46 protein-coding genes and 1 pseudogene are annotated in these 53,565 nt (G+C 44.4%); 37 read left to right on the forward strand and 10 right to left on the reverse strand.

Going from position 1 to position 53,565, the window contains the following annotated elements; translation table 11 throughout:
• Positions 1-244 precede the first annotated feature (244 nt).
• The 6 genes from FU659_RS22880 to FU659_RS35735 all read left to right on the forward strand — a co-directional run bounded on the left by FU659_RS22880 (position 245) and on the right by FU659_RS35735 (position 7,175).
• Positions 245-991, forward strand: a complete 747-nt coding sequence (locus FU659_RS22880; protein ID WP_261807979.1) for a carbohydrate ABC transporter permease — start codon at positions 245-247, stop codon at positions 989-991.
• Complete coding sequence (locus tag FU659_RS22885) at positions 988-1,869, forward strand: carbohydrate ABC transporter permease (RefSeq protein WP_147949673.1); 882 nt, start codon at positions 988-990, stop codon at positions 1,867-1,869. The genes FU659_RS22880 and FU659_RS22885 overlap by 4 nt, the downstream gene beginning before the upstream one ends.
• Positions 1,841-2,587, forward strand: a complete 747-nt coding sequence (locus FU659_RS22890; RefSeq protein WP_147949674.1) for a Cof-type HAD-IIB family hydrolase — start codon at positions 1,841-1,843, stop codon at positions 2,585-2,587. Before FU659_RS22885 ends, FU659_RS22890 begins: the two co-directional genes overlap by 29 nt.
• A 28-nt stretch (positions 2,588-2,615) precedes the next feature.
• Complete coding sequence (locus tag FU659_RS22895; RefSeq protein ID WP_147949675.1) at positions 2,616-3,431, forward strand: MBL fold metallo-hydrolase; 816 nt, start codon at positions 2,616-2,618, stop codon at positions 3,429-3,431.
• Between the two features lie 424 nt (positions 3,432-3,855).
• Positions 3,856-7,032 (forward strand): discoidin domain-containing protein, encoded by a 3,177-nt coding sequence (locus tag FU659_RS22900; RefSeq protein ID WP_261807980.1) that lies wholly within the window; start codon positions 3,856-3,858, stop codon positions 7,030-7,032.
• A gap of 11 nt (positions 7,033-7,043) precedes the next feature.
• The gene (locus FU659_RS35735; protein WP_483874511.1) at positions 7,044-7,175 is read left to right on the forward strand and encodes a dockerin type I domain-containing protein; all 132 of its coding nucleotides are present in this window, start codon (positions 7,044-7,046) and stop codon (positions 7,173-7,175) included.
• Between the two features lie 81 nt (positions 7,176-7,256).
• On the opposite strand, the gene FU659_RS38955 is transcribed toward FU659_RS35735, so the two are convergent.
• Positions 7,257-7,436 (reverse strand): hypothetical protein, encoded by a 180-nt coding sequence (locus tag FU659_RS38955; protein WP_397356329.1) that lies wholly within the window; start codon positions 7,434-7,436, stop codon positions 7,257-7,259.
• A 47-nt stretch (positions 7,437-7,483) separates the two neighbouring features.
• Here FU659_RS38955 and FU659_RS37470 point away from each other — a divergent pair, with 47 nt between their 5' ends.
• From FU659_RS37470 to FU659_RS22955, 12 genes and pseudogenes are all read left to right on the forward strand, one after another.
• On the forward strand, positions 7,484-7,615 hold the full coding sequence (locus FU659_RS37470; RefSeq protein WP_261807981.1) for a hypothetical protein: 132 nt from the start codon (positions 7,484-7,486) through the stop codon (positions 7,613-7,615).
• Positions 7,616-8,230: 615 nt separating this feature from the next.
• Positions 8,231-9,126, forward strand: a pseudogene (locus FU659_RS22905) (ABC transporter permease).
• Positions 9,127-9,142: 16 nt separating this feature from the next.
• On the forward strand, positions 9,143-10,030 hold the full coding sequence (locus FU659_RS22910) for a carbohydrate ABC transporter permease (RefSeq protein ID WP_147949676.1): 888 nt from the start codon (positions 9,143-9,145) through the stop codon (positions 10,028-10,030).
• Positions 10,031-10,131: 101 nt separating this feature from the next.
• Positions 10,132-11,835 (forward strand): type 2 periplasmic-binding domain-containing protein, encoded by a 1,704-nt coding sequence (locus FU659_RS22915; protein ID WP_147949677.1) that lies wholly within the window; start codon positions 10,132-10,134, stop codon positions 11,833-11,835.
• Between the two features lie 145 nt (positions 11,836-11,980).
• Positions 11,981-13,894, forward strand: a complete 1,914-nt coding sequence (locus FU659_RS22920) for a cache domain-containing sensor histidine kinase (protein WP_147949707.1) — start codon at positions 11,981-11,983, stop codon at positions 13,892-13,894.
• Positions 13,872-15,431: a response regulator gene (locus FU659_RS22925; protein WP_147949678.1), complete on the forward strand. Its 1,560-nt coding sequence runs from the start codon at positions 13,872-13,874 to the stop codon at positions 15,429-15,431. The genes FU659_RS22920 and FU659_RS22925 overlap by 23 nt, the downstream gene beginning before the upstream one ends.
• Before the next feature lie 243 nt (positions 15,432-15,674).
• On the forward strand, positions 15,675-16,382 hold the full coding sequence (locus FU659_RS22930) for a FadR/GntR family transcriptional regulator (RefSeq protein WP_261807982.1): 708 nt from the start codon (positions 15,675-15,677) through the stop codon (positions 16,380-16,382).
• Between the two features lie 193 nt (positions 16,383-16,575).
• Complete coding sequence (locus FU659_RS22935; protein ID WP_187274327.1) at positions 16,576-17,304, forward strand: ABC transporter substrate-binding protein; 729 nt, start codon at positions 16,576-16,578, stop codon at positions 17,302-17,304.
• Positions 17,292-17,909 (forward strand): extracellular solute-binding protein, encoded by a 618-nt coding sequence (locus tag FU659_RS22940; RefSeq protein WP_147949681.1) that lies wholly within the window; start codon positions 17,292-17,294, stop codon positions 17,907-17,909. The genes FU659_RS22935 and FU659_RS22940 overlap by 13 nt, the downstream gene beginning before the upstream one ends.
• Positions 17,910-17,966: 57 nt before the next feature.
• The gene (locus FU659_RS22945; protein WP_147949682.1) at positions 17,967-18,845 is read left to right on the forward strand and encodes a carbohydrate ABC transporter permease; all 879 of its coding nucleotides are present in this window, start codon (positions 17,967-17,969) and stop codon (positions 18,843-18,845) included.
• On the forward strand, positions 18,832-19,674 hold the full coding sequence (locus FU659_RS22950) for a carbohydrate ABC transporter permease (protein WP_222708605.1): 843 nt from the start codon (positions 18,832-18,834) through the stop codon (positions 19,672-19,674). The genes FU659_RS22945 and FU659_RS22950 overlap by 14 nt, the downstream gene beginning before the upstream one ends.
• Positions 19,675-19,707: 33 nt before the next feature.
• On the forward strand, positions 19,708-20,904 hold the full coding sequence (locus FU659_RS22955; RefSeq protein ID WP_147949683.1) for an enolase C-terminal domain-like protein: 1,197 nt from the start codon (positions 19,708-19,710) through the stop codon (positions 20,902-20,904).
• Positions 20,905-21,132: 228 nt separating this feature from the next.
• Here FU659_RS22955 and FU659_RS22960 read toward each other — a convergent pair whose 3' ends face one another.
• From FU659_RS22960 to FU659_RS22970, 3 genes are all read right to left on the reverse strand, one after another.
• On the reverse strand, positions 21,133-22,707 hold the full coding sequence (locus tag FU659_RS22960) for an ABC transporter substrate-binding protein (protein ID WP_147949684.1): 1,575 nt from the start codon (positions 22,705-22,707) through the stop codon (positions 21,133-21,135).
• Between the two features lie 84 nt (positions 22,708-22,791).
• The gene (locus tag FU659_RS22965) at positions 22,792-23,709 is read right to left on the reverse strand and encodes a carbohydrate ABC transporter permease (protein WP_261807983.1); all 918 of its coding nucleotides are present in this window, start codon (positions 23,707-23,709) and stop codon (positions 22,792-22,794) included.
• Between the two features lie 13 nt (positions 23,710-23,722).
• Positions 23,723-24,352, reverse strand: coding sequence for an ABC transporter permease subunit (locus FU659_RS22970; RefSeq protein ID WP_315971348.1), 630 nt, complete (start codon positions 24,350-24,352; stop codon positions 23,723-23,725).
• Here FU659_RS22970 and FU659_RS38395 point away from each other — a divergent pair.
• A complete protein-coding gene (locus tag FU659_RS38395) occupies positions 24,311-24,508 on the forward strand; it encodes a hypothetical protein (protein ID WP_315971350.1) in 198 nt (65 codons plus the stop codon). The genes FU659_RS22970 and FU659_RS38395 overlap by 42 nt on opposite strands.
• A gap of 282 nt (positions 24,509-24,790) precedes the next feature.
• On the opposite strand, the gene FU659_RS22975 is transcribed toward FU659_RS38395, so the two are convergent.
• From FU659_RS22975 to FU659_RS22985, 3 genes are read right to left on the reverse strand one after another with little or no spacing between them, the layout of a single operon-like run.
• Positions 24,791-26,404: a helix-turn-helix domain-containing protein gene (locus FU659_RS22975; RefSeq protein ID WP_187274329.1), complete on the reverse strand. Its 1,614-nt coding sequence runs from the start codon at positions 26,402-26,404 to the stop codon at positions 24,791-24,793.
• A complete protein-coding gene (locus FU659_RS22980; RefSeq protein ID WP_187274330.1) occupies positions 26,397-27,833 on the reverse strand; it encodes a sensor histidine kinase in 1,437 nt (478 codons plus the stop codon). The genes FU659_RS22975 and FU659_RS22980 overlap by 8 nt, the downstream gene beginning before the upstream one ends.
• Before the next feature lie 20 nt (positions 27,834-27,853).
• Complete coding sequence (locus FU659_RS22985) at positions 27,854-28,156, reverse strand: hypothetical protein (RefSeq protein WP_147949688.1); 303 nt, start codon at positions 28,154-28,156, stop codon at positions 27,854-27,856.
• 311 nt (positions 28,157-28,467) lie between these two features.
• Here FU659_RS22985 and FU659_RS22990 point away from each other — a divergent pair, with 311 nt between their 5' ends.
• The 18 genes from FU659_RS22990 (at position 28,468) to FU659_RS23070 (ending at position 47,155) form a co-directional block, all read left to right on the forward strand.
• Complete coding sequence (locus FU659_RS22990) at positions 28,468-29,916, forward strand: cellulase family glycosylhydrolase (RefSeq protein ID WP_147949689.1); 1,449 nt, start codon at positions 28,468-28,470, stop codon at positions 29,914-29,916.
• Positions 29,917-30,208: 292 nt separating this feature from the next.
• A complete protein-coding gene (locus tag FU659_RS22995; RefSeq protein WP_147949690.1) occupies positions 30,209-32,494 on the forward strand; it encodes a glycoside hydrolase family 9 protein in 2,286 nt (761 codons plus the stop codon).
• A gap of 114 nt (positions 32,495-32,608) precedes the next feature.
• Entirely contained in the window at positions 32,609-32,866 is a 258-nt protein-coding gene (locus tag FU659_RS23000) for an acyl carrier protein (RefSeq protein WP_222708606.1), read from the forward strand.
• A 17-nt stretch (positions 32,867-32,883) separates the two neighbouring features.
• A complete protein-coding gene (locus tag FU659_RS23005; protein WP_147949692.1) occupies positions 32,884-33,894 on the forward strand; it encodes an ABC transporter ATP-binding protein in 1,011 nt (336 codons plus the stop codon).
• Entirely contained in the window at positions 33,869-34,657 is a 789-nt protein-coding gene (locus tag FU659_RS23010; protein WP_147949693.1) for an ABC transporter permease, read from the forward strand. Before FU659_RS23005 ends, FU659_RS23010 begins: the two co-directional genes overlap by 26 nt.
• A 3-nt stretch (positions 34,658-34,660) precedes the next feature.
• Entirely contained in the window at positions 34,661-35,488 is an 828-nt protein-coding gene (locus FU659_RS23015) for an ABC transporter permease (protein ID WP_147949694.1), read from the forward strand.
• A gap of 32 nt (positions 35,489-35,520) precedes the next feature.
• Positions 35,521-36,234, forward strand: a complete 714-nt coding sequence (locus tag FU659_RS36460) for a metallophosphoesterase (RefSeq protein ID WP_222708607.1) — start codon at positions 35,521-35,523, stop codon at positions 36,232-36,234.
• A complete protein-coding gene (locus FU659_RS36465) occupies positions 36,207-37,094 on the forward strand; it encodes a bifunctional metallophosphatase/5'-nucleotidase (protein ID WP_222708608.1) in 888 nt (295 codons plus the stop codon). The genes FU659_RS36460 and FU659_RS36465 overlap by 28 nt, the downstream gene beginning before the upstream one ends.
• A 20-nt stretch (positions 37,095-37,114) precedes the next feature.
• Positions 37,115-38,299 carry a BtrH N-terminal domain-containing protein gene (locus FU659_RS23025; protein ID WP_147949695.1) on the forward strand — a complete coding sequence of 395 codons (1,185 nt, stop codon included), beginning with the start codon at positions 37,115-37,117 and terminating at the stop codon, positions 38,297-38,299.
• A complete protein-coding gene (locus FU659_RS23030) occupies positions 38,265-38,516 on the forward strand; it encodes an acyl carrier protein (RefSeq protein WP_187274331.1) in 252 nt (83 codons plus the stop codon). Before FU659_RS23025 ends, FU659_RS23030 begins: the two co-directional genes overlap by 35 nt.
• Before the next feature lies 1 nt (position 38,517).
• Entirely contained in the window at positions 38,518-38,916 is a 399-nt protein-coding gene (locus FU659_RS23035; RefSeq protein WP_147949697.1) for a long-chain fatty acid--CoA ligase, read from the forward strand.
• A 23-nt stretch (positions 38,917-38,939) separates the two neighbouring features.
• Positions 38,940-39,998, forward strand: a complete 1,059-nt coding sequence (locus tag FU659_RS23040) for a class I adenylate-forming enzyme family protein (protein WP_147949698.1) — start codon at positions 38,940-38,942, stop codon at positions 39,996-39,998.
• A 33-nt stretch (positions 39,999-40,031) separates the two neighbouring features.
• Positions 40,032-41,159, forward strand: coding sequence for a nucleotidyltransferase family protein (locus FU659_RS23045; protein WP_147949699.1), 1,128 nt, complete (start codon positions 40,032-40,034; stop codon positions 41,157-41,159).
• Positions 41,156-41,866, forward strand: a complete 711-nt coding sequence (locus FU659_RS23050) for a dTMP kinase (protein ID WP_147949700.1) — start codon at positions 41,156-41,158, stop codon at positions 41,864-41,866. The genes FU659_RS23045 and FU659_RS23050 overlap by 4 nt, the downstream gene beginning before the upstream one ends.
• A 5-nt stretch (positions 41,867-41,871) precedes the next feature.
• A complete protein-coding gene (locus FU659_RS23055) occupies positions 41,872-44,568 on the forward strand; it encodes a hypothetical protein (RefSeq protein WP_147949701.1) in 2,697 nt (898 codons plus the stop codon).
• Positions 44,537-45,775 (forward strand): type III PLP-dependent enzyme, encoded by a 1,239-nt coding sequence (locus tag FU659_RS23060; protein ID WP_147949702.1) that lies wholly within the window; start codon positions 44,537-44,539, stop codon positions 45,773-45,775. Before FU659_RS23055 ends, FU659_RS23060 begins: the two co-directional genes overlap by 32 nt.
• Positions 45,776-45,794: 19 nt before the next feature.
• Entirely contained in the window at positions 45,795-46,565 is a 771-nt protein-coding gene (locus FU659_RS23065; protein WP_147949703.1) for a preATP grasp domain-containing protein, read from the forward strand.
• On the forward strand, positions 46,526-47,155 hold the full coding sequence (locus FU659_RS23070) for a peptide ligase PGM1-related protein (RefSeq protein WP_147949704.1): 630 nt from the start codon (positions 46,526-46,528) through the stop codon (positions 47,153-47,155). The genes FU659_RS23065 and FU659_RS23070 overlap by 40 nt, the downstream gene beginning before the upstream one ends.
• Before the next feature lie 296 nt (positions 47,156-47,451).
• On the opposite strand, the gene FU659_RS23075 is transcribed toward FU659_RS23070, so the two are convergent.
• The 3 genes from FU659_RS23075 to FU659_RS23085 form a co-directional block, all read right to left on the reverse strand.
• Positions 47,452-49,557, reverse strand: coding sequence for a glycoside hydrolase family 6 protein (locus FU659_RS23075; RefSeq protein ID WP_261807985.1), 2,106 nt, complete (start codon positions 49,555-49,557; stop codon positions 47,452-47,454).
• Positions 49,558-49,676: 119 nt separating this feature from the next.
• Entirely contained in the window at positions 49,677-51,548 is a 1,872-nt protein-coding gene (locus FU659_RS23080; RefSeq protein ID WP_147949705.1) for a cellulase family glycosylhydrolase, read from the reverse strand.
• 1,071 nt (positions 51,549-52,619) lie between these two features.
• Positions 52,620-53,282, reverse strand: coding sequence for a nitroreductase family protein (locus FU659_RS23085; protein ID WP_147949706.1), 663 nt, complete (start codon positions 53,280-53,282; stop codon positions 52,620-52,622).
• Positions 53,283-53,565 lie beyond the last annotated feature (283 nt).

Consider the following 53,565-nt stretch of genomic DNA (forward strand, 5'->3'; position numbering starts at 1 on the left):
GTAGAGGTCAAAGCTTCATGAAAGGCTCGATCTTTTGCAATAATATTGCTATTGAAGGAGAATGATCCCGCGTGAATATAAGTTCAACTCAACAAGTGAAAAGCAAGGGATTAAAATATCATTTCGCGAAGAAAAGATGGAGAGAAGCCGTCAAGCCATATTTGTTTAGCTGCCGTGTTTAATTTTTGTTTTCTTATTCACCTATTACCCATTTGCGAAAACATTTTATTTAGGATTTACATTAGTGGATTTGAATGGTAATCCGATTGAATTTGTGTGGTTTGAAAACTTTAAAAATATATTCAGTGATCAAAGAATGCTGCAAACTGTTTTTCATACGTTGAAATATACCGTCATCACGATTCCGGGAACCATAATTATCAGCCTTTGTATGGCATTATTGGCGGAAAAGAAACGGAAAGGGACAAGTGTTTACCAGATTTTGTTCGCTTTGCCCATGGCTGTATCGATGTCCTCGGCGGCGATGATTTTTCAACTTATCTTAAATCCATCGATCGGCGTATTCAACGCTCTAACCGGACTCAGCATCAATTGGTTCGGTGATGAAAAGTATGCAATGGTTGGCATTGCTATTGTTTGCATCTGGATGGGCATTGGATTCAGCTTCTTGTTTCTTTTGGCAGCCGTCCGCAATGTCCCCGAAGAATTGCTGGAGGCGGCGGATATGGAGGGAAGCAGTTATTTTCAATCTCTGATTCATATTAAGCTTCCATTGATGTCCCCAACTCTCTTTTTTCTGATCGTCACGGATATTATTCATTCACTGATGGTTTTCGGTCCTATCATGGTTTTGACAAAAGGAGGACCTATGGGGTCTACCGAAACGATGATATACCGAATGTACATTGAAGCATTCGAGAATGGCAAATACGGATATGGCAGTGCTGTTGGTATTATGATCTTCATTATTGTTATGTTATTTACTTTAGTTACCTTTGTGTATGAAAAGAAAGGAGTGCATTATTCATGAAGACTGCCATGCAAATGCGCGACTTTCTATTCAGTACGATGTGTATCATCATTGGTTTGATCGTCATATCCCCAGTTATTTATTGTGTAAGTGCCAGCTTTATGAGTTCCGGCGATTTAAGCTCATATCCGCCTAAATTTATTCCAAGCCAATTATTTCTAAAAAATTATGAGATCGTATTTACTTCAACGCCGCTTCTCCGATTTATATGGAACTCTTTTTTGATTGCGATTATTGGAACCGTTGGCAGATTAATAACGAGTAGCCTGGCTGCCTATGCATTTTCGTTTCTGGAATTTAAAGGAAAGAATATATGGTTCTTAGTTATTCTCGGCACGATGATGATTCCTGGAGACATGCTTTTTATAACCAATTATATTACAGTGGCAAACATGAAATTAATAAACACTTATTCCGGAGTCATCATTGTCATGATGGCATCCGCGACTTATATGTTCATACTGCGGCAGCATTTCTTGAGCATATCAAAAGAATATAGAGATGCAGCTTTTATCGATGGTTGTGGCGATTTCCGGTTCTTTACAAGCATGTTGGTACCCATGTCGAAATCCATATTGTCATCCATTTTTATTGCATCTTTTATCGGTTTGTGGAACGCCTATTTGTGGCCGCTGATAGTTACCAATTCAGAGAATATGAGAACGGTGCAGGTCGGAATTACGATGCTTCAATCTTCCGAAAGTATTATCTACGGTCCTATTATGGCGGGAGTAACCGTCATCCTTATTCCTTCAGTTTTGGTCTTTATCATATTCCAAAAGCAACTGGTACAAGGGATCACATTAGGCGGATTAAAGGATAGTTTAATCAAATACTGGAGGCAACTACATGAGCAGGATAAAATTGATTGCACTTGACTTGGACGGGACGCTGCTGAACGAGGATTCCCAAGTATCTGAAGAAAACCGGAAAGCGATCGCTGAAGCACGCTCTCAAGGAGTTACCGTCATTGTGGCAACGGGGCGGGAGGTACAGACTGCCAAGCCTTATTGGCAAGAGCTGAGTCTGGAATCTCCGATGGTGACCGTTAATGGAAGCGAAGTGTGGAAGTCTTCCGGAGAGCTGCATATGCGACAAATGTTAAATATCGGGACTGTTATGGCGCTTCATAAAATTGCCATTGATGAAGATTGTTGGTTTTATGGCTATACGACAGAAGGAATGATTGATGGTGACAATTGGAGCCGAACTACCCCTGAGTCCCAATGGCTGAAGTTCTGTTACTCCTCGGAAAACCGGAACCAACTGGAACGGGTTCGGGCAAAGGCAGAAGAGGTAGGGCTATTCGAGATCACCAATTCCCATTCGAGCAACATCGAGCTCAATCCATGGGGTATTTCCAAAGCGAGCGGAATACGCGAAGTATGCGATCTGTTGGCATTATCTATGGAGGAGGTGATGGCTGTAGGCGACAGCTTGAATGATAAAGCAATGCTTCTTGAAGCCGGTATAGGTGTAGCTATGGGCAACGCCCAGGACGAGGTGAAGCAATTGGCAAATGCTGTCACGGGCAGCAACAGGGAGGACGGAGTGGCGCAGGCGATTCGCCGGTATGTTTTGGAGGCAGATAAATAACGTTCCTGTCGGAAGGAAGATGCTTCTTATGAAAATTCATTTTCTAGGTACAGCCGCTGCTGAAGGATTTCCTAATACTTTCTGTCAGTGTGAGGCCTGTAGTAAGGCATGGGCGCTTGGCGGGAAAAATTTAAGAACGAGGAGTTCTATCATCATTGATGATGTGATTAAGTTTGATTATTCGCCAGATTCCTATATGCAAGCGGTTCGCGATAAGCTCAATTATGGTTTAATAGAACATCTTCTTGTCACACATACTCACTATGATCATTACAATCCCGCTGATCTTGTGAGCCGGATGGAGGGTTTTGCCAATGGTCTTCATCACCCACTGCATATTTATGGAAACGATTCGGTTATGAACAAGGGCCGAGATGCTTTGGGCTTCGAAAGTCAGCGGTTTGCTTTTCATCTGCTTCGTCCATTCAAACCATTTTCGATGGGGGAATCGGTTGTAACGCCTTTACTTGCCGATCATGACCGAATGGAGACATGTCTGCTGTATTTTGTTGAGAGAGACGGCAAAAATCTGTTCTACGGACACGATACGGGCTGGCTGCCCGAGGAAACATGGGCATGGCTGAAAGGTAAAAAAATCGATATTGCGATACTGGACTGTACGCATGGATACACATCGAACAACAGAAACCCGAATCATATGAGCGTGGAGACAATCCTTGAAGTTCAGCGGGTATTTCTGGAGGAACGCATAATGGAATGTGAAGGACAAATCGTTGTTACTCATTTTACTCATAATTCCGGATTGCTTCACGACGATCTTGTTCAATTATTTAATCCCGCTGGTATACAAGTGGCATATGACGGAATGGTTATTAACATCTAGCAGAATATTCCAGTGACATATAATCTTATAATTTAATCGTTTAATTAATTTTCATTTCAAAAAACCTTCTTTCAAGCTCATTTCGCACTCTATTAATGTTATATCACATAACATACTATGTTGCGCTTTATATATTTTATTATAAAAAACTCCTACAAAAACATAGATAATCCTACAACATACCTTTACATTAAAATTTGATTTATGCATGCCTATCTGCATTCCCAACACCTTAAATTTATCTCCTTTTCTCCTTAAGTTTACCTCTTCAATGAACGCGGTATTATTCTATGTTGAAGATCCAACTAAGAGACAGCATCCTACTTTTGAAAGAAGAGAGGGGGTGATCGGCGCTAGAAATGTAATCGCTTACTAATGAGCATCATGCATGACGTTTCTTTTCCAATCTGAGGGAGGTATATGAATGCGCAGTTTTAAGAAAATGATTTCATCCGTATCCACTATGGCGATTGTCCTCAGTTTATGGAGTCCTGCAGGTATTTCACATGCAGCAACTCCAATCACTGATGCGAATTCAACGATTTTTGGACCCAATGTCTATGTATTTAGCCCGGATATGCCAGCTGCAGATATTCAAAACACGGCTAGTTCCATATTTGGCAGACAGGAAAGCAATGAGTTCGGTACAGAAAGAGATGCCCTCTTGTTTAAACCAGGAAGTTATAATGTTAATTTCTATGTAGGCTTCAATACGCAAGTATCTGGTTTGGGACAAAATCCGGATGATGTGTTGATTAACGGCGGGCTGAATGTGAATGCAGATTGGGATAACGGGAAAGCATTACGCAACTTTTGGCGCGGTATTGAAAACCTGAGTATTAATCCGACGCTCACAATTCCTGCTCCATCGCATATCTCTTCGGGGACAACGCAAATCGCCGTTTCACAAGCAGCACCTCTTCGACGGTTACATATTAAAGGTAAACTGAATTTGTTTGACTTTGATTCGAATTGGAATGCCGGATATGCAAGCGGAGGCTTTCTAGCGGATTCCATTGTCGATGGTCAGATAACGCCAGCTTCCCAGCAGCAATGGTTTTCTCGAAACAGCCAGTATTCGAGTTGGTCCAACGGGGTTTGGAACATGGTATTCGTAGGTGACAAGAATGCACCGGCGGGGACATTCCCCGATCAGCCGTATACGGTCGTTCCGAACACGCCTGTCATCCGGGAAAAGCCTTATTTATATATTGGCAAAACGGATCAATATCAAGTGTTTGTTCCATCGCTTTCACAGAATACGCAAGGAGCAAGCTGGGCTGCGGGAGCAACGCCAGGTCAGTCCATAGGGATCGACCAGTTCTATATTGTTCGTTCGGATCAACCTAGCACATCGAGTGCTGCAAACATCAATGCTGCATTAGCAGCCGGGAAGAATTTGCTGTTTACGCCGGGAATCTATCGCTTAAATGATACAATTCGTATCAATAACGCAAACACGGTTGTACTTGGAATCGGGATGCCAACATTAATTCCAACGACAGATAAACCTGCAATGACGGTTGCCGATGTTGACGGCGTGAAATTAGCAGGACTGCTTTATGAGGCTGGTCCAAATGCAACCTCTACTCTATTGGAAATCGGACCTACAGGCAGTGCAAACAATCACGCAACGAATCCAACCTCGTTACACGATTTATTCTTCCGTACAGGCGGAGCCGTAGCTGGGACGAATGCATCCCAAATGAAAATTAACAGCAACGAACGTCATCGGGGATCATTTCTGGATGTGGCGCGCGACCATGGCGCTGGCGCCGGTTGGACCAGCAACGTATCGACAAACGGTCTAATTGTGAACGGAACCGATGTTACGATTTACGGATTATTCAACGAGCATCACAATGAATATCAGACGATATGGAATGGGAACGGTGGCCGATTGTATTTCTATCAATCCGAGATTCCGTACGATGTTCCGAATCAAGCGGCTTGGATGAACGGAAGCAAAAAAGGCTATGCGTCCTATAAAGTGGCGGATTCCGTAACTACACATGAAGCTTGGGGCCTCGGCGTTTACTCCTACTTCAGAGATGCAGCTGTGAAACTCGATTCCGCAATTGAAGTACCTAACGCCGCAGGGGTCAAAATTCATCACGCTACGACCATTTGGTTAAATGGGACGTCAGGCAGTGAAATCACGCACATTATTAACAATCTGGGAGGGCGTGTCTACGGCAAGTCAGGCAGTGCGATGAGACAAACGCTCAATGAATTCGTCGGTACGGATGTTGGGGATACGATACCACCGAGCACTCCTACGAAATTAACAGCGACAGCAACGGCGTATAACCAAGTTAATTTAACTTGGACAGCATCGACTGATAACGTAGCGGTAGCGAGCTATGACATTTATCGTAACGGCAGTCTGATTGGTAACACAACATCGAATTCATATAACGATACCAGTGCGAAACCTGGAACGACTTACAGCTATACAGTTACAGCGAAAGATGGCGCCAACAACGTTTCGGCCGCTAGCAATACGGCAACTGCGACTACACCAAAGAAACCGTTAGATAGAACGGGCTGGACAGCAACTTCGACTTCAACAAGCACAGACGGTCCAATGAATCTTTTGGATGGCAACATGAACACTCGATTTAGCATGGGTAAACCGATGGCGCCGACTCCGGAGCAATCCTTCACGATCGATATGAAAGTTCCAACGGCCATTACCAGTATCGAGATGGATTCAACAGGCAGCAATACGGACTATGCGCGAGGTTATGAGCTCTATGTTTCAAATGATGGCGTTAACTGGGGTCGTCCAATCGCAACGGGTGCTCCTGATTCGGGTCCGATCGTTACTATCAACTTTGAACCCCAAACCATCCGGTATTTCAAAGTGATCCAAACGGGCACAGCCTCGAACTCGTGGTCAATTCGCGAGCTTAGAGTATATGGCTTGACAGCAGCTTCGGCGTCCTTAACGGTTCCGGCGAATGTGACCAGCGGGCAAAACTTTGATGCAACTGTTGAATTGAACAGTGTGATATCAAGTGTATATGCCCAAGATATCAATTTCACTTACGATCCCAACGTTGTGGAGTTTCTTTCAGCGGAATCCTTACAGTCTAAAATCGTTATTGCGGCACAATCCAATGTTGGAGGTCATTTGCGCTTCTTGACTGCGAATATCGGCGGCGGCAGTGTAAATGGTGCATTATTGAAGCTGCATTGGAAAGCGAAAGAAACAGCCAATAATGTCAGCACCACAATAGCTCTTTCAAGTATTGCGCTGGCTGACTTACAAAAGGAAACCAATCTCGATGGAAGTTCGAAGGTCATTCTCGTTAAAGCCATTGTAGATCTGACTGAACTGAGAGCGCTGATTACTAATGCACAAACACAGCACGATGCAGCCACAGAAGGTTACGCCTCCGGTCAATACCCTATCGGCTCGAAAGCAAAGCTGCAAGCTGCGATTACTTCAGCCTTTAATGTAGCAAATAATCCGGATGCAACGAAGTCAGAAGTCGCCGGAGCAATAACGGCACTGACAGCAGCCCTGCAATCATTCTCTTCTTCCGTCTACATATCTGACCCGGCAGACATGAATAATGACGGAAATTCACGGTAGTCGATTTAGCTATTGTGGCAGCGGCATATGGCAAAACTTCCTCAGATCCTGATTGGGAAATGTATAAACGAGCTGATTATAACAGAGATGGCAAGGTAGATCTCACAGACTTGGCTGCTGTTGCACAACGTATTTTGCAATAAGAACCTCCGTAAATCGTTTAAGTTGGTAGGCTAAGCTGAATGACGCCCGCATAGGAGAGGCCCGATTAGCTTGCTAGAAGGCTAATACGGGCCATTTTTGACACCTTCGATATGCAATAAAATATCTGAACCTTCTTTCTTCAGTATCTTTAGGAAAACATTGGTAATTTTGGGATCAAATTGTGTACCCCTATTTTTTTGGATCTGGTTGGCGGCATACTCCAAATCCATCTTGTTTCTATATACCCGTGTTGAAGTCATCGCATCAAATGAATCAGCAACAGCGGGTATTTCTGGAGGAACGTATAATGGAATGTGAAGGACAAATCGTTGTTACTCATTTTACTCATAATTCCGGATTGCTTCACGACGATCTTGTTCAATTATTTAATCCCGCTGGTATACAAGTGGCATATGACGGAATGGTTATTAACATCTAGCAGAATATTCCATAAAAAAAGTTAGTGATCAACCGAGGAGGATCGGCATGTTGAATGGTCTATTAAAAAACTTTTTCGGTTTTTCTGGCGTTCATGAGGCGCTCCGGTGCTCTCGTTGAGAAGCGCCTATCCGTATTTCGCTTTCTTCTGCAGCGAAGGCCTAACTTAGAAGACTAGAACTTGCTTACCCCTTTTTACACAAGCATAGCATTGGAATCGCAATTACATCTGCCAATAAGATCTACTTTCTTCTAAAAGTGTAAATCACAGAATCACTGAGCGATCCGCATGGAACGAACATGGTTCTATCCTATAAACTTCCACACCTATCATCTCCGTCTACTAATCGTTTACTTACGTCTACTCTGAGCGTATACAAATCCTGTACCACGAGAGTTTGTCAGGTTCATCGTCTGTGATCTCACCTGAAAAATGGCAACCATAGCTGAACTTTGAAGCCTTACATTACTAGGATGAAGGACGTACAATAAGTGAAAGGAAATTGCTTGCAAAAATGTGGAAGGCACTGGAGGCACAGCTAGAATGAATACAGAAGCGGAAATTCCTATTCTGAATCACAAATCAACAGCAGCTAGAAGATCAGCATCGAGGCTGATGCGCAAGCTATATGGACAACGATATTTGCAAGTGATGGCGCTGCTTGGCGTCGCCTGGATGATTATTTTCAACTATGTGCCGATGTACGGAATTATCATTGCTTTCAAGGATTTTAATATCATCAAAACGATTTCTGAAGCCCCTTGGGTTGGACTCGAGCACTTCAAAGCCTTCATGGAAGATGACAATCTAGGCTATGTCATTAAGAATACGCTTGGCATGAGTGTGCTCAAGCTGGTCATCGGCTTTCCCCTGCCGATTGCCTTCGCGCTCTTTTGAACGAAATCCGCTCCGCCCGTTACAAAAAGCTGGTGCAGACGATTTCGTATCTCCCTCACTTTCTGTCATGGGTCATTCTGGGAGGAATCCTCGCTACATGGCTGGCAGATGTAGGGATTATTAATAACTTATTAATGGCGCTGAAAATTATCAAAGAGCCGATTAGTTATTTGGCCGAGCCTCAATATTTCTGGAGTATTATTATCACTTCGGACATTTGGAAGGAGCTAGGATGGTCTGCCATCATCTATTTGGCAGCAATCACTGGCGTCTCGCCTGAAATGTATGAAGCAGCAACCATCGACGGTGCAGGACGGTTTCAGAAAATGTTCTATGTCACGCTGCCATCCATCAAAGGCACAATCACGATTTTGTTTATTCTCGCCGTCAGCGGCATTCTCAACTCGAACTTTGATCAAATTCTAGTACTCAAGAATCAACTGAACGAAACCTCCAGTAATGTCATCGACGTGTACGTATACCAAGTCGGTCTTCGACAGAGCCGTTTCTCGTATGCAACGGCGGTCGGATTAATCAAATCCCTCATTTCGCTCGTTCTGCTGCTCTCGGCGAACTTCATCACGAAGCGTATGAACAATACATCATTATTTTGAAAGAGGTGGCACATCGATGCTTTCACTGAAACGCAGAACGTTCAAAGAGGCTGCATTCGACCAGTTTAACAATTTGCTGATGCTCGCCATCTGCTTCGCGACGCTTTACCCGATCTGGTATGTGTTTGTCAACTCTTTCAATGAAGGCCAAGACGCCATGCGAGGCGGTATCTACTGGTGGCCTCGGATGTTTAGCGTCGACAGCTATTTAGCCGTATTTGCCAACGACGGTATTATGCTCGCCATGGGTGTCACCGTAGCCAAAACGCTGATTGGCACTGTCATCCATGTACTTTTCACGGCAATGGTCGCATACGCTTTCTCGCGCAGAGAGCTTATTGGCCGCTCTGTTTATATGATCATCGGTACCGTTACAATGTTTTTCAGCGGCGGATTGATTCCTTACTACTTGCTAATCCGCGATATAGGAATGCTCGATAGCTTCTGGGTCTACATTATCCCAGCGATGTTCAGCTTCTTCGATCTCATTATCTTCCTTTCTTTCTTCCGGGAAATTCCTGATGCTTTGGAAGAAGCAGCCAAGATCGACGGCGCTAACGATTTCAAAATTTTTTACCAAATCATTCTTCCCGTTTCCATGCCTGTCATTGCTACCATTGCGCTTTTCCACGGCGTTTATCAATGGAATGACTATTTCACCGGGATGATCTTTATCAACAAGAGTGATCTTCAGCCGATTCAAACGTATTTATACCGCGTCGTGGCGCAGTCTAGTTCCAACCAAATGGTCGCCGCAACATCAGGCAACGTTTTTAAGACGGTATCCTCCCAGTCCGTTAAGCTGGCGACGATGGTTGTGACCACCATGCCGATTGTTATCGCGTATCCGTTCTTACAGAAATACTTTGTAAAGGGTTTCATGATTGGCTCGATCAAAGGTTAAGTGTTTGAACCTGTTTTCTTTCCACCAGATTCCGGTGATAATCTTTGTCTATTGGCAGAGATTGAACATATCATTATGATGCAGAAAAGGGGAAAACGTACATGAGGAAGAATAAAACGCGCAAGACATTAACTACACTGCTTGCTCTGTTCACAGCCGTATCTTTAAGCGCTTGTTCAACGGATAAAGGCGCAAGCGGTTCTACAAGTCCGCAGCAAACCAAAGCGGCAGAAAAAGGGACAAGTTCCGCAGCGCCTGCAGCAAATTCCGATGAGCCAGGCTGGAAATCCGACACGAAGCCCATTACGTTCGATTGGTATTTAAACTTCTCATGGTTTCCGAACAAGTGGGGCGTAGACGCAACTACCCAATACATCACGAAGAAAACCGGCGTAAACGTGAACTTCATCGTGCCTGCTGGCAATGAAAACGAGAAGCTGAACACGATGATTGCTTCCGGGAAGCTGCCTGACTTCATTACGCTCGGTTGGTACGAGGATGCGGTGAAGAAAATGATCGAAGGCAATATGGTGCTTCCGCTGAGTGATCTCGCAAAGCAGTATGATCCGTATTTCTTCAAGGTGGCGGACCCTGCCAAGACATCCTGGTACACACAGAAGGACGGCAAATTTTATGGCTATCCGAATGCTTCTTCCTCTCAGCAGGACTACAAGAAGTTTGGTGAAAACTTCACTTCGACCCAAACGTTCTTGGTTCGCAAAGATATGTACGAGGCAATTGGCAAGCCGGATATGAGAACGCCTGAAGGCTTCCTGAACGCCCTGAAAGCGGCTAAAGAGAAGTTCCCGGAAGTGAACGGCCAACCGCTCATTCCGCTTGGTTTGCATGATTTTCAAGACAAAGGGAACTTATCATTTCTGGATGCAGCACAAAATAATTCCATGCTAGCAAACTTTCTTGCAATTCCTTATGAAAAGGATGGCAAGCTCTACGATCGTTTCACTGATCCGGAATATGTGAGCTGGCTGAAGACATTCCGTAAAGCCAATGAAATGGGCTTGCTGGCCAAAGATATTTTCATCGACAAACGTCCGCAAATGGAAGAAAAAACCGCGCAGGGCCGTTACTTCGCCATGTTGTATCAGCGCTCGGATATGTCTAACCAAAATATTTCCCTATATCAAAAAGATCCTAATAAGGTGTATATTGCTGTGGACGGCCCCGCCAACGCCAAAAAAGATGCACCTACCTTGCCAGGTCCTGGCATCTCTGGTTGGACAGTAACGTTGATCTCTAAGGATGTCAAGGATAAAGCGAGAGCGATTAAGTTCCTGAGCTATCTGATGAGTGAGGAAGGCAATAAAGATGTGTACCTAGGAGAAAAAGGCGTTAGCTACGACACGATTGACGGCAAGGATCAATTTAAGCCGGAAGTGTTTGATTTGATGAACAAAGATCGTGCAGCATTTGATAAAAAATATGGTTCGTCCTTCACGTTCTGGATGCTGATGGACACAAACATGATGTTGAAATGGGCGCCGCCAACTGTGGAACCGATAAAACAGCCTGAAGAGTGGACGAAGGGCAAGACGAAGAGCTTCTCGCAATATGATAACATTACTCCGTCAGGGACATCGGAAGAAGGGATCGCTAACAGCAAAATCGCGCAGATTTGGGGTAAAGCGCTGCCGAAGCTGCTGCTAGCCAAATCAGACGAAGAGTTCGATCAGATCTTTGACAAATTCCTGAAGGATCGAAAAGCGGCGGGTCTCGATAAAGTACAGGCCTACCAGCAGAAGGAGTTTGAAGCGAATAAGCAGAAGATTGCACAATTTTCAAAGTAACACTGCAGTTCTTGAAGCAGCCCTATGCGTTAGCCCGAAAGCCCGGTTATCCGGATTTTCGGGTTTTTCGCTTCATGTTTTTCCTTCATCCGTAACATATTTTGTTAAAATAGGATGACTAGAGTGAGAGAGGCTGGATGTGGGGATGGACGTTCTAAGTGAATGGAAGATGCGGATCACGCAGTTGACGAATCGTATTTCTATACAGGTGAAACTGATCGGAGCGTATATATTCATTATTTTAATCCCTATTATTTTGTTCTCGTGGTACCTGTTTAATGAATTTTATCAGAACACAATTCAAGACACGCTCAAGAAGAATCAATATGCATTAGAAAGCGAGAAGGCTACCATTCTCAGCAATATTGAAATTATGGAGCGGACCGCTCAACTGTCCATCGCCGATCGAGAAGTTATTAATTATTTGCTCAGTACCCGGGAATTAGACGTTTTGGAACTGATCGATTTCAATACGAATACGTCTTCAAACTTGCAGCGGCTTATGTTTAGTAATCCGAACATCTTAAATGTCCGCTTATTTACTAATAATCCGAGTATCAATGAAATTTGGCCCGTCATCTTTAATGAAAAACGTATTGAGGGAAGAGCCTGGTACAAGGATGTGTTAGCTAAAAAGGGAACGGTTTGGTGGGAAATTTTGAAGGATGAGAAGGACATTATAAAGCGTGAAAACACGGACATGGAGTCAACCACAACTTATGTATCGCTGCTTTGGGAGATCTATTACCGGAGTGATACGCATGTCGGCATTAGGGAAGTGGATATGCTGATTAATAAATTTTTTCAGAAAGCGTACAGTCCGAACCAAGACGGTCAGTCCCATATGTTAATTGTAGACCGTTCAGGGCGAATTTTTACCGATACAGGCAGCCCCTTTTTTAAAGGGATGAATTTGGAGCAGCTTCGTCGTGATTGGGAAGCCCCCCCCCATCAGAGGGGATCCAGCTTTACGTTTACAATTGGGAATACGCCATATCTGTGCCTGTCTACACCTATAGATCAACTGGGGGCGCATCTGCTGAATGTGGTGTCACTAGAAAATCCGGTTACGCAAATTAAGCAGACCCGCAATCTTTTCATCGCTGCAGCGGTGGTCTTGATCGCGCTTTTGTCGGTGATCACCTACTTCCTCCAGTCCCTTATTTTGAAAAAGCTGCACATTTTACGGGATTCAATGAAAAAAGTACGTCGTGGCGACCTGAACGTGCAGATCGATATGGATGCAGGTGGAGAAGTGGGTGAGCTCGCTCATCATTTCCGACAGATGCTGAAAACGTTGAATGAGCTTATCGTTGAAGCTGTAAACAAGAAGGCCGCAACAAAAGAAGCCGAACTGAACGCGCTCAAAAATCAGATCGACGCCCATTTCCTCTACAATACGTTGGAGAATTTAAAAATGCTGGCCGAAGTCGAGGCGCAGTATACGATCTCCGATGCATTGACTTCCCTCGGCGCACTCATGCGCTATAGCCTGAAGTGGTCGAGTGATCATGTCCGCTTGCGTGATGAAATCGGGCATATTCTGAACTATATCGCGATTATGAATATCCGCTATGACGACAAGCTGGAGCTCAAGCTTGATATCCCAGAAGGGTATCAGGAGCAGGAAGTGCTGAAAATGTCGCTTCAACCTCTAGTTGAAAATGCCGTAAAATATGGCATGAACACAGATCGAGCCAGACGTGACGGTATCGTCATCTTGATTCGAGCTTGGCAGAAGGAAGATGGGATGCTCATCGAGGTGACGGATAATGGGGCGGGTATGTCTCCGGAGAAGCTCATAGAGCTTCATGAGAAGATCGAAATGGACGATGCCCATTTTTATACGAAATACGGCGGTTATAAACCGACCGGTGACAATGAAGGTAACGGTATCGGTCTACGCAACGTGATTGGGCGAATTAAGATGTACTATGGCCATGACTATGGCATTAAGGTTGAAAGTAAGGAGGGTGCTTACACCCGTGTGATGATGAAGCTGCCTTACTTAATATTATCCGGAGGATTATCTGCTAATGAGAAAAATACTTATCGTTGACGATGAGAAGAATATCCGACTTGGCTTACGGGCCATGATCGCTCGTGAGTTTCCAAATGTGTACAACTTTGAATTCGCTTGCGATGGAGAAGAGGCGTTAGCGCTGTTGACAGATTCATCTATGGACATAATGATCACAGATATCCGTATGCCAGTCATGGATGGCATCACGCTCATCAATCGGATTCAGGAGCTGGAATGGAAGCCGGCGGTTATCATCTTGAGCGGTCATGATGACTTTCAATATGCGAAGGAAGCGATTCACTGCAAGGTAAAGGAATATTTGCTTAAGCCTATCGTCCGTGATGAGCTGTCACGCACCTTTCTTCGATTGGAGAAGGAGCTTAAGCAGAAAGAACAGATCAATGAACAGCTATCCATTTCCCTCCAGCAGCGCGAAACATTCAAAGAAAGCCAGCTTAACTATTTGCTCAGGCAACCTCATCTTGGGGAGACGGACCTCTGTGCCAAATTGCTTGACATCGATATGGAGTGGCTGAATGACGGCTTCCAACTTGGCGTGCTTCAATACAAAGGGACCATGGTCCATAATGAATTTTTGACGCTGATCCAAGCCGAACTTGGAAATGTGCCTGAAAAATTTAGACAGCGTCGAGCGCAAGTGCTCGATAAGGAGAACCAGTTCGTGCTGATTGCCGAGCATGGGGAGCTCTTTCAGCATTTGACGGATAGGATTGTCGAAGCTGGATATTTCACGTACTGCATGGGATTAAGCGTGTTTACGCATGGTATGACGCGCTTGCAGTCCGCTTATCGAGAGGCGCAGCAGGCGCTGAAATACACATTCCTGCAATCTGCACCTGGAGTCATCCGCTACGAGTGTATCAGTGAGAAGAGCAAACAATTCGTCCTCCCTACAGAAACGATCAAGAAAATCGCCAACATGCTTGGAACCGATCATGACAAGGAAATGACAGTGCTGCTGATGGAGGTACTCGATATAAAGACAGTGACACGATACGATTTCGCTTATCTGGAAGCTGTTAGTCAAGCGTTCAACGATCTCATATTTGATAAGGTTTTTCATGTGTATGGGGGAGAGTCCATAGAAATACTGCGGCTATTCAAGAAAGTCGGAGACATCTCGAATTTTAACTATTTTCACGATTACTACCGTAGTGTGGAAGGATTGCTGCATCGGCTGAATGACTATGTGAGGAGCATGAAGGCGTTTCACATCGATCATAAAGAGATGAAGAAAGCCGTTCAGTATATGCAGGACAACTACCAAAAGGATTTGAATATGGCCATCGTCTCCAATCATGTTTCTTTGAACTATTCGTATTTCAGTCAGGCATTCAAGGAGTATACCGGAGAAAGCTTCGTCAATTACTTGAAAAAACTGCGCATCACTAGGGCGCGGGAATTACTTGTCACAACGTTTTTCAAAGTCTACGAGATTAGCGAAATGGCCGGCTTCGAGAATACGAAGCATTTCAGCCGTGTGTTCAAAGAAATGGAAGGCGTTAGTCCACAGGAGTATCGGGAACAAAGTGAAGTGCTGAGGCCCATGTAGAGTCAGTATCTGCGCCCCATATTTGAGAGAGAGCCGGATCATAAGAGTTGAACTGTCACCCTGTTCGTAGCCAGTCAACAAAATCCCTAGTGCTAATATTGCCAACAGATGGCTCCTGAATTCAATAGGAGTCGTCTGTTTTAAACACGCCAGAAATTTATCTGTTTTTCCTCTGGATTAGTTAACCAATAGCTGATATAATAAAAAAACGAAACAACTTGTATGACATGTCATAACTAAACGGTGTTTGAATTGAGTATCAAAACAATCGAAAAGCAAAATATCGTAGACGAAGTCTATGATCAGATGAAAACAAATATTGTATCCGGTTCATGGAAGCCAGGGGACAAGATTCCTTCAGAGAATCAGCTGTGTCAAATGTTTAATGTGAGTCGAGTGAGCGTAAGAAGTGCGATTCAAAAGCTAAGAGCTATTGGCATTATTCAAACACGCCAAGGCCAAGGGTCTTTTGTGTCCCAATCGATCAACGATAATATGGTCGACAATTTCATTCCCAAAATGAACTTGAGCGAGAAAGAGATTCTCGACATGTCGGAATTTCGTGAGACGATTGAATTCAAATGCATTGAGCTCGCTGTTCTAAGAGCCGATGATGAAGACATGCTTCAGATTGAGAACGCTCTCAATAAAATGATTGCAAACAAAGATGATTACAAGAAGTACTCGGAGGCCGACTTTGAGTTTCATCTTGCGATTGCGAAGGCTTCCAAGAATGATATTCTTTTTATGGTGATGAAAAATACCAAGGATGTATTTTATCATTACTTGGAGGAATTGAACCGAGTCTTGGGGATTCATGAAGATAGTCTGCAAGGGCATATTGAGCAATTTCAGGCTTTAAGGAATAAAGATAGTGCAAAGGTCAAGGCCAACATTAAACAAGGTATGGACGAGAATATGCTTAAAATTCGGGAGAGAATGGGCCTATAAAAAGCACTTCTTTTCCTCGATATAACATGTATGACATGTTACAAGTAATTCGCGTCTGTTAATCCTGTATGCTCGACCATGAAGAGAAATCCGCATTTCCCTTGTGTTTGTTGGATGTATGACTAAAACCTATTTTGGTATTGTCTTACATTTGCAATATATTTATTTTTTATACCAAAACGGAGGGTTGAAAATGAAAAGTAAACGTATGATTTGGACTAGCTCTATCTTAGCGCTAACGTTGGGTATTACCGCATGTAGTGGACAAAAATCAGAAGCACCATCAGCTGGAGCCAGCAGTACAGACAAAGGAAAAGGTGTAATTACGCTAAAAATCATGTCAGCTACACAAACAGAAACACCCGGGGGACCAGCTGAAAAATCGATTGCAGATAAATATATGGAACAGCATCCCAATGTCAAAATTGAGTTTGTTGGTGTTCCAATGAATGAAATGTACAAAAAAATATCGGTGCTTGCTGCGGCTTCAGATCTTCCCGATGCTTTTACGAGCACGCCTGAGTTTATGCGAACTGCTTTTGGAATGAACATTACGGAAGACCTTACGAAGCTGTTTGGCGCGGATTATTTAAAAGAGTTCTATCCCAACATGATTCAAGAATCTAGCATTGATGGCAAACTGCAATTACTCCCTTGGACAGCGACTCCGCAAGCTTTAATTTACCGAGGGGATTGGTTTGAGAAAGAAGGACTTAAGGCGCCGGAAACGTGGGATGATTTCCTTGAGGCCGCTAAAAAGCTCACGAAGGATACGAAGGGGAACGGGAAAACGGATCAATGGGGATTCGCTCTTATTGGTACACGGAACACCTCAGGAGGGACTCGCTTCTTGCCTGTACTGCGTTCCTTTGGAGCGGAAGAAATCCGTAAAGATGCAACGGCAAATGGATTACCGATTTAGATACGCCTAAAGCCAAAGCAGCATTACAATTCTACGTAGACCTAAATAATAAATACCATGTTGTTCCACCAGGGGTAACGGAAACAGGCTTTCCCGAGGCAGCCAGTTTGATGGCGACAGGTAAAGCAGCGATGATCATTAGCGGCCCGAACGCTATCGGTACTATTTTGTCGCAAAACCCAGATCTAAAAGGCAAGCTCTACAGTGCTCCTATACCGAAGAAGGAAGAGCACAAGGCAACCTTTGGTTTACTTGGCTATTCGGTATCCGCTCAAAGCAAAAATAAGGAAGCGGTTGCAGATTATTTGAAATTTCTAGTCAGTCAAGAAAATGCCTTGAAAATGAATGATGTAACCGGAACCTTGCCGACAAAAATCGAAACGGGTAAGAGCCAGCAAATGTCTACACCGGAAAAGGCAGGATTTGTAAAGGCATTAGAGTTTGCTTATTCAACTCCTACATTCTCTGCTTATTCACAGTTTTATGATATTGTAGCCGAGGAATATCAAACCTTGTTGGCTACCGATGCTAAAATGACTGTGGATTCGGTAGCTAAAAAGGCGGCAGACCGCGCAAATGAGCTGATCGGCAAGGAAGGCAAATAGGTAGTATCAGAATAAGGTAGAGGGGGACTCCCCCCTTCTATTTTTGGGGAGGACAACGTGAAGCATACCGTATCGAAAGAGCAGTGGGCTGCTTATGGATTTGTATCTCCAGCGGCAATAATTTTGCTGTTGCTGGTAACATATCCATTGATCTATGGCGCATATATCAGTTTTTTTAATACCAATCTCGTTAACAAATGGAATTTTGTCGGCATTCATCAATATATTGATATTTTCTCTAATTGGGAATTTGTCGGAAAAATCTTTTTAACACTCAAGTATACGTTTTTTACCGTTGTTGGACATTTTGTCCTCGGTATCATACTTGCTTTGGTCTTAAATATGGACCTGCCAGGACGTACTTTTTTCAGAGCAATTCTGATTCTTCCTTGGCTGCTTCCAGAAGTCGTTGTAGGTTTGCTTTGGAAATGGCTGTTCAACCCAATGTACGGTTTGTTCAACTATATTTTGATGGATCTTCATCTCATTTCTGATCCGGTTTCTTGGTTGGGCGACACTTATTTTGCTTTTATCGCGGTCACGATTGTTTGCATCTGGAAAGGCTATCCAATGGTCATGCTTCTGGTGCTGGCAGGTCTTCAATCCATTTCGCAGGATACGTATGAAGCGGCCAAAATCGATGGATGTAATCGCATGCAATCTTTCCGCTACGTTACGGTTCCAGGGTTAATGCCAGTGCTGTTAGTAACGTTGATTCTGGATACTGTGTGGTGGTTCAAACATTTCACAATGATATGGATTTTGACAGAGGGCGGTCCAGGAGATGCAACGAATGTAGTCAGCATCGATATCTTTAAGCAAGCGTTCCAATACTTTGATTTCGGTAAAGCAGCAGCGATGGCTGTAGTGGTCTTCTTCGTATGCTTCTTGATCGGATATGTTTATAGGAGGGTGTTCAGCAGTGCCAACGAGTAGAGGAAAAAAATTGTTGTTCAACTCTTCCATGTACGCCATTTTGATCATTGCCTCACTGCTTGTTTTGATTCCTGTTTTGTGGATGCTGTCTACCGCATTAAAACCAACACAGGAAGTTATGGTAACCCCACCTCAGTGGATCCCAGAGCATATTTCATTCGAAGCGTTCTCAAGAATTTGGAAGGACTATCCTTTCGGCACGTACTTTATGAACAGCACGTATATCGTGCTTGTTTCAACCGGTGTTTCTTTAGTATTCTCCGCATTGGCGGGATATGGGGCATCACGGTTCAATTTTCGGGGGAAAGGGTCATTTCTTACCTTTTTGCTCATTACTCAGATGTTTCCATCCATTATGCTGTTGATTCCTTTCTATAAAGTACTGCAGAAACTGGGCTTGATTGACTCGCACTTGGGTTTGATTGTGGTGTACATTTCTTTCTCTATCCCATTTTGTACGTGGATGATGTTAGGGTTTTTCCAAGGGATACCCAAAGAACTGGATGAAGCAGCAAAAATTGACGGCTGCGGCAAGATTCGTACGTTTGTGCAAATTATTTTGCCATTGTCTTTACCAGGCTTGGCTGCAACGGCTATTTATTCGCTTATCGTCGGATGGAACGAGTATATGTTTGCCTTCATTCTCACGACCTCTGATAACATGAAGACCTTGCCGGTCGGAATCGGGCAGTTGAACGGATTTTATAAAATCGTGTGGAATGATTTAATGGCAGCATCGATTGTTTCCAGTTTGCCTTTGATTATTTTGTTCCTTTTCTTGCAAAAGTACTTTATTAGCAGTTTGACAGCAGGAGCTGTAAAACAATAGATATAGATATACGGATAAGGGAGAGAGAACTATATGATTATGATCCGCGATGTTAAAGCAATACTGACCGCGCCAGAGGGGATAAATCTGGTTGTGGTGAAAATTGAAACCTCCGAGCCCGGCTTGTACGGCTTGGGTTGCGCTACATTTACACAGCGTTATTTGACCGTAGCTTCGGCTATTGAAGACCACTTGAAGCCGTTCTTGATCGGTAAGGATGTGCAGCGCATTGAAGATATTTGGCAAACGGCAATGGTCAGCGGCTATTGGAGAAATGGACCGGAATTTAATAACGCTTTGTCCGGGGTAGATATGGCTCTGTGGGATATAAAAGGGAAAATCGCTGGCCTGCCTGTGTATCAACTGCTTGGTGGGAAGTGCCGCGAAGGAGCAGCCATTTATAAGCATGCTGATGGCAGCAGTAAAGAGGAAGTGGAAAAAAACGTACGCGCCTGCCTGGAAGAAGGCTACCGTTATGTTCGCTGCCAAATGGGTTTGTACGGTGGGCGCGATCACAAAATCGTAAAGCCGGATAACGCGTTGGAAGGTGTCTACTATGATCCTAAGGTATATATGAGAGGCATTATTGAAATGTTCGAACATATACGCAGCACAATAGGCTGGGAAGTAGAGCTGATTCATGATGTTCATGAACGCTTGACACCAATCGATGCAGTAGGCTTTGCTAAACAACTAGAGAAATTCCAGTTGTTCTATCTGGAGGATGCACTGCCTCCGGAGCAAATCGAATGGTTTAAACTGGTTCGCCAACACACGACGACACCTATTGCGATGGGCGAATTGTTTAATAATCCGAACGAATGGATGCCATTGATCTCAGGACGATTGATTGATTATATTCGTATCCACGTAAGTCAAATCGGCGGAATCACACCAGCTAAAAAGATGATTTCACTTTGCGAGGCTTATGGCATTCGTACTGCATGGCACGGTCCTGGCGATGTATCTCCGGTAGGACATGCAGCTAATGTACATTTGGATGTCAGCAGCATCAATTTCGGCATTCAGGAATGGAATGGTTTTAAAGACGAAATTCACGAGGTATTCTCAGGTGTACCTGAAGCCAGAGACGGATATGTGTACCCGAATGAGAAACCAGGTCTAGGCATTGACATCGATGAGAAAATGGCTGCCAAGTTCCCATGTGAGAACGTTGTTCCGGCTTGGACGCTGGCTCGTCTGCCAGATGGAACTTCCGCACGACCTTAATAACTGCTGGTATAAAATTAAAAGAATAGTTGGTATACTGGTGTGTCGATCTGCTAAACGTTACATACGGCTATAAATTAGCGGAAACCGCGGTAAATGGGCTTAATTCTTTCCATGCAAGATTGGGGGTATCCCTAGACATCACAGATTATTTATCCATTGTACACTATTCGAAATAAAAACGGCAAAGCTGCAGAAATGCTGGCTTTGCCGTTTTTTCAATTACCTCTATTTCTTGCTTGCGAGAAATGCGTCAAGCTGCTTTTGTTTCTCTGCCAGTATTTTATCCAGACCAGCCGCTTTCAGCTTCTCTCTATATTTAGGAAGAATTTTTTCTGAATCCACGGATCCCGTATCAAGCGGGGGATCGTATTCTTTTCCAACATTGACGAGTGCTGCGACTTCCGTTTTAACAGGTTCGGCATTAAAAGTAAAACCAAGACCGGGGGATTTTTTGGCATCTTTGTTGAACTCTTTGAATTTATCCCACTTTTGCGGATCTTCAGTTTCCCAGATATAGTTCAGGAACTGGTTACCAAACATCCAGGAAGCTCCGGGATTGTAATTTTTTGTAGCGTCTGTTGCTTTAATAATATTATCGGAAACCTTCTCATAATGTACGCCTTCAATCCCAAAGTTGAGCAGGTTGTTCAATACTTTGTCAGTGTGCAGTAAATTGATGAGGATCATAGCCCGCTCTGGATCTTCCGATGTGGTGGAAATCCCCAGCATGGATCCTGAAGTTTCTCCAGTTGAAACGATTTTGGGTGTCATTTCAATTTGCTTCAATTTTCCCTGCAGACTGATACCATTCGCCATCTCAGCGTCTTTGCCCGGTTTCAAAGGGACGACAACCATGAATACGTTACCTGATTTTAAAGCTTCGCCTGTCCCAAGCGACGTAGTAGCTGCATCTTTATTGATATAACCTTTTTTCATAAAATCGCGGGTGATTTTCAGTGTTTCATTATACCTGTCTAGATCACTTGTTAGAACAACCTTTGTTTTATCTTGATCCTTTAGGATGACGCCGGGAATCGAAGCATCACCAAGGGCGTCGGTTTGCACAATATAATGGGCGTTGAAATTGTCTCCATTTCTTAAGAATAACGGAGTCATATCCGGCCGCTTCTCTTTGACAGACGTCAAAATCGGTTCAAGATCCTTGATTGTCTTCACTTTGGTCATATCGAGATTGAGCTCTTTGGCAATATCTGAACGATAGATTACGCCACCTTGAGCAGCTAATTCTTTATTGGTCGGCACAGCATAGTTTTTGCCGTTAATTTTAGCTCCTTCCAGGAAGATTGGATTCAACGAATCTATAATGCCTTGACCATGTTTTTTTAACAAGTTTCCGTATTTATCCAGGCTGTCATCATTCATCGGAAGAAAAGCGCCTTTCGATACATTGACAGCGTGTCCGTTCCATTGGGCTGTGAACATGATGTCGAACTTTTCGCGGGACGCGATCATCAGGTTTGCTTTATTATCCCATTGTCCCCAGTCGATTGGCATTAATTCGATTGTGGCATTGATTTTTGGCTGCAAAATTTTGTTCATAGCTTCTTGGACTTTTACTTGATCCGGTTGAATGCTTCCGGGATAAACCAATTTCAATTTATACGGCTTCAGCTGAGTAGCCGGGATGCTTTCATTACCTGAATTGTTAGTAGCTGTGGGTTGTTTATCGCCCCCGAGAACGCTGTCTTTACTATTTCCTTCTGAACATCCTACTAGTACAAAAGATATGGATAACAACAGAATGGACAGCGTAAGAACGCTTTTTTTGACTACTTTCATACGTAGAAACCTCCTTTTTCTAATTCGATTTATGCTGAACCGAGCTTTACGGTTATAGCCAATGTTTTTACAATACGGTATCATTCAACCTTTTACAGCGCCTACCGTCAAACCCTTGACAAAATATTTTTGGAAAAAAGGATAAGCGAACACAATGGGGCCGATTCCCAATACGGACATGGCCATGCGCACCGTTTCCGTCGGAAGATTAAATAACCCTCCTGCTTGACTAATTCCCTGCTGGGCCTGTGTATTGGTGGCTAGGAATTGGATATCAAGCATCGTTTTATACATTAAATACTGCAGATTCACATTTTTACTGCCGGTTATAAAGACTAGGCTTAAGAACCAATCATTCCAGTAATTTAAAGTTTGAAACAGGGCAACGGTTGCTAGTACTGGCAAAGAAAGCGGCAGAATAATTTGCGCAAATATTCTCATTTCGCTGGCTCCGTCGATCTTGGCCGATTCGATCAATGCAGGCGGTATCGTGCTCGCAAAAAACGTTCTCAGAATCATTACAAAAAAAGCGGATACCAACAGAGGGAGGATCAGAGCAGCCGCTGTATTTTTCAGATCCAGCATTTGTGTATAGACCAAGTACCACGGAACAAGTCCGCCGTTAAACAGCATAGTGAAAAACATAAAGAAGGAGAAAACGTTTTTGTGCGGAAAATCGTTGCGTGAAATTGGGTATGCATACATCGACATGATGATTACGCTGAATGTCGTACCGACAACTGTTATGAAGATAGATACCCCGAAGGACCTCAGTATTTGCTGCCAATCCTGGAACAAAAATTGATAAGCGGAAAGACTGAATGTTTCTGGTATGAAGTTATAGCCGTGAATCAAAACAGACTTTTCATCAGAAAAAGATACGGTTATCACGAGCAGGAGCGGAAGAATACATGCTGCCGTATGGAGCAAGAAAATCAGATTGATAATAAGATTAGATGTGTCCGAAATATCGTTTGCCCTGCGCCTACTCACTTTAATCACTTTACTCGTCTCCTCAAAATAACGCATTATCTTTGCTGACGCGTCGTACAATCAAGTTTGAACCAAGAACGAGAATAAATCCTACGACCGATTGAAACAAACCAGCTGCAGATGACATCCCGACATCTCCCATAGATAAAAATGTTTGATACACATAGGTATCAATGACCTGAGTGGCAGGATAAAGCGCCCCCGCGTTCCGTGTAACTTGAAAGAACAATCCGAAATCGGCATAAAATATTCTTCCGATTTGTAATAAGGTCATGACGATCATGACAGGTACGATGAGAGGAATCGTAATCTTTTTGACTTGCTGCCATTTAGAGGCACCGTCAATTAATGCAGCTTCATAATATTCGTTATCAATTCCAATGATTGCTGCCATATAGATAACGGTGAAGTAGCCGATGTTCTTCCAAATGTTTACGATTGGCAGAATAAATGGCCAGTATTTTGGATCGGAGTACCATTCTATCGGCTCAATGCCTAATTTCGGAAAAACAACGGTATTTAAAAAACCGTGGTCTTGTCCCAAAAATGCAAATACCAGATAACTTACAACGATCATAGATAAGAAGAAAGGAAGAAACATTGTACTCTGGTGGAATTTGGAAAGGAGCCTGCTGCGCATTTCATTGAACATAATGGCAAAAGAAATAGCTATCACAAGATTCAGTATAATAAACACAACATTATAACCAATGGTATTCCTGGTGATGATCCAGCGGATTCCGTTGAAAACAAAAACTTAAAGTTTTGTAAGCCTATCCAAGGACTTGCAAGGATACCCTTGGAATAATTGATGTTCTTAAATGCAATGATCACTCCGAACATCGGAAAGTAGTTGTTAATGATCAGGACAATGCCGGCTGGCAGCATCATGATATAGAAAAACCAATATTTGCGTACCGTCTTGAAAAATGCAGGCGTCGATCCTGACTTTTTCAGGTTGTGACGCCGTCTTGTTGAAAAACTTGTAGAATTACCCATAGTGCTCTATCTTCTCCCCCTTTTGGTTCCAATAACTTTATATTACCTATTAGGGGTGGGGCGTTCTATCTGAGACGTGACTACTCGAACACTATTGTGACTTGTTGATCTGGAATTTTTTTCGGTATTCTTGGGGAGAAATGCCGGTCACTCTTTTGAACATTTTGGCAAAATGCGAGAAATGACCGTAGCCGGTTACTTCGGCTACATGGCTGATTTTATTGCCCGATTCCATGAGCAGTTTTTTGGCTTTGTCCATTCTGATCCTGAGCATGTATTCGGATATGGATAGACCTGTTTCTTTTTTAAAAAGGCGGGACAAATATGCGGGATTCAGGTAGACGAAAGCAGCAATATCTTCTCTGTTCACATCTTCATGCAGATGATCGTCCATATATTTCCGGACTTTCGCGATGACAGCCGAGACATCCTGATGATGCTTGTTCATATACTCGATTCCAGCCGATACAATACGAATAGCCCAACTGCGAAGTTGGTTTAGCGAACGAGTGACGGTAGTTACATCCTGCAGCTCATCATGAGTGAACATGTTCTGAATCGACACACCCTTTTTATGAGCCACATGATAAATCATATGAATCAGTCCGTAATACAAAGCTTCCAGCGATTCCGAACGTACTCCGCCTTCTTGCATCCGATCTGTACTTTCATGAATTCGGCCCAGCAGTTCATTCAGTTTGCCGAGTTCAAAAAGCAAGAACCAATCGGAAATCAAAGGAAATGATGGCAAGCTCCCTTTCTGCTCTTCACAGCTCTGCAGATTCATAACACAATTGATCTTCGTCACATTATTTCGTTCCATGCCAAGCAATGTGCCCAGTACTTGATGGATTTCGGTAACTGGGGTCATTTCCCCGATATAACACGATAAATGACAGTGGAAAAAACGATTGCAAGCCTGTATGTATTCAGCGCATCTCCTGTTCAATTCTGGAGAAATAGGAGTGCCTCTCTGAATATAAAGGAGTACAAGATTGAAGCCGCTTTGGTCTGGAATTACACAGCCAGGAACATCCTGAAGGATCATTTCCTCACCTGCATTGCGCAAAGCGTATGCCATGATTTCTTCATCTCTTGCGTTCAATTCTTCTTTCCATTGTTCGACGCTGATCAATACTGGAATAACATGACTATGTGCATCCAACGGAATGCTGTATATCTGGAATCCCGTCTGCAGACGTTCTTGCGTCGAGGGGATTTTGCCGTTTAACACATCCTGCCAAAACCGTTCCACGAGGAAGGGCAATTGATTTAACCAATGCTTGTAATAGGCTTCGTAGGTTTTGTTATAGTCCAGCAGTTCTAGCTCGGATTGAATTTTGTGTACGGCTTTCCTGACGATCTCTTTCAACTGATCATGATCTACTGGCTTTAACAAATAATTAAAGCTTCCAAGTTGAATAGCCTTTTGTGCATAGGTGAAATTAGCGTGCCCTGTCAAAAAAATCGTTTCTGTTAAGGGAGATTGTTCCTTGACCCATTCCAACAGCTTCAAGCCGTTTGCGTCAGGCATCTCGATGTCCGAAATCATCACGTCAATTTTGTGGGACGCCATGATCTGCTTGGCATCCTCCGTACTGAAGGCCTCATAGATATGAATGAAAGACAGGTCAGACCAATCGATTCCTTGCGTAATGCCTTGTACAGCAAATTTCTCGTCATCCACCACTAACAGGTTAAACACTCGAACCATCTCCTTGTCCAAAATGATGTTGAAGAGGGAAACGAATTCTGATTTCGGCGCCGGTTTGTTCCCTATTTGCGAAATGAATCTTCGCCGTGCCATAACTCATGCGGAGCCGGCGAAGCACGTTCCAAATGCCCAAATGTCCGTCTCCCGACTGATTCGCGTAGTGATCGGAGCTCAACTCCCTCAGCATCTCTGGGGTAAATCCGTTCCCGTTATCTGAAATAGCGACGATAAAGTAATGCTGCGGATCATCAGGGTCGGGAAACGCTTCAATTTCCACGCAAAAGCGTTCTGAATTTTTTTTGTAACCGTGAATCACTGCATTTTCCACAAAAGGCTGCAATGTCAATGAAGGCAACTGAAAGTCTCGATACGATTCTTCGACCCGAATGGCGAATGTCAGGCTGTCTGGGTATCTCATGACCTGGATTTCTAGGTAATTATTAATATGCTGGATTTCATCCGCAAGCGATACGGATGTACGCTCTGTACGAATGAGATTACGAAAGTAGTCTGCCAGATGAAGCGCCATCTTCTTCACGGATTTATGGTCTTTTAGTGCGGCTAGATTGTAGATGATGTTCAAGCAGTTCATGTAAAAGTGAGGATTAATTTGCACCTGAAGATGTTTGAACTCAGCTTGCTGCACCCTGATTTTCTCCTCATAAATAGAAATTTTCAAATGCTCAATTTGCTTAACCATATCGTTGAAGGTGGAAATCAGGAACGCAAATTCGGTTGAATTGCTTTCGTTCAGACGGACATCGAATTGACCCCGGCCGATTTGTCTCATACCACGAATGAGCTGCCCCATCGGTTTAAAAAAGATTTTTTGCAAGAAAGCAAGATATAAGGCGAGTACTAGGGATACTCCCAAGGGGAGAAAGTAAATAGCTTTATGTAAATAAGGCAAGTTCTGTAGGATATTTTTCTCGGCAACTATGATCAAATAATGGATTTTCGCAAGTTTCGAGAATTCACCAACAACTAGATATTCCTTTTTATTTGTCTCGTCTCGTAGGATTTGATACACCTGGTTGACAGGTTCTAATTGCTTCTTAAAACCAGCATAGGTTTGCATCGGGAAAAACTGTCCCGTTAACGGTTGTCCTTTGTCCGTAACAATGAGTGTTCCACCTCCTTCACCCACATCCCAAGTACTTAGCGGCATCGCAAGGCTGTTCAGGCTGATGAGACAACCAGCATACATTTCGGAGCCTAAATCTTTCATTTGCACGAGAAAATAAGGATCACCTGATTGAATTAATTGCCAATCATTCCCTTGGTGAGGCACCGTTTGACCCAGGATTTGCGAAAGATAGTTCTGTACAGTTTGATAACGTTCATGGAAATTCCCGCTTTCCTGGGTTACGATCAACAGGTCATCGTTGGATTTGGAATATACAAAGAAAGTGTTGATCATACTGTAGTATCCTATGTCCGTCATAAATTTGTTGTATACTTTTGTTTGGCTAAAACATAGTCATCCACAGAGGATTTATTAGTTTGCATGGAAACAATTTCCGGATCGCTTTCTAAGCGATAGAAATAGTAATCGAATTCCTTCAACATATTATCCGTTCCATTGACGTAATGGGTGAGCAACTTGCTGTAATTCAGTGAGACCTGATCGCGAACTACATTCATAGCATACATGTTGTTATAAAAAAGAAAAAACACCAGGGGAGCCACGATCAATATGAATCCGCTTACAGCTTTAAATCTGACTGAATTTTTGAAATTCATGGAATGACACCTCGATATTCTGCAAGATACTCTTATATGAATATTATACATCTTTTTCCATTCCACTATCTAACATTTCTTATGAATGATTAACACTTCCGTTACTATTCTGTTCATTCGGCCATTTATCGTGATGAAACAAGTCATCAAAGTGTTCAAGACGTCACGTTGCGGATAGAGGTCCCTTACATTGAATAGGTAAAATAAAAATACATTGAAGGGAAGGAGGTACAGCTACCAGCAAACGGCCGGCCGGGGAAGGCAAAGACGCGAAATTAAGCGACAAACATTTTGAGGAGGTATTTTTTTATATGTTGAAAAGAATGAGTTTGATCTTATGTACATTTATTATGACGATCATGTTGACTGTAACTTTCGTTCCAGCAGACAAGGCACAAGCCGCAGCAGGCTCGGTGGTTTCCCAAAACGGTCAATTGCGAGTTTCGGGAAGCAATCTGGTAAATCAGACAGGACAAACTATCCAACTAAAGGGCATGAGTTCTCATGGTTTGCAATGGTATGGACAGTTTGTGAACTACGACAGTATGAAATGGTTGAGAGACAATTGGGGAATGACTGTGTTTCGACCTGCAATGTTTACGCAAGATGGCGGATATATCAACAATCCTTCCCAAAAAAATAAGGTGAAAGAAGCGGTACAGGCCGCGATTGATCTTGGCATCTATGTGATCATCGACTGGCATGTACTGGGTGAAAAAGATCCCAACATCTATAAAGAACAGGCAAAAGGCTTTTTTAGGGAAATGGCCACACTGTATAAGGATTATCCGAATGTGATTTATGAAATCTGCAATGAACCAAATGGGTATGCCACGTGGAACGGCCACATAAAGCCTTATGCTGAGGAAGTGATTCCGGTTATCCGTTCCATTGCTCCGAATAGCATTATCATTGTAGGAACTGGAACATGGAGTCAGGATGTGAATGATGCAGCAGACAATCCTCTCTCCTACAGCAACATCATGTATACAACGCATTTCTATGCTGGCACTCACGGTCAATGGCTGAGAGATCGTATTGACTATGCGAGGAGCAAAGGTGTGGCTGTATTCATCACGGAGTGGGGGACGAGCGATGCTTCCGGTAACGGTGGTCCTTATCTTGCCGAGTCAAAACAATGGATGGACTATATAGCGAACAGACAGTTAAGCTGGGTCAATTGGTCCTTATGCGATAAAGCTGAAGCTTCCGCTGCACTAGCGCCTGGCGCAAGCCCGAATGGAGGATGGTCCGATGCGCAGTTATCGGCATCCGGTAAATTTGTCAGAGATCAAATGAAGGCTGGGTCAACGCCGCCACCCGGTGACAGCATCATTTCCGGTAAAACCTATAAGTTGGTTAATGTAGGCAGCGGTAAAGCCTTGGATGTAAACGCTGCGGGTACTGCAGACGGTTCGAACGTACAGATCTGGGATGATAACGGCACGGGCGCTCAGCAGTGGGTAATCACAGATGTTGGCGGCGGGTTGTATAAAGTTATTAATACCAACAGCAATAAAGGATTGGATGTAGCCGGTACGGCCAATGGTTCCAACGTACAAATATGGAGTTATGGCGGCGGCTTAAATCAGAAGTGGAGCATAGTAAGTGTGGGAGGAGGCGTTTATAAACTGATAGCCGGCCACAATGGCAAAGCCTTGGATGTAAATGCTGGAGGCACTGTGAATGGTACGAACGTTCAAATTTGGGATGACAATGGTACGAACGCTCAAAAGTGGAGTCTGTACAAATTAAATTAGGGAACAGCAACCAGAAACTGCCTGTGATCACTTGTTTTTAGAGAGGTCGCAGGCTTTTTCTTTGGTTCCTTGTCCCGGGGGGCACGGTGGCCCTCTTGCTGAATACGCCATGATGACCTTTGTGTTGTAGTGTTTTGGAACATTTTAAACGAGAATGTCACAATAGTGTTCAAAAGATCATATTACAGATAGAACCAAATTATGGTAAAATATATAATTAAATTACGAAAGAGATTGAATCCGAGTACACCCGTGAGAGGGCGGGAAAAGCATATTTACAGGAGGCTGAAACATGAGAAAACAATTTTCAAATATATTGTTATCGCTTTCAATTTCTTTGGGCGCAATATCTTCCGTGATGCCTCTTACAACGAAAGCTGCTGAAGCACCATTGGTTGGTACGACGGTGAAGGTAGATCAGATTGGATATTTGCTTAGTGCCGACAAAGTGGCATTAGTGACTGAGACAACAGCAGCCGACCAGTTTCAATTGATCAACTTGGATTCCAATAAGAAGGTGTATAGCGGAAAGCTATCTGCTGCTGTCAACGATTCGAATTCCGGTGACACTATCAGGAAGGCGGATTTCTCTTCCTATAAGGAACCAGGGACCTATGTGTTGCAGATAGAGGGGGGCGGAGTCTCCTATCCGTTCCGTATCGGAGAGGATGTGTATCGGAACTCCCTGCTGCAGGCGATCCGCTCCTATGCGCTTGGAAGATCCGGGACTGCAATTAGCGACGGTCTGACCGGTCTTTTCCATCAAGCGGGGCATACGCAGGACAAACAAGCATTGATGTACTTCACGGATGAGTTTCATCAGAAAGGCGATATTATCGATGTCAGCGGCGGATGGTATGATGCGGGGGACTTCGGTAAGTACATCCCAACCGCTACAGTCAGCACGGCCCAACTGCTGCTTGCCTATGAGTTTGCCCCTTCAAAATTTTATAAAGGACAGATGGTTTTACCTGAAGGCTCAACGAATGACAGTAAGTTACCCGACCTTCTCGCCGAAACGAAATTCGAGCTGGATTGGATGAAGAAGATGCAACGTGGCGACGGATCTGTCTATTTTAAGGTAGCAGGAAAGGGATGGCCAGGATTTATTAAGCCTGAGTTGGATATCCAAGATCGTTATGTGTACGGAATGTCCACTTACGGAACCGCTCAGTACGTCGGCGTTATGGCGATGGCTGCGCGTATCTACCAGTCGTTTGATACCGTCTATGCGAAGGAACTACTGAATAATGCGCTTAAAGCGCAGCAATATTTGGAGAAGCATCCATCTCCAGAATTCCGCTCAGATAAGGATCAAGACAGCGGTTCGGGAGCCTATGGCAAAACGACAGACAACGAGGAGCGCATATGGGCTGCAGCAGAGCTGCTAAAAACGACAGGCAATAGGGATTATGACCTCTATATCAAGGAGCATTTCGCGGATCAGCTGACTCAGACTTCCGGACCGATATCATGGGCAAACAGTATTCTGCTTGGACAATACGCATACGCTTCCAGCGAACATGCGGATACTTCTCTCAAAGAGAAGGTGAAAGTCGCCATTCTTGCCTATGCGGATTCAGTGCTGGAGAAGATCTCGAATGACGGCTATCATGTTGCCTTAAGTACGGACCAATATGGTTGGGGCTCGGCCAAGGATAGTGTAGCGCTAGGAAACGTTCTCTTGCTGGCAAATACCTTGTCAGCAAAAGAAGCTTATGTACAGGGAGCGCTTGATCAGCTTCACTATTTGTTAGGCCGAAATGCAACCGGCTACACCTATATGACCGGATCCGGTACGAAAATGCCTCTACACCCACATAACCGCATTATGGCCGGAACGCATACTTACATCCCAGGGCTTGTCGTTGGCGGACCTAATAAATTCGGTGGGGACCCTACAATTGATAGAATCCTAAAGGATGCGGATGGCAGCATACCGCCTGCCAAGGCTTATGTAGACATTTTGGATTCCTATTCAACGAATGAACATGCAATCGATTATACAGCTCCTGTGGCGTTTGCTCTTGCTTATTTTACCAAAGGGGATATTGCGATGGCTCCGACACCCACAGCAGACGACCATAATGTGGTTTCTAACGCCCCAAAAGGGAATGTAGAAAGAAATTACATTGGAGCTTTCGGTTCCTCCGATCCATTCAGTGATCCCTCTTCTAAGATAACCCGCACGATATCGTCAGACGGCTTGCTTAATGTGGAGTACAATCTCCATCCTGGAGGTTGGCTCGGCGCTCCTGCAAGCGTCAACGAGAATTGGTCTGACTTCAGTGGCATGAATCTGGATGTTAAGGGAGGCACAGGGAATTCGATTCGCGTTGAACTGACGGACGGCAACGGTGTCCATTACGAGAAAATTATTGTTGACGATGCAAAGGAAGGCAAGACGGTGGCGCTGCTGTTTAACGAGTTTACGCAGCGTAAGGATTACCAACCTGAAGGAGTGGATATGAAGAAAAGTTTCTCCTTAAATCCGGTACGCGGTCTGACCTTATCACCACTAAGTGGGGAGGGTATGATTACTTTCGCTAATCTGATGCTAATCAAAGGAAGCTCTTAGGTCTGTAATATTTTCAATCATAAGTAGAAAGGGGGGAAATGATATTTGGATTTAGCCCAGGATAAGTGATTTTTCTTGGCCAAGACTTATATTAACAAGGAGTGAGAGATAATAATGACTTACGAAAAGATTGTCGAGATCGTTGCTATGGTATTCCGACTAGAGGTTGATCATGTCAAACGTCTGTCCAGAGATGAGCCACTTAGTAGAATTGGCTTGGACTCTATCAATTGCATGGAAATTGTCGTGAATATCGAGGAGGAATTTTCGATTGTTTTTAACGATGAAGAGTTGTTGCTTGATAATTTAAACACACTGGACAAGTTGATTCACATGGTGGAGCAAAAGACAGGGGAGCACACTTTGATCTAGGGCAGGAGGAAGCTGAAATGGCTTTAATTGAAGTGAGGGATTTAGTTAAGGAGTATAAATTAAATGTACGAAATAGAGGAGTACTAGGCTCTCTCAAAAATTTATTGATCCCCGAGTATACGACCAAAAAAGCGGTCGACGGGATTAATTTCTCTATCGAAAAGGGGGAAACGGTCGGTTTCATCGGTCCGAATGGAGCAGGCAAGTCTTCTACAGTGAAAATGTTGACCGGCATTTTGGTGCCTTCATCGGGAACGATCAACATTGGTGGCCTTTGTCCCTATAAGGATCGCAAGAAGAACACCTCAAGATTAGGTGTTGTTTTCGGTCAGCGAACACAGCTATGGTGGGATTTGCCCGTTAGCGATACCTATGATTTGTTGAAGCACATATATAAAATCCCAGAGCGTGTGTATAAGAAAAATATGGATATGTTCAGCGAGATGCTGGATCTGCACACGTTCATACGTCAGCCGGTTAGGCAGCTTAGTCTTGGACAGAAAATGCGAGCGGACATTGCAGCCGCACTGCTGCACGATCCGGAAATTATTTTTTTCGATGAGCCGACGATTGGACTGGATGTCATTGCCAAGGAAAAAATACGTAATTTTGTCAAGCAGATTAATAAAGAAAAGGGCACAACGATGCTCTTTACCACGCACGATATGGTTGATATTGAAAAAACGTGCGAACGCATGATCATTATTGACCATGGCACCAACATTTATGACGGTACTGTCGATGAAATTAAACGGAATTACGGCAGGGAGCGTATTCTTGCTGTCGAGTTTAGTGAAGCCCATTTGAACGTCTTCATACCGGGGGCTCAGCTTATGAACGAGAAGGACAATAAGAAATGGTTCCGGTTTTCCAAAGATGATATTCAGGTGTCTGATCTGATCAGCACTTTGTCGCAGAAATATAACATCGTGGATTTGACCGTCGAGGAGACTGATATTGAAGAAATCATTCGGCAGATTTATCAGGGAGGTATCCATTTGAGTGAGAGTTTATCTGGAGTTTGCTAAGAAATCATTCCAGAATAATATCGTCTACAGGATGGACTATTTAGCGGGTGTCGTGAATGCCATTGTGATGATTTTCGTCAATATTTCCATTTGGAAAGCCATTTATGAAGAGGAGGAATCGTTGGAAGGCGTTCAATTTAAAATGTTGGTCACCTATATTGTTCTCTCCTTCCTGATGCAGGTCGTCTATATGATGGACGAATATATCATCGAATCAAAAGTAAGGAGCGGACTTATTTCCTCAGATTTGTTGAAGCCCATAAATTTCCGGCTTTATCTTCTATCCCATCATTTGGGAACAACAGTTTTCCGCCTTCTTATGCAGCTCTTGCCTGCCATTATCGTCTCCATTTTCTTATTCAAACTGCTGATGCCGTTTTCCACGATCATGTTTGTTTATTTCATACTTAGCGCATTGCTTGGTTATTTGGTCTTATACAACCTTAACTTTATCGTATGGGTAAGTTCGTTTTGGTTCTACTGGACGTTCAGTTTGGTAACGATCAAAGATGCGGCTGTGATGATATTCTCAGGAGCATTGATCCCTCTTTGGTTTTTACCTCAGGGGATTGTGGACTTCATCAAGCTGACACCGTTCGATTCGATCTTTTATACGCCGATTCGGGTTTATTTGGGCATGATTCCGCAGGAAGAGATTTGGAGCAGCCTGATGAGACAAGCATTTTGGATTGTGATTCTATTTGTGATCGGCCAACTCCTATGGAAGGCGGCAGCCAAGAAATTGGTTATACAGGGGGGATAATAAATGCAGTATACATGGTTGGAATTGCTCTCCTTATTTTTTCACTATACGAAACTGACATTAAAGACAACACTTGAGTACAAATTCGATAGATCATTGATTACGATCGCCATTTTTTGCCGGGAAATGATTAGCGTGACGGTTATGGTTCTTATTCTTCTACGTTTCTTGCATATCAAAGGGTGGGAAATGAATGAATTGATGTTCCTCTACAGTTTCTTGTTCTTATCCTATAGCTTGTTTGTTTTTCTATTTGCCGGCGTTCGGGATTTCGACGGTATGGTCCATTCGGGTGAGTTTGACCGATTTCTCACAAGGCCGCTTGGTTTACTTTATCAAATCATTGCATCCAGAGTCGATTACCCGGCTACGCTCGGTCATGGGATTGTAGGTATAATTTTGTTTGCCAATACAGCCTTTTCTGTAGGTATTCACTGGAATTTTCCTAATATGGTGTTCTATATCCTGGCTTTGCTGGGGGGAGCAATTATACAGGCATCGATCTTTATGCTTTCGGCTTGCTTCAGTTTCTGGTCGGTCAAAACGGAAAATTTGCGCAATCTGATTTTCTTCAATACAAGGAGAATGGCCGGTTACCCGATCAGTTTTTATCCAACTATGATTCAGAAGCTGCTCATTTTCGTTGTGCCTTTTTCATTCGTCAATTATTTTCCTGCCCAATTTTTTCTGAACAAAGGGGGGGCTGATCAGTTTTGGGGTGGATATATGTATATGACACCGCTCGTTGGCCTCGTGATGTTCACGCTGGTTAGTGTTATATGGAAATTCGGCGTGAGAAATTATACGAGTACAGGCAATTCCATGTACTAATTCTTCTTTAAGAAGTGTTGAGGAGCTATTTCATGAAAAAGTATACGAATCTAATTGTTCTTGGCATTTTGCTGGCAGCCGCAGCGATCTACCTCACCGCAAGAACGGTGAACTTGAACGACGTGCTTCTCGGGATCGGCTATTTCGATAAGAAGATCAGTCTGATCAACACTGGCGATGTGCATGGACATCTCGTTTACGAAGAGGCCAATGGAGGTTATTATACGCTCGATGAAGTCAATGTGCAGATGGGATTGCCGCTCGTGAAAGGGATCGTGAATGAGTTGCGTCAGGAAAATCCAGATTCGCTATTCATTGACAGCGGAGATATGTTCCACGGAACGAATGAGGCTAACATTGATGAAGCGAAGGGTGTTGTGGAAGCTGCCAATCTGATGGGTTATGATGCGATGGTGCTCGGGAACCATGATCTGGATTTTGGCTTTGATCGTGCAGAGGCCATTAGAGCGGAACTTAAGTATCCCATTCTTTCAGCCAATACTTGGCGTGATGGTAAACCAGCATTCGATGCCTACAAAATTGTTACCGTAGGCGGCAAAAAAATCGGTATTTTCGGATTGACTGTACCTGAATCGTTATCCAATATGAACGTATCAGATCCGAAAGGCGTACAGTTCGAAGACCCTGCTAAGTCGGCCCAAAAAGTGATAGCTGACTTACAGACGCAAAGGTCGATGCCATTATTCTTCTCTCGCACTTGGGCGACGATTTGGACAAGGAGTTGATTAAAAAGGTTGATGGGATTGATTTTATTTTGTCCGGTCATCATCACTGGCTGTACACGGATGTGGCGAAGATCAATAACACGTATTATGCCGAGCCGGGATCTTATACTACCCATGTCGGTCTAGCCAATTTGTATTTCAGAAACGGCAAGGTAGCTGCGGTAGGTTGGAGTCTTCATAAAACGACGGATCGCTCTAAACAAGATAAGGCTGTGGCTGAAGTTGCCGATGCCTATCATGCTATAGCTCTTGAAAAGGGTAAGGAAGTAATCGGTTCATCCATCGTGCAGCTCAATGGAGTGCGTTCACAGGTGCGCTCGAAAGAAACGAATTTGGCCGATCTTATTGCGGATGCGATGAGGCAGGAAGGAGGGGCGGATATAGCGCTTCTGAACGGAGGGGGCATTCGTGAGAGTATTCCTAAAGGTGAAATCAATCTTTACGACGTAGGGAAGCCGCTCCCTTTTGTCAATTCGTTGATGGTTGTCGAGGTGCAAGGAGACAGGATTTACGATGCGTTGGAACGGGGACTTCGAGAATGGCCGAATGGAGCCAGCAATGGAGGATTCCTGCAAGTATCTGGTATTGCCTATGAGATCGACGGCTCTAAGCCCGCTGGGAAGAGATTAGTTCGTGTCAATAAGGATGGGCAGCCGCTGGACAAGAATAAGGTGTTCAAGGTAGCTACGAATGATTACCTGGTCAATGGGGGCGATAACTTTGAGGAGTTCAAAGATGCCAAACTGATCAGTCGTGGTGGCTTATTGCGAGATGTACTGGCTGCATATATGAAGAGAAATGGAACCGTATCGCAAGAGACAGACGGCCGAATTAAAATTGTCAACGAAAGGTATAAATAAGAGGCGAGAGGATGTAAGCAATGAAAAATTCAGTTGAAAATGTGCCGAGATATTATGAGACATATATCAATGATTGCTTTGCGGCTGCTTATGGGGCTTGCTTGGCTCATCAAGGGCATAATCCAAATATCGTGCTCGCTGACTATCTATCTTTTATGTTTAAAGAGGAAACGGGTTATATGGGTACGACCTACATGTACAGGTACTCGACGTCTGTTGAGTTTACTGAATCTGAGTTGAATTCGTCACTGGAGTTTGCCTACTTTCCTAAGACAACTTATTTCAAAGGCAGTCAAGAGACAGAGGGAGCTATAAAGCATAACGATCGCATACAGATAAGTCTAAACATCCATGATGATCCCCAAGTGGCGGCTGATCGAGTGAGAGAATTGATTGATGAGAATAAGCCTGTTGCTGCTGTTGTGGATTTGTATTATATGAGCTACCACAGAGCTTATCTAAAAGAACATGGGCTGCATGCAGTTGTTATTACAGGTTATGACGATGATCAGAAGACCTACGATATTTTTGATAAATACTTGCTTTCCAGCAGTGACTTTGACGGTAAAGTTCCGATGGATGCTTTCATGCAAGCGAGACTATCCGATACTCCGCGCATGAGTTCGGTTGTTGGCGAGTATAGAAGGCCCATTCGTCACTTGTGGATGGAATTCGATACGGGACGGGAGTTCCAAATAACGAAGGATAGGCTGATAGCTGTTCTTCAAGAGAGCTATACACGTATGAGGGGAGAACAGCCTTTTCATGCTGGAGAAAGTGGTCTAGGGCGTATAGATGCTTTTAGGAAAAGCATACTGCAAAGGAAAGAACAACCCATTGATGAGACTGTGGCTCTCTTCTTTAAGGAATATTACAACACGTGTCTCAAAAGGGTAGCTCGAGGGCGGTATCGATTTCTTGTCTTTGTTGAGGAAATCGCCAACCTGCTGCCGCAAGAGGCTGTGGCCATCCTCGGCGATCAACTAAGAGAATCAGCCAAACGATGGGATATTTGCGCCAATTTAGCACTTAAACTGGCTATTAGCAAAGCTCCTCGATTGCTTGACGATCTGGAACGCAATTTGCAAGCTATCATCGAAATTGAAAGCCATGTTGTAGAACAGCTTCGAATCTGCCTGTTGACCCTATCTAGAAAGGAGAATGATCACAATGAACGTGAAACAACAAATTCAAGCAGCTATTAACGAAATTGCTATCGGTGTCGAGGAGGATGAATTGACGGATGAGATGATGCTGAGAGACTTAGGCATCGACTCCTTGAAATACGTAGAGCTGCTTGTTCGTATCGAGGAGCTTTGCGAAATCGTCTTCGACGAATCCGATTTAGGCATGGAATCTCTCCGTAGTGTCGGTGATTTAGCCGCGCTTACAAATAAAACAATAGCAAAAAGAGCAGGCTGATATGAGCTTATGGAGCGTGCTGGAATGTGCCATGCAGGTGAACGGTAGCGGACCTGCCTTAACAAGGCAAGACGGTTCCATTATGCAATATGCGGAACTTTTGGAGTACGTAAAGTTAAAGGCACGTAAGATTGGCAAATTTATACCGGCTGGCAGCAAAGTTGCCGTCATGGATGAGCATCCATTCTATGAAGCGGTACATGTGCTTGCTTTCATTATGCTTCAGGTGACGATCATACCGATGACACTGAAATACGGCGAGCAGCGCTGCGCACAGATTATTAGGCATACCGAGCCTGATTTTCTATACACGAGTCAGACCTCGATTGTTACGGAAATACTCATTGAAGCATGCAAATCGGCTGGAACCATGATCATCGCTGATCAGGCGGTTTGCTGAGCGCAGAGCGTCGGAATCGAGAGATGAGTTGGAGCGGGTTAACGGGGGAACTGCCTCCTAGCTTTATAATGTACACGTCAGGCAGTACGGGATTACCAAAGGGGGCGGTGCTAACCTACGAGAATGTTTGGGCGAACATCCTAGACATTCAGTCTTATTTTGAAGTGAAGTCAGATGATCATCTGCTCATCCATCGTTCTTTAAGTCACGCTTCGGTGATGACTGGCGAGTTTTTATACGGAATCATAGCCGGCGCCCAGTTGACGTTCTATCATGAAGCTTTTGTGCCCCGAAGGCTGCTTCATTTTATGGAAAATAAGAGAATAACCGTATTTTGTTCAACGCCGACGATTTTGTATCAATTGGCTTTAGACAAATCGGATTATTCCCTGCCGCTTCTCCGTCAAGTGGCGCTTATGGGAGAATATTTGCATAAACAGGTAACTCTCAAGATCAAAGAAAAATTTCCACATGTTCATTTCTATTTGTTGTATGGGCAGACGGAAGCAGCGCCTCGAATCACGTATTTGCCTTCCTGTTATTTTACAGTGAAAGAGGGATGTATCGGGATACCTTTACCGAGCATAGAGATCCGAATCATCGACGAAGAGGGGAACGAAATGAAGCACGGCCAGAGCGGCGAACTGCTTGTAAGAGGGCCTAATATATTCCTCGGCTACTGGGCCCAACCGGAATTGACGGCGGTTAAGCTGCAAGGAGGCTGGCTGCATACCGGGGATATGGTCTACGAAGGTGAAGATCGGTATTTATATATTTCGGGAAGAAAGGACGATATGATCATCCGCGCGGGTATGAATATTTACCCAAAAGAAATTGAAGAGGTTCTATTGGAGGATGCGCGTATTCGCGAGGTTGTCGTCAGCGGTATCGCCGATCCCAGATACGGGCAGAAGCTTCAAATTATGTTAGTGCCAGATATTGAAGGCATGATTACGAAAGCTGACGTGCTGCAAATATGCCAGAGAAAGCTTGCTTCTTACCAGTACCCGGATGTCATTCATATTGTCAAGGAGATTCCCCGTAACGCTGTTGGTAAAATCATCAGAAAACAATTCATGTAAGTTATGCATCCATTCTAAGAAGGAGTGATTCATTTGAACAAGACATTAGAGCAGGAACTCGTATTGGAACTGTCGCAATTTCGCAATCCGAACACTGAACGTATGAAAGAGCTGGTGACCCAGAAATTGGACTGGGCAGAAATATTGGGTCATCTGGTCTACAACCGGACAGCTGGTATTGCGTATCATGTGTTGCGTATGAGCGAAATTCCTTTTTTTAACAGAGAATTCGAATTCGGCTTGTTTTTAATTCATGAGATACAGAGGTTGCGGACGCAATCGCATCGTTCCTATATCTCGCAAATCGCTGCTGCAATGAATGCAAGCGGGATTCCCCATGCGTTCTTGAAAGGCTCTATTCTTGCGCACTCCATCTATCCGGTAGGCTGCCGAATTTCCAGTGACATTGATATTTTGCTGCGAGCGAGTGATCTGACGGCGTGCGGTAATGTCATGAAGGAGCTTGGGTTTATTCAAGGGTTCTATGATGAGAATGAACGTGTTGTCGTTCCTGCCACCCGCCGGGAAATCCTGAACCATCGGATGAACTACGGCGAGGTTGTTCCGTACCGTAAGGCCGTTCAAGAGCCGGGCATCAATTTGATCGAAATTGATATCAATTTTTCGCTGGATTGGATGGCACAAGGCACGGAGAAAGCAGTCGATAACTTTATCCAAGAGGCAGAAGCGTATCAATTTAATGCAGGAGAGCAAATTAGTTCCTTGCCCAAAGAGTATTTCTTGGCGCATTTGTGTGTTCATTTGTTCAAGGAAGCGGCTGTGATAACCTGGATAGATTTTCAACGTGATTTAGGGCTATACAAATTCGTGGACATTTATGGTTTCTTAACGGACCCGCATATTGATCTGAATTGGGACAAATTTGTAGCCATCCTGACGAACAATCAAATTATTAACGAAGCCTACTATGCTCTGGAGCATACGAGGGTGTTCTTCCCGATTCTAAATCAGTATGAGGGCTTTATTGACATGTTGAACGATATCAAGCCCGCAAATACCGACTATTTGGAGCAGGTTGTTGATGCTTCCAACGCTCAACTCGTGTACCAGTGGAATAAGGACTTGATCAGTCGCTTTTTCGATTTGAAACGCTACAATTGCTTGGATCGAGTAGTGAGCAGTGTGCAAAAAATGATATGAACAACAACGACTTTATCCCAAATCACAAAAAGGGCGTATTGGTCGTGTACGAAGGGATTAGCGGTTCGGGAAAAAGCGAGGGAATTGCCAAATTACTCCATTATTTAAATACACAAGATTTCTCACCAGTCGTCATCGAATGGAATGCTAACAAAGCCATCCGATCTATAGTCAAAAAGCTGGACCACATCGGACTACTCACATCGAACGTGTACAGCCTGCTGCAATGGCTTAGTTTCATCATCGATTACATGTTCATTCTTAAGCCATCAATTTGGAAGAACAAGATCGTGATCATGGATAGATATTTATACACGGGTATCACTAGGGATGATGTAAATGGCGCGATGACTTGGCTAGGGTGGATACTGTGCAAATGCGTCAGGAAACCTGATGTAGTGCTTTTTTACGATACATCGCCACTCGTGTGCCTTGATCGCATTCGCAGGCGAGGGAAGACTTTGTTTCATACGAGGAAGAAGGGGGCTGAGGAAGATACAGACCTAACCTATCTGGAGGAGTTGAGAGGGTCTTACCACCGTGTTTTCTCATACCTGCGGCAAAGGAAGATGAATATTGTATTTGTGGAAGAAGATTCGGTTGGTGTCCACAAGCATATCGAAGGCTTCATCAATAAAAAAAGCTCTTACTGTCGCTATTGTGAAACCAATCATTCATTAACTAACCAAAAGGAGAAGGCGAGGTAAATGGAATGGAATTGCAGGCGTATTTGGAAAAGTTGGTTTCCAACAGCCACTGCCCGATCACATTTGCCGGAGACATCCCGAATGCGCTAAGCAGGTGGTTGGTGCGAAGCGCATTTACGAATGATGTCAAGCAAATGGGAATGGAGCCTTATCTGGACACGGAAGCCCGATTGTTGTACTTCAACGAACTTGTTATCCTTCCCCGGGAGGAAATAGAAGCGAATTGGCGACAGTACACTGCCGAAATGGTTAATCGCTACCAAGAAGTGAACACGCCCAAAAATCTATTTACAATTGAACCGGATAAATATATGTATGGGCTAAACACGGTGTATTGCCAGAAAGAACAAGATATTCTAGTCAATGTGATTACCTATTTCCCTACGCCAATCCGGATGTGGATCAATGGACAGCTTGTCGTAACAGGGAATCACGATTATTTGATAAAGGATTACTTCTTCTTGTACCGGTTTCGCGAAGGAAGCAATACCGTTTTGTTCGAATGCCCCCTTGCCTTGAGAGTGCCTTTGAATACGCAGGAGATCATCGTTAAGCTCAATCCGGTTGACTGTTTAGCGGATAACGGTAAAGAATTTGTAGATGAGGAATTATTGGTCGCCTATAAGCAATCTTACAGCCTTTTCCCAGAACGTGTATTTTATATGTCCAATGAGGAACTACAGTTGATCGTTCTTCCTCAATATATGGATCGTCAAACTGGAACTGAGATTGTTCATGTCAGAATCTTTAATGCGGCAGGAGATCTATTGCAGGCTAAGGAGCTGGCTGCTTCTTCTGTTGCAACCTTTCCATGGCAGGACAACTTTAACGGTCTGCTCCGCATACGCGCCGAAGGAGCGGGAGATACTGCCAAGGTGGGCGAGGCCTACGTGTATTTCGGTGAATTTCAGAGCAGCATAGACCAGATGATACAGCAAGTGGAGAAGAGGCTGGACTGCGATCACTCTGTGATCACGACCATCAAGGAGATGGTGGCTCTGCCTAATGCCTTCAAGGCCTTGAATCAGTATGTGCCGAATGTTTGTTACCTTACTCTTTTTCAAGTCTTGGAGAAATTCATTCGATACGCCAGCACTTCTGAGAAGCAGGTTAAACAGACGTATCGAGATGTATTTGGATCGAGTTTCACCGTTTATGAACCCCAGCCAAACGGAGATCGGCTTGTTGCTTACACGGTGCATATACCGGATGACTATAATCCGGAAGCATCCTACCCATTGGTCGTCTATTTCCACGATGCACTAGCTCGAGCTTATCCGGTGGATCTCCCTTGGGTGAAACGCAGTACCATCTCGGATGCTATTATTATCAGCATCGTCGGGATTGGCAGGTTGAATTATGTGGATGACGTCAACGTCATTCGTATGATCAAGAGACTTACAGAGACCTACAACGTGAATCGGAACCGCGTTTATCTGATCGGTCACTGTACGGGCGGTTCGAAAACACTTCGCATGGCGATGCAAGTGCCGGATACATTTGCCGGGATCGCCAGCGTCATTGGCGATTTACGGTTAAATATTAATAAGCCTGAATATGCACTGATCGATAACATGAGCAATATGACTGTTTTAGGATTGACGAGCACCGAACACTGGTTTTTTAACTCTACGCGAATCATGCACTTTTTAAAAAGGCTGCCCAAGTCAACAACTCGTATCGTTCACGGCTTTATGCATAACGAGTTCAATGCCATATTGAATTCCAAAAAGTTGCTCCATAAGCTGATAGCCGAGCAGCGAGATCCTTATCCCGAAGAGCTCAAGCTTTCCGCTCTAGAACCGGGATACAATAAAACCTATTGGCTTAAGGTAGAAGCAATTGACAATTTGGAAGAGGCGTCACAGATTTGGGCAAGAAAGATGGCTCCTAATCGAATAGAAATTGAAATGAACAATATCGAATGCTTTAGTTTACTTATTAACAGGGAGAAGATGATCCTCGCCGATATGATAGAAATTGCGGTGAATGGCGCCGTTCAACGAGTTGGTCTTGCTCCTTTTTGCAAATTTTGGGTAAACTGGCAGATGGATAAATATAGCATAGAGGCCGTCCCTATGAATGAACAAGAGTTTGAGAGAGAGTATCATGCCATCGATGTAGATGAAGAAAAACTGGGGATCAAGCAAATTTATTTGAGCGCTTGTACGATAGTAAAACCTGAAGGCAGTAATCCAAGCAAGCTGAGCCTAGTTAGCAAGCTTGCCTACTTGCTGCAAAATCCGATCAAAGACCGCTATATTTATTACAAATATGAGGCAATCAATGAGCAAGATTTGGATTGGGAACAGGAGAGTCCAAGTCTTGCCAACCATGTGTTTATCATTGACACCAGGAGCAAGAGCGAGAAACAAGAAAAGCTGCTAGCTACATTAGACATGAATATGGATGAAGAAAGACTTATTTACCGTGGGCAAATGTTTGTCGGGACGTACTTTACTTTTATAAAATGCCGTCATCCTTATTATAACGAGCGACTTCTGCTAATTGTGGCTTTCAATGATGATCAGGTAGAGACGGAAATCATCACATGGATGAATGCTTTTGAAACAAATCCACTGTTTTATAACGACGCTGTTGTTTTCCATGATGGAAGGTACCACGGGTTTAGAGATCGGCCCATATTTCTGGCTAGGGGTAATGGTGAGTATGAATCAACATACATGGAAGAATATTGCTAACACATATGGCACTCCTGCGTACATCTACGATGGGAACAAAATTGCGGAGCAATACGAGCTATTGAAGAACTGTTTGCCTGAGCCATTCGAGATTTTTTATTCGGTTAAGTCTAACCCACTGCTAGGCATATGCGAGTTATTAAAGAAATTGGGATCGTGCATAGAGGTTGCATCCTCCGGAGAATTGTACATGGCGCTGCAGGCAGGTTTTCATCCTAGTCAAATCATTTTCACAAGTCCTGGAAAGACCTACACGGATCTTCTTTATGCGATCGAAACGGGCATATACAGTATCAATGTCGAATCACTTGAAGAAGCGAAGCTGATTCATCAAATAGCAAGCGGTAGGCGGCGCAAGGTGAATATTTCTCTACGTATTAATCCGAACTTCAATATCAACGGTGCGGGCATGAAAATGACTGGGGTTCCGACGCAGTTCGGGATCGACCAGTCCTTTCTAAAAGAGACAATGGAAATCATTCAAGCATTACCATTTGTTCGTATTCATGGGATTCATATTTTCTCGGGAAGCCAGATGCTGAATGCAAATCATATCGTTTTGACGGTGGAAGAAATCATGAAGCTTACAGTAGATTTAATGGACACTTATCACTTTGAGCTTGACTTTCTGGATTTGGGGGGCGGATTTGGCATCCCTTACTTTAAAGGAGAATCCTATCTGGAGACGGAGCAACTCCAAAGCGGTTTAGCCGAATTGTGGGGGCGATACAAGAAAAGGCTGGCAGGTGTCCGAATTGGAGTGGAAAGCGGGCGCTTTTTGCTCGCTGAAGCGGGTTCGTTTATGACGAGGGTACTCTATGTTAAAGAAAGTAAGGGAAGTAAATACCTCGTCTGCGATGGTGGCTCGAATCAGCATGCTTCAACTGCTTTTTTGGGGCGATATGTAAGAAATAATTTCCCAATGCGATTGCTTGGAAAAGATGGGGATCTAGAAGAGTTAAATGTCGTAGGTTCGCTCTGTACCCCTACTGATGTCTTGGGGCAAAAGGTGATGCTGCCTAATGCCGAGCCTGGAGATCTGCTCATTATTGATAAATCGGGAGCTTACGGACTGACGCATAGTCCCGTTTTGTTCCTTAGCCATGTGCTGCCTCCGGAGATCATTTGCTTGGATGGGGAGATTAGGGTATTGAGGGAGAGAGGTCACTATGCGGATTTCCTAAGAGGACAGCATTCATTTTGTTGATTTGAAAGGAGTGGAAGAGATGGCCGAAACGTTTCATTTGATTGAATATTTGACCGTTCAACGAACGAAAGGTACTATCATTTGGCTGTTGAACATAGGTGCGGAGAAGTACTGGAACCGTCTTCAAGCAGGAATTGTGGACCGCAGCGAGGATCGTATTGTGAATCGGGTGGAGGAGATGAACTTGCTGCTGTGCCGTGAACAGGATATCCTTATTTTGCGTGAGCAGCCGGATCCTGCCTATCTCGAGCAGCTTAGGCAGTGGGGATTCTCAATCCCGAGATTTGTTGTACCGGAGCATTCGGATGCGCTTACACCGATTGCTGAACTGGTATTGAGAGATCAAAAGCTGCTATTGGAGCTTGAGCTCGCAGCGGCTGAGCAGGAAGATGTTTATTTTGTACCTTATGCCGTCACGTATTTGGAGGAGCAAATTGCGGAACACTGCGGGCTGTGCCTCATAGGAGCCCCATCTGATTTACAATCCAAGGTCAATGATAAGGTGTTCAATCGGGAGATTGCCGAAACGCTCGGGTTGGCAACTTGCCAAGGCTTTGTGTGTAGCGATATAGAGGAAATTAGAGAGGCCTATCATCAATTGATGGAATGTGTGAATAACTTCGAAAAAGTCATAATCAAAGAACCGCACGGCGCCTCGGGCAAAGGGCTCTATATCATTGACAACATGGATAAGCTTTCATCATTGCTCACACGCTTGTCGAGAAGCGCAAGGCAGAATCCGAATGCGCGGTGGCTCGTAGAGGCTGGTACGAGAAGAAGGCGGATCTGAATTATCAGATCTATATTTCACCACATGGCTCCGTGGAGATGTTCTCCCTGAAGCAGCAGGTTTTACGGGATACCGTATATATCGGCTCCAAAATTCCAGTTGATCTGAGTCCTGAGATTATCGAGAAGTACCGAGGATATGCGAAGCAGATTGGGTCTTATCTGTATCGGATAGGCTATACCGGAGTTGCGGGTATTGACTCCATTATTACAATGGACGACACGATCATTCCGATTATTGAAATTAACGGAAGATTCACGTTGTCTACGTATATTTCCTTTATGGAACCTATACTGCACGATGTCAAATTGTTTTCACGGTATTTCAAGTGGATATTGGATAAGCCATGCGATTTCACAGAGGTGTGCAGCTTGTTGAGACAGGAGGGACTGCTCTATGACCCTGCCACCAGAGAAGGCATCGTTGTTTATACATCCGGAACGCTGCCTACACAGCAGGATGAAGGCGGATCATCTTACACGGGACGCTTGTTTACACTTCTAGTATCTAAGGATTGGGCAAACATCGAAGCCTTAAACTTCGGCTTGGAGCATTTCATTGATCGATTATCCAATCGGATTACGGTTTAACGGTTAGTAAGCATTAATAAGGCATAGTTCGATCAGTTCTTTACTGATTGCATTATGCCTTTTTACATAGAAATTGGTATCTCTAGGAGCATAATCAACAAGATTAATGATAGACGATCGCGTGATAATGCTCAGACACCGAGCCCCAAATGGAGGCATTAAAAATAAAAAGGACGTGTCTGGGTTGATCGTTGACAGCAACCAAGGATTCCAGTACACGTCCTACGAGTACCACGACATGATGACAAAGATTGTAGTCCGAATCAGTTATTTAGGACCAAGGTGTTTCATGGATCTTAAGGCTGAATCCCCCAGACAAGAGTGCCGTTCTGGAAGAGAGTCACTTTGTCCCAGTTAGCATAAGACGTCTTTGACCCATCGAACGAGTAGTCGTTTAATTGGTTAAAGTTCGACCAATCCGTTTTGGACATCCGGAGCTGGATATCGCCGGACTGTCCGCCTGCCGGAATCGAACCTGCTCCTGAGGTAAAGCTGAGCTCGACATACGTGTCCGTATTGATGCCGGTGGCGCTGACGAACGTTATTTGGATATTAGTGCCGCCGACCTGCGCCCAATCGATCCATGAGTTCATCGCTTGAGTGCCATCTTTCGTAAAGTAGTAACGGATTCTGAGGTCACTTAGATTAACGGCGGTTGAAGCGTTATTCATGATATTGAAATGAGGCTTGATTTGGTTGTCATTGACGTTCGTGTCCGCTGCTCGGTATTGCACCGCCAGATTGCTCGTAGGCGGTGTTCCCTGCGGAATCGCGCTCGCTTGCGCGGAATTCAGGCTTTCTCCCGCGCTGTTCACTGCGCTTGCGACGTAATAGTATGTCGTGCCGTTGGTCAAGCCAGTGTTCGTGTAGCTCGTTCCGCTTACTCCAGTCGCCACCGTCGTATACGGCCCGCCGTTTGAGGTTGCGCGTTTGACGTTGTAGCTCGTCGCACCGGTCGAAGCTGTCCAGCTCAGCGCGATTTGCGTGTTGCCAGCCGTCGCCGTCAGGCCGGTCGGAGAGGCCGGAACCGTCGGATTGTTGCCGCTGCCGGGAATTGCCGGATAGGCATTCTGTACGAGCTGTACGAACTGGTTGTGGAACCAGTGACCCGATAACGGAGCATCGGGCAATGCGCCCGTTGGCGAGCCATTTTGGTTTGTGTAAGTCGGATCACACATTCTGTCAAAACCCTTGCCCTCATTATTTGGAATGAATGAGCTCGAGCCATCCGACTCGCCTGGCGGCTTCACCCACACGAACGCGTCCAAGTGCGATGCAGGGTATCCCGCAGGCGCTACCGTTGGCGGTTGACCCATACCTGCACCGGAAGGGTTGCACCAATTTCCACGGTGGAAACGTTTGTCGATACGACCGGAATTGGCATAGTCGTTAACGTTTGTGCCGCTAGCTCCGGTAGGCCGGCCCGGTCCGCCCCACCCGTTGCGCGAGGTGTCGACCAGGAAGCCAATGCTGGCCGGCCAGCCATTCGCCACGAAATCGGAGTATAACGCCGCTGTAAAGTCCGCCTCATCGAAGTACGGATTCCACTGATAGTAATTCGCGGACCTTAGCTGCTGCCCGCTGATTGTCAAGTTCGGATCAGTCAGGAAGGGCTCCTCTAATGGAGTGGTGTTCGCCGTGTCGGTGATGAAGCCGTCGACGCTTGCCAGCCCAGTCGTAGTTCCCGTTACCACATTGGTAAAGAGGTCAATAGTAGATTGACGATTAGAATCCCAGCCAAGCCAGCCGGAGTGACCGATATCCATGTAGGTGTATACGTTAGGGATTGCATGGAGCTTATTCAGTGCATATTGAGTGGCATCCCTGTAGATGTTAGTGGAGTTCGCCTGTGCACACCTCGGATCACTCAAGTTCGTAACGAGGTTCGGCAATGAGTCTGGTTCGATCACCGTTACAATCCGGATGTTCTGGTATTTCGGGTCGGAGAACACACTGGCGATTGCGTCGATATATTGTGTCTTGTACGTCTGCAGACCCGCTTGAGTTAGCGGAAGCTCTCCGTTCGATGCCAAAGCATGGCAGTCTCGACCTGGCATGTCATAAATGACAAACGTTGCAGAGATTGGTGTGATGTTGTTCTTTTGCGCTAGAACAGCATCCATAGTCTCTGACAGGCTCTTGCGGCCTCCGTTCGCTGCACCGCCTTGAATCGCCGCGATACGGTCGAGCCATACGGCTGTCGGGTACGATTTGACCGTCTGCATCTTTGCAATCAGTGTGTTGTCGCTAACCTGAGCGATCGACGTATCGACCAACGCAGCGTAGTCGGGGCTCACATATGCCGTCGCACCAAGGAACGGGTTATCAACGTGCGCTTCAGCTGCAAAACTGTTGTTGCTTCCCAAAGGTATGACAAAGGTTATAACCAATGTGAAGATCATGATAAGCATGGAGGTGCTTTTAGTTTTAAGTAAAGCAAATGTCATTGTTTCAGCTCCTTTGTATTCGCTCGAGTTCTACTAACCGATATTCTGTCCGTCCGCGGTATGTGGATAATGGTTTAAGGTTGAATCCCCCAAACAAGAGTACCGTTCTGGAAGAGCGTCACTTTGTCCCAGTTCGTAAACGAGGTCTTCGACCCATCAAACGAGTAGTCGTTCGATTCGTTAAAGTTCGACCAATCGGTTTTGGACATCCGGAGCTGGATATCGCCGGATTGTCCGCCTGCCGGAATCGAACCGGCTCCTGAGGTAAAGCTAAGCTCGACATATGTGTCCGTATTGATCCCAGTGGCGCTGACGAACGTTATTTGGATATTAGTGCCTCCGATCTGCGCCCAATCGATCCATGCGTTCATCGCTTGAGTGCCATCTTTCGTAAAGTAGTAACGGATTCTGAGGTCGCTTAAATTAACGGCGGTTGTACCGTTATTCTTGATGTTGAAATGAGGTTTGATCTGGTTGTCATTGACGTTCGTGTCCGCTGCTCGGTACTGCACGGCCAAATTGCCCGTAGTCGTCGTTCCCTGCGGCGTCACGCCCACTTGTGCGGAGTTCGGGCTTTCTCCCGCACTGTTCACTGCGCTTACAACGTAATAGTATGTCGTGCCGTTGGCCAAGCCGGTGTTCGTGTAGCTCGTTCCGCTTACCCCAGTCGCCACCGTCGTATACGGCCCGCCGCTTGTAGTCGCGCGTTTGATGCTGTAGCTCGTCGTACTAGTCGAAGATGTCCAACTCAGCGCAACTTGCGTGTTGCCTGCCGTCGCCGTCAGGTCGGTCGGAGCCGCCAGCACGGGAATTGTGTCTATCAGGCGGTTAAGCATATCTTGTTTCGGTTGATTCCAGGTGTTCCAATCATCCAGCAGCAGTCCGCCGGTATCGCCGCTATTGGGATTAATGCACCAATACGCCCAATATAAGTCGTTTACTTTAAGATAATCAACCAACGCATTTTGCCATTTGCCTTCCGTGGACGTCGTATCGACGCTTCGGCCGCCGAATTCACCGATGAGAATCGGTGCAATGTTGTTTTTGTGAATATATCCCCAGTACGTATCCCAAATATTTGACATGTTGTTAGGGAATGTCGGTTCAGAGAACCAAGGTTGACTGGCTACTCCCGGACCGTAATCGTGGGGAGAATATACGATGCGATTTGGGACATTCAAGCGTACTGGATCATTCTGCACACCTTTCAGGTTGCCGCCCCACCAGTAATTGCTAGTTTGACCCTGGACATTAGAAGACACGCCTTCGACAATAATAAGCCAATTGGAATTAACGCTTAGTATAGCATTGCCGGCACGTTCGGCGGCCAAACGCCAGTCCCGAGCCGAATCTCCGCAGCCCCAACAAGCATTTCCGTGAGGCTCGTTATGCAAATCTGCCCCGATTACCGTATCGTTGCCCAAATAACGCTGTGCAAGCATCTTCCAATCGTCCACCCAGGTCGTTTCTGAAACTGTCGAAGTATACCAAAGCTCCGATTGTTCTGCGGATGTCGGGCGATGACGGTCCAAGAACACCTTCATGTTCCTTGCGCCCGCTTTTTCAATCAGTTTGTCGAGAATCTGTATAGGCATCAACCCCTGAAGATCGGGGTTTTTCGTAAAATCGATATTGTTAGGCATCTTACTTGGCAGAAGCATCTCATTGGTGTAAGGGATACGTAGCAGATTGTACCCTTTGCTCTTCATTTGATCGAGTAAGCTGTCCATCGAACGAGTCCACAATCCGTGCGGCGTGAAGTTGGACGTCTCAAATCCAAACCAGCTAACGCCGTTAAATTTGGCTGTGTTGCCGCCAGAATCCACAATCCGGTTGCCGTTGGTATGATAATAATTCGGACCGTCCGCGGATACCTGGGATCCAGAAACTAGTGTACCTACAATAAGGGAAAAAACTAGCGCGAATCTCCATAGTTTCACTTTCATCTGTTCCCAACCTCTCTATCTAATAATAGGATCAAGCGAATTCCGCAGGCTCTACATTTGCATCGCCTCCTTTTCATCCGAAATGTTCCTTTTATCACCTCCTTTCAATCGGAATGGCAAAACAAACATGAGCCTGTCGCTATGCCGTAATATCCGTTGCACGTAAATACGTCCTTATCTTCTTTTACGTATAAAATGAATAAGCTCTCTTTTGGATAGAGTGGAATGGATTGGATTGTTCAATGACGACTTCAAAAACTAATCGAATCGGGTGAGCAGAGTTGGAAGTAGAAGAAGGTGATGTTACGAATTGGAGTATCATTAATTTGAGCTTGAGATCATTATAGGAAAGATTGATCTGCTAACGCTATAATTTTGGTTACCATAGTAGCACTTTTATAACATAATAACCCTTTTGGAATTAAAGAAGTGTCATTAACGCGCTTAAGCCAACGAAACCAAAAGGATGACGGTGTTTTGTTTTACCAAGGCCAAGCGCTTCGTTGGAATGTACTTGTTGAATAAAATACATGACCTATGCAGTTCGTGGTAATCCCTGGTAAATAGTTGGTTTTGGCACAGCCCAAAAAAGCATTAAATAATGCGGTTGCCAAAATAATCGAATAAGTTTTAAGGGGTTTCATCCGTATATTGACGCTTCTGATTATGAGCCATTTACTTTTGAAGGGAATGGAAATCTTACGCTGTATAACAAAATGGATCGTCAGTTATCATGTGAGCTTAATAGGATCGAAAGCCTATTTTGATGACGACTCTATCAAATGAATAAATTGGTGTTGTATTGGAATCCTGAAGATTAAATATATGATGAATCTCTATATATATCGACCGAAAATAAGAGAATCCACAGAATTTATTGGTACTTATTTTTTAATTTTTGCAGGTCCAGGATGGAAAATACATGGATGTAATGGCGATGTAGAAGCTTCAATAAAGGTGGAATACATATATGTTGCTGACTAGTATGTTCCATTGGATCGGTTTGGAATGCAAATAAAAGACCTTCGTTTTCCACTAGTTGAAGTGGATGCGAAGGTCTTTGGCATGTTCTTATTCTTGTGGCATTTCATTGAAGAATGTTACATCCTCAATTGGCAGTCGTGTTGTAGGACGACCTGGATTAGCAGCCTTGCCGATGGCTACTAGCATAACCGGAACATAACGATCTGAAATACCAAAAGCTTCGATGAACTTTCCTTTGTCGTAGCCTCCCATTGGGACCGTATCATAGCCTTTGGCACGAGCGATATTCATGAGTTGCATAGCTACTAATCCACAATCGGTAAAGACGATTTGGCGAATGATTTCTGGCGGAAGGCTTGCATGCATGTTGGTATAGCGTTCAATAAAGGAAGCGGCTGTTTGCTCTGGCATGAAACCTGCATCGACTGCTTGACCATAAATCTTCTGGACCTCTTTGATATTTTCCAAATCCCCAAGAATGGCGATGACAGCTGAAGCTTCGACCACTTGCTGTTGGTTAAACGCAATTGGAAGCAGCTTTTGCTGCAGTTCCGTTGAATCGATAACAAGAAAGCGCCATGGCTGCATGTTGGCGGATGAAGGAGCCAGCGTAGCTTGTTGCAATATTTCGGTCAATTCCTCCTGTGAAATCTTGACTGCGGGATCATAGTTGCGGACTGAGCGACGTTCTCGAATAGTATCGAAAAAAAGTTCTTGTTCTAACAGCTGGGTTGTTTGTGAATCGGACATGGTTTTCTCTTCCTCTCTTTATAAAACTAACTTCATCTTAAAGTATGACATTAGTGTGAGTGTCAAGAAGAAATGTTTCAGCGAAACCTCAAATTAAACGCCTAACAGGCAGGACTTGCAAAATATAGGATGAAAGGTTAGATTAAATTTACATATTTATTTATGTTATATATACCCGGCATTAAATAATTCATAAAAAGAACTCTTCAGACTCGGAGGGTTCTTACATTTTTATCCATGTGTTTGCGGGTGGTGTCAGCTACGCTGGTATTACCCCCCATAG

The organism is Paenibacillus sp. N3.4, assembly GCF_008017805.1.
Taxonomy (GTDB): Bacteria; Bacillota; Bacilli; order Paenibacillales; family NBRC-103111; genus Paenibacillus_E.

Coding starts and splice junctions, on each gene's coding strand:
- FU659_RS22885 (WP_147949673.1), top strand. CDS start 988: ATGAAGACTGCCATGCAAATGCGCGACTTTCTATTCAGTACGATGTGT.
- FU659_RS22890 (WP_147949674.1), top strand. CDS start 1,841: ATGAGCAGGATAAAATTGATTGCACTTGACTTGGACGGGACGCTGCTG.
- FU659_RS22895 (WP_147949675.1), top strand. CDS start 2,616: ATGAAAATTCATTTTCTAGGTACAGCCGCTGCTGAAGGATTTCCTAAT.
- FU659_RS22900 (WP_261807980.1), top strand. CDS start 3,856: ATGCGCAGTTTTAAGAAAATGATTTCATCCGTATCCACTATGGCGATT.
- FU659_RS38955 (WP_397356329.1), bottom strand. CDS start 7,436: ATGACTTCAACACGGGTATATAGAAACAAGATGGATTTGGAGTATGCC.
- FU659_RS37470 (WP_261807981.1), top strand. CDS start 7,484: ATGGAATGTGAAGGACAAATCGTTGTTACTCATTTTACTCATAATTCC.
- FU659_RS22910 (WP_147949676.1), top strand. CDS start 9,143: ATGCTTTCACTGAAACGCAGAACGTTCAAAGAGGCTGCATTCGACCAG.
- FU659_RS22915 (WP_147949677.1), top strand. CDS start 10,132: ATGAGGAAGAATAAAACGCGCAAGACATTAACTACACTGCTTGCTCTG.
- FU659_RS22920 (WP_147949707.1), top strand. CDS start 11,981: ATGGACGTTCTAAGTGAATGGAAGATGCGGATCACGCAGTTGACGAAT.
- FU659_RS22925 (WP_147949678.1), top strand. CDS start 13,872: ATGAGAAAAATACTTATCGTTGACGATGAGAAGAATATCCGACTTGGC.
- FU659_RS22935 (WP_187274327.1), top strand. CDS start 16,576: ATGAAAAGTAAACGTATGATTTGGACTAGCTCTATCTTAGCGCTAACG.
- FU659_RS22955 (WP_147949683.1), top strand. CDS start 19,708: ATGATTATGATCCGCGATGTTAAAGCAATACTGACCGCGCCAGAGGGG.
- FU659_RS22960 (WP_147949684.1), bottom strand. CDS start 22,707: ATGAAAGTAGTCAAAAAAAGCGTTCTTACGCTGTCCATTCTGTTGTTA.
- FU659_RS22970 (WP_315971348.1), bottom strand. CDS start 24,352: ATGTTCAATGAAATGCGCAGCAGGCTCCTTTCCAAATTCCACCAGAGT.
- FU659_RS22980 (WP_187274330.1), bottom strand. CDS start 27,833: ATGATCAACACTTTCTTTGTATATTCCAAATCCAACGATGACCTGTTG.
- FU659_RS22985 (WP_147949688.1), bottom strand. CDS start 28,156: ATGAATTTCAAAAATTCAGTCAGATTTAAAGCTGTAAGCGGATTCATA.
- FU659_RS22990 (WP_147949689.1), top strand. CDS start 28,468: ATGTTGAAAAGAATGAGTTTGATCTTATGTACATTTATTATGACGATC.
- FU659_RS22995 (WP_147949690.1), top strand. CDS start 30,209: ATGAGAAAACAATTTTCAAATATATTGTTATCGCTTTCAATTTCTTTG.
- FU659_RS23000 (WP_222708606.1), top strand. CDS start 32,609: ATGACTTACGAAAAGATTGTCGAGATCGTTGCTATGGTATTCCGACTA.
- FU659_RS23005 (WP_147949692.1), top strand. CDS start 32,884: ATGGCTTTAATTGAAGTGAGGGATTTAGTTAAGGAGTATAAATTAAAT.
- FU659_RS23015 (WP_147949694.1), top strand. CDS start 34,661: ATGCAGTATACATGGTTGGAATTGCTCTCCTTATTTTTTCACTATACG.
- FU659_RS36460 (WP_222708607.1), top strand. CDS start 35,521: ATGAAAAAGTATACGAATCTAATTGTTCTTGGCATTTTGCTGGCAGCC.
- FU659_RS23025 (WP_147949695.1), top strand. CDS start 37,115: ATGAAAAATTCAGTTGAAAATGTGCCGAGATATTATGAGACATATATC.
- FU659_RS23030 (WP_187274331.1), top strand. CDS start 38,265: ATGAACGTGAAACAACAAATTCAAGCAGCTATTAACGAAATTGCTATC.
- FU659_RS23035 (WP_147949697.1), top strand. CDS start 38,518: ATGAGCTTATGGAGCGTGCTGGAATGTGCCATGCAGGTGAACGGTAGC.
- FU659_RS23040 (WP_147949698.1), top strand. CDS start 38,940: ATGAGTTGGAGCGGGTTAACGGGGGAACTGCCTCCTAGCTTTATAATG.
- FU659_RS23050 (WP_147949700.1), top strand. CDS start 41,156: ATGAACAACAACGACTTTATCCCAAATCACAAAAAGGGCGTATTGGTC.
- FU659_RS23055 (WP_147949701.1), top strand. CDS start 41,872: ATGGAATTGCAGGCGTATTTGGAAAAGTTGGTTTCCAACAGCCACTGC.
- FU659_RS23060 (WP_147949702.1), top strand. CDS start 44,537: ATGAATCAACATACATGGAAGAATATTGCTAACACATATGGCACTCCT.
- FU659_RS23065 (WP_147949703.1), top strand. CDS start 45,795: ATGGCCGAAACGTTTCATTTGATTGAATATTTGACCGTTCAACGAACG.
- FU659_RS23075 (WP_261807985.1), bottom strand. CDS start 49,557: ATGATCTTCACATTGGTTATAACCTTTGTCATACCTTTGGGAAGCAAC.
- FU659_RS23080 (WP_147949705.1), bottom strand. CDS start 51,548: ATGAAAGTGAAACTATGGAGATTCGCGCTAGTTTTTTCCCTTATTGTA.
- FU659_RS23085 (WP_147949706.1), bottom strand. CDS start 53,282: ATGTCCGATTCACAAACAACCCAGCTGTTAGAACAAGAACTTTTTTTC.